Annotated in this window: 50 protein-coding genes; 42 read left to right on the top strand and 8 right to left on the bottom strand. The window is 69.9% G+C overall.

Annotated features, from left to right (window positions below):
- The first annotated feature begins 21 nt into the window (after positions 1–21).
- The 8 genes from ruvC to ACIA8X_RS44160 all read left to right on the top strand — a co-directional run bounded on the left by ruvC (position 22) and on the right by ACIA8X_RS44160 (position 9,645).
- Complete coding sequence (gene ruvC, locus ACIA8X_RS44195; RefSeq protein ID WP_393462778.1) at positions 22–561, top strand: crossover junction endodeoxyribonuclease RuvC; 540 nt, start codon at positions 22–24, stop codon at positions 559–561.
- Positions 558–1,163, top strand: coding sequence for a Holliday junction branch migration protein RuvA (ruvA, locus tag ACIA8X_RS44190; protein WP_393462779.1), 606 nt, complete (start codon positions 558–560; stop codon positions 1,161–1,163). The genes ruvC and ruvA overlap by 4 nt, the downstream gene beginning before the upstream one ends.
- 93 nt (positions 1,164–1,256) lie before the next feature.
- Positions 1,257–2,327, top strand: a complete 1,071-nt coding sequence (gene ruvB / locus ACIA8X_RS44185; RefSeq protein WP_393462780.1) for a Holliday junction branch migration DNA helicase RuvB — start codon at positions 1,257–1,259, stop codon at positions 2,325–2,327.
- 175 nt (positions 2,328–2,502) lie between these two features.
- Positions 2,503–3,012, top strand: coding sequence for a preprotein translocase subunit YajC (gene yajC / locus ACIA8X_RS44180; RefSeq protein ID WP_393462781.1), 510 nt, complete (start codon positions 2,503–2,505; stop codon positions 3,010–3,012).
- Positions 3,013–3,145: 133 nt separating this feature from the next.
- Entirely contained in the window at positions 3,146–4,882 is a 1,737-nt protein-coding gene (gene secD, locus ACIA8X_RS44175) for a protein translocase subunit SecD (protein WP_393462124.1), read from the top strand.
- 1 nt (position 4,883) lies between these two features.
- A complete protein-coding gene (gene secF, locus ACIA8X_RS44170; RefSeq protein WP_393462122.1) occupies positions 4,884–6,008 on the top strand; it encodes a protein translocase subunit SecF in 1,125 nt (374 codons plus the stop codon).
- Positions 6,005–6,544 carry an adenine phosphoribosyltransferase gene (locus tag ACIA8X_RS44165; protein ID WP_393462121.1) on the top strand — a complete coding sequence of 180 codons (540 nt, stop codon included), beginning with the start codon at positions 6,005–6,007 and terminating at the stop codon, positions 6,542–6,544. The genes secF and ACIA8X_RS44165 overlap by 4 nt, the downstream gene beginning before the upstream one ends.
- Positions 6,545–7,074: 530 nt before the next feature.
- On the top strand, positions 7,075–9,645 hold the full coding sequence (locus tag ACIA8X_RS44160) for a RelA/SpoT family protein (protein ID WP_393462119.1): 2,571 nt from the start codon (positions 7,075–7,077) through the stop codon (positions 9,643–9,645).
- Positions 9,646–9,721: 76 nt separating this feature from the next.
- Here ACIA8X_RS44160 and ACIA8X_RS44155 read toward each other — a convergent pair whose 3' ends face one another.
- Both ACIA8X_RS44155 and ACIA8X_RS44150 read right to left on the bottom strand, forming a co-directional pair.
- Positions 9,722–10,951 carry a DUF349 domain-containing protein gene (locus ACIA8X_RS44155; RefSeq protein WP_399460628.1) on the bottom strand — a complete coding sequence of 410 codons (1,230 nt, stop codon included), beginning with the start codon at positions 10,949–10,951 and terminating at the stop codon, positions 9,722–9,724.
- Between the two features lie 134 nt (positions 10,952–11,085).
- On the bottom strand, positions 11,086–11,931 hold the full coding sequence (locus ACIA8X_RS44150) for a peptidylprolyl isomerase (RefSeq protein WP_393462115.1): 846 nt from the start codon (positions 11,929–11,931) through the stop codon (positions 11,086–11,088).
- Positions 11,932–12,111: 180 nt separating this feature from the next.
- Here ACIA8X_RS44150 and ACIA8X_RS44145 point away from each other — a divergent pair, with 180 nt between their 5' ends.
- The 18 genes from ACIA8X_RS44145 (at position 12,112) to nusB (ending at position 30,791) form a co-directional block, all read left to right on the top strand.
- Positions 12,112–12,822 carry an MBL fold metallo-hydrolase gene (locus tag ACIA8X_RS44145; RefSeq protein ID WP_393462113.1) on the top strand — a complete coding sequence of 237 codons (711 nt, stop codon included), beginning with the start codon at positions 12,112–12,114 and terminating at the stop codon, positions 12,820–12,822.
- An 11-nt stretch (positions 12,823–12,833) separates the two neighbouring features.
- Positions 12,834–14,096 carry a histidine--tRNA ligase gene (gene hisS, locus ACIA8X_RS44140; protein ID WP_399460627.1) on the top strand — a complete coding sequence of 421 codons (1,263 nt, stop codon included), beginning with the start codon at positions 12,834–12,836 and terminating at the stop codon, positions 14,094–14,096.
- A 242-nt stretch (positions 14,097–14,338) separates the two neighbouring features.
- On the top strand, positions 14,339–14,995 hold the full coding sequence (locus ACIA8X_RS44135) for a vitamin K epoxide reductase family protein (protein WP_393462109.1): 657 nt from the start codon (positions 14,339–14,341) through the stop codon (positions 14,993–14,995).
- Positions 14,996–15,051: 56 nt separating this feature from the next.
- Positions 15,052–16,407 carry a replication-associated recombination protein A gene (locus ACIA8X_RS44130; RefSeq protein WP_399460626.1) on the top strand — a complete coding sequence of 452 codons (1,356 nt, stop codon included), beginning with the start codon at positions 15,052–15,054 and terminating at the stop codon, positions 16,405–16,407.
- A gap of 303 nt (positions 16,408–16,710) precedes the next feature.
- Positions 16,711–17,325, top strand: coding sequence for a 30S ribosomal protein S4 (rpsD, locus tag ACIA8X_RS44125; protein ID WP_190073919.1), 615 nt, complete (start codon positions 16,711–16,713; stop codon positions 17,323–17,325).
- A gap of 214 nt (positions 17,326–17,539) precedes the next feature.
- A complete protein-coding gene (locus ACIA8X_RS44120; protein WP_393462105.1) occupies positions 17,540–17,989 on the top strand; it encodes a DUF948 domain-containing protein in 450 nt (149 codons plus the stop codon).
- A gap of 8 nt (positions 17,990–17,997) precedes the next feature.
- The gene (locus ACIA8X_RS44115) at positions 17,998–18,348 is read left to right on the top strand and encodes a hypothetical protein (RefSeq protein ID WP_393462103.1); all 351 of its coding nucleotides are present in this window, start codon (positions 17,998–18,000) and stop codon (positions 18,346–18,348) included.
- Positions 18,348–21,020, top strand: coding sequence for an alanine--tRNA ligase (alaS, locus tag ACIA8X_RS44110; RefSeq protein WP_399460625.1), 2,673 nt, complete (start codon positions 18,348–18,350; stop codon positions 21,018–21,020). Before ACIA8X_RS44115 ends, alaS begins: the two co-directional genes overlap by 1 nt.
- Before the next feature lie 35 nt (positions 21,021–21,055).
- Positions 21,056–21,520, top strand: a complete 465-nt coding sequence (gene ruvX, locus ACIA8X_RS44105; protein ID WP_217214588.1) for a Holliday junction resolvase RuvX — start codon at positions 21,056–21,058, stop codon at positions 21,518–21,520.
- Between the two features lie 124 nt (positions 21,521–21,644).
- Positions 21,645–23,387, top strand: a complete 1,743-nt coding sequence (mltG, locus tag ACIA8X_RS44100; RefSeq protein ID WP_399460624.1) for an endolytic transglycosylase MltG — start codon at positions 21,645–21,647, stop codon at positions 23,385–23,387.
- A complete protein-coding gene (locus ACIA8X_RS44095) occupies positions 23,368–24,207 on the top strand; it encodes a shikimate dehydrogenase (protein WP_393462097.1) in 840 nt (279 codons plus the stop codon). The genes mltG and ACIA8X_RS44095 overlap by 20 nt, the downstream gene beginning before the upstream one ends.
- Positions 24,208–24,505: 298 nt before the next feature.
- Positions 24,506–25,690 (top strand): chorismate synthase, encoded by a 1,185-nt coding sequence (gene aroC / locus ACIA8X_RS44090; RefSeq protein WP_393462095.1) that lies wholly within the window; start codon positions 24,506–24,508, stop codon positions 25,688–25,690.
- Positions 25,687–26,205: a shikimate kinase gene (locus tag ACIA8X_RS44085; RefSeq protein WP_393462093.1), complete on the top strand. Its 519-nt coding sequence runs from the start codon at positions 25,687–25,689 to the stop codon at positions 26,203–26,205. The genes aroC and ACIA8X_RS44085 overlap by 4 nt, the downstream gene beginning before the upstream one ends.
- Positions 26,202–27,293, top strand: coding sequence for a 3-dehydroquinate synthase (gene aroB, locus ACIA8X_RS44080; protein WP_393462091.1), 1,092 nt, complete (start codon positions 26,202–26,204; stop codon positions 27,291–27,293). Before ACIA8X_RS44085 ends, aroB begins: the two co-directional genes overlap by 4 nt.
- A 169-nt stretch (positions 27,294–27,462) precedes the next feature.
- Positions 27,463–28,383 carry a Pro-rich N-terminal domain-containing protein gene (locus ACIA8X_RS44075; protein ID WP_393462089.1) on the top strand — a complete coding sequence of 307 codons (921 nt, stop codon included), beginning with the start codon at positions 27,463–27,465 and terminating at the stop codon, positions 28,381–28,383.
- Between the two features lie 246 nt (positions 28,384–28,629).
- Complete coding sequence (locus ACIA8X_RS44070; protein WP_393462087.1) at positions 28,630–29,736, top strand: aminopeptidase P family protein; 1,107 nt, start codon at positions 28,630–28,632, stop codon at positions 29,734–29,736.
- Between the two features lie 51 nt (positions 29,737–29,787).
- Positions 29,788–30,354: an elongation factor P gene (gene efp, locus ACIA8X_RS44065; protein ID WP_030947394.1), complete on the top strand. Its 567-nt coding sequence runs from the start codon at positions 29,788–29,790 to the stop codon at positions 30,352–30,354.
- A gap of 2 nt (positions 30,355–30,356) precedes the next feature.
- Positions 30,357–30,791: a transcription antitermination factor NusB gene (gene nusB, locus ACIA8X_RS44060; protein ID WP_393462085.1), complete on the top strand. Its 435-nt coding sequence runs from the start codon at positions 30,357–30,359 to the stop codon at positions 30,789–30,791.
- 369 nt (positions 30,792–31,160) lie between these two features.
- Here nusB and bldD read toward each other — a convergent pair whose 3' ends face one another.
- Positions 31,161–31,664, bottom strand: coding sequence for a transcriptional regulator BldD (gene bldD / locus ACIA8X_RS44055; RefSeq protein WP_019757325.1), 504 nt, complete (start codon positions 31,662–31,664; stop codon positions 31,161–31,163).
- Between the two features lie 254 nt (positions 31,665–31,918).
- On the opposite strand from bldD, the gene pyrR reads away from it, so the two are divergent.
- From pyrR to metK, 13 genes are all read left to right on the top strand, one after another.
- Complete coding sequence (gene pyrR / locus ACIA8X_RS44050; protein ID WP_393462082.1) at positions 31,919–32,491, top strand: bifunctional pyr operon transcriptional regulator/uracil phosphoribosyltransferase PyrR; 573 nt, start codon at positions 31,919–31,921, stop codon at positions 32,489–32,491.
- A gap of 102 nt (positions 32,492–32,593) precedes the next feature.
- The gene (locus tag ACIA8X_RS44045) at positions 32,594–33,571 is read left to right on the top strand and encodes an aspartate carbamoyltransferase catalytic subunit (protein WP_393462080.1); all 978 of its coding nucleotides are present in this window, start codon (positions 32,594–32,596) and stop codon (positions 33,569–33,571) included.
- Positions 33,572–33,576: 5 nt separating this feature from the next.
- On the top strand, positions 33,577–34,863 hold the full coding sequence (locus tag ACIA8X_RS44040) for a dihydroorotase (protein ID WP_399460623.1): 1,287 nt from the start codon (positions 33,577–33,579) through the stop codon (positions 34,861–34,863).
- Positions 34,860–35,447 carry a hypothetical protein gene (locus ACIA8X_RS44035; protein WP_393462076.1) on the top strand — a complete coding sequence of 196 codons (588 nt, stop codon included), beginning with the start codon at positions 34,860–34,862 and terminating at the stop codon, positions 35,445–35,447. The genes ACIA8X_RS44040 and ACIA8X_RS44035 overlap by 4 nt, the downstream gene beginning before the upstream one ends.
- Positions 35,444–36,586, top strand: a complete 1,143-nt coding sequence (gene carA / locus ACIA8X_RS44030; RefSeq protein WP_399460622.1) for a glutamine-hydrolyzing carbamoyl-phosphate synthase small subunit — start codon at positions 35,444–35,446, stop codon at positions 36,584–36,586. The genes ACIA8X_RS44035 and carA overlap by 4 nt, the downstream gene beginning before the upstream one ends.
- Positions 36,579–39,887, top strand: a complete 3,309-nt coding sequence (gene carB / locus ACIA8X_RS44025; RefSeq protein WP_393462072.1) for a carbamoyl-phosphate synthase large subunit — start codon at positions 36,579–36,581, stop codon at positions 39,885–39,887. Before carA ends, carB begins: the two co-directional genes overlap by 8 nt.
- Before the next feature lie 52 nt (positions 39,888–39,939).
- Positions 39,940–41,055 (top strand): quinone-dependent dihydroorotate dehydrogenase, encoded by a 1,116-nt coding sequence (locus ACIA8X_RS44020; RefSeq protein WP_393462070.1) that lies wholly within the window; start codon positions 39,940–39,942, stop codon positions 41,053–41,055.
- Positions 41,052–41,897, top strand: coding sequence for an orotidine-5'-phosphate decarboxylase (gene pyrF, locus ACIA8X_RS44015; protein WP_393462068.1), 846 nt, complete (start codon positions 41,052–41,054; stop codon positions 41,895–41,897). The genes ACIA8X_RS44020 and pyrF overlap by 4 nt, the downstream gene beginning before the upstream one ends.
- Before the next feature lie 320 nt (positions 41,898–42,217).
- The gene (locus ACIA8X_RS44010; RefSeq protein WP_003977346.1) at positions 42,218–42,541 is read left to right on the top strand and encodes an integration host factor; all 324 of its coding nucleotides are present in this window, start codon (positions 42,218–42,220) and stop codon (positions 42,539–42,541) included.
- A 59-nt stretch (positions 42,542–42,600) separates the two neighbouring features.
- Positions 42,601–43,158: a guanylate kinase gene (gene gmk / locus ACIA8X_RS44005; protein WP_062722557.1), complete on the top strand. Its 558-nt coding sequence runs from the start codon at positions 42,601–42,603 to the stop codon at positions 43,156–43,158.
- 84 nt (positions 43,159–43,242) lie between these two features.
- Positions 43,243–43,515, top strand: coding sequence for a DNA-directed RNA polymerase subunit omega (rpoZ, locus tag ACIA8X_RS44000; protein WP_003988945.1), 273 nt, complete (start codon positions 43,243–43,245; stop codon positions 43,513–43,515).
- 125 nt (positions 43,516–43,640) lie between these two features.
- A complete protein-coding gene (gene coaBC / locus ACIA8X_RS43995; RefSeq protein ID WP_393462066.1) occupies positions 43,641–44,843 on the top strand; it encodes a bifunctional phosphopantothenoylcysteine decarboxylase/phosphopantothenate--cysteine ligase CoaBC in 1,203 nt (400 codons plus the stop codon).
- A gap of 238 nt (positions 44,844–45,081) precedes the next feature.
- Positions 45,082–46,290, top strand: a complete 1,209-nt coding sequence (metK, locus tag ACIA8X_RS43990; protein ID WP_393462064.1) for a methionine adenosyltransferase — start codon at positions 45,082–45,084, stop codon at positions 46,288–46,290.
- A 67-nt stretch (positions 46,291–46,357) separates the two neighbouring features.
- On the opposite strand, the gene ACIA8X_RS43985 is transcribed toward metK, so the two are convergent.
- The 4 genes from ACIA8X_RS43985 to ACIA8X_RS43970 are packed head-to-tail and all read right to left on the bottom strand — an operon-like array spanning position 46,358 to position 51,408.
- Positions 46,358–47,455: a hypothetical protein gene (locus ACIA8X_RS43985; RefSeq protein WP_393462062.1), complete on the bottom strand. Its 1,098-nt coding sequence runs from the start codon at positions 47,453–47,455 to the stop codon at positions 46,358–46,360.
- A complete protein-coding gene (locus tag ACIA8X_RS43980; protein WP_393462060.1) occupies positions 47,452–49,338 on the bottom strand; it encodes a hypothetical protein in 1,887 nt (628 codons plus the stop codon). Before ACIA8X_RS43980 ends, ACIA8X_RS43985 begins: the two co-directional genes overlap by 4 nt.
- Entirely contained in the window at positions 49,335–50,051 is a 717-nt protein-coding gene (locus tag ACIA8X_RS43975; protein WP_393462058.1) for a toll/interleukin-1 receptor domain-containing protein, read from the bottom strand. The genes ACIA8X_RS43980 and ACIA8X_RS43975 overlap by 4 nt, the downstream gene beginning before the upstream one ends.
- Positions 50,052–50,106: 55 nt before the next feature.
- Positions 50,107–51,408, bottom strand: coding sequence for a helix-turn-helix domain-containing protein (locus ACIA8X_RS43970; protein WP_393462056.1), 1,302 nt, complete (start codon positions 51,406–51,408; stop codon positions 50,107–50,109).
- A gap of 321 nt (positions 51,409–51,729) precedes the next feature.
- Between ACIA8X_RS43970 and ACIA8X_RS43965 the strand changes: the two genes are divergently transcribed.
- Positions 51,730–53,925, top strand: coding sequence for a primosomal protein N' (locus ACIA8X_RS43965; protein ID WP_393462054.1), 2,196 nt, complete (start codon positions 51,730–51,732; stop codon positions 53,923–53,925).
- A gap of 104 nt (positions 53,926–54,029) precedes the next feature.
- Here ACIA8X_RS43965 and ACIA8X_RS43960 read toward each other — a convergent pair whose 3' ends face one another.
- Entirely contained in the window at positions 54,030–54,572 is a 543-nt protein-coding gene (locus tag ACIA8X_RS43960; RefSeq protein WP_393462052.1) for a hypothetical protein, read from the bottom strand.
- 455 nt (positions 54,573–55,027) lie between these two features.
- On the opposite strand from ACIA8X_RS43960, the gene fmt reads away from it, so the two are divergent.
- Complete coding sequence (gene fmt, locus ACIA8X_RS43955; protein WP_393462050.1) at positions 55,028–55,960, top strand: methionyl-tRNA formyltransferase; 933 nt, start codon at positions 55,028–55,030, stop codon at positions 55,958–55,960.
- Positions 55,961–56,118: 158 nt separating this feature from the next.
- Positions 56,119–57,537 (top strand): RsmB/NOP family class I SAM-dependent RNA methyltransferase, encoded by a 1,419-nt coding sequence (locus ACIA8X_RS43950; protein ID WP_393462048.1) that lies wholly within the window; start codon positions 56,119–56,121, stop codon positions 57,535–57,537.
- The last annotated feature ends 134 nt before the right edge of the window (positions 57,538–57,671 follow it).

Raw genomic sequence — 57,671 nt, 5'->3', positions numbered from 1 at the left:
ATCGAGGGGAGGGAGCGCGGGGTGCGCGTACTGGGGGTGGACCCGGGGCTGACCCGATGCGGAGTCGGCGTGGTCGAGGGCGTCGCCGGACGCCCGCTCACCATGCTCGGTGTCGGCGTCGTACGGACGCCCGCGGACGCCGAGTTGGGGCAGCGCCTCGTCGCCGTCGAGCAGGGCATCGAGCAGTGGCTGGACGAGCACCGGCCCGAATTCGTCGCCGTGGAGCGGGTGTTCAGCCAGCACAACGTCCGTACGGTGATGGGCACCGCCCAGGCCAGCGCCGTCGCCATGCTCTGCGCCGCCCGCCGCGGCATCCCCGTCGCCCTGCACACCCCGAGCGAGGTCAAGGCCGCCGTCACCGGCTCCGGGCGCGCCGACAAGGCCCAGGTCGGTGCCATGGTCACCCGGCTGCTGCGGCTCAGCGCCCCGCCCAAGCCGGCCGACGCCGCCGACGCCCTCGCGCTCGCCATCTGCCACATCTGGCGCGCGCCCGCGCAGAACCGACTCCAGCAGGCCGTCGCCCTGCACACAGCCAAAGCATCGAAAGGCCGTACGGCATGATCGCCTTCGTCAGCGGCACAGTGGCCGCACTCGCTCCGGACGCCGCGGTCGTCGAGGTGGGCGGGGTCGGCATGGCCGTCCAGTGCACGCCGAACACGCTGTCCACCCTGCGCCTCGGCAAGCCCGCCAAGCTGCACACCTCGCTGGTGGTCCGTGAGGACTCGCTCACGCTGTACGGCTTCGCGGACGACGACGAGCGGCAGACGTTCGAGCTGCTCCAGACCGCGAGCGGAGTCGGGCCGCGCCTGGCCCAGGCGATGCTGGCGGTGCACTCGCCCGACGCCCTGCGCAGGGCCGTGGCAACCGCGGACGAGAAGGCGCTCACCGCCGTCCCCGGCATCGGCAAGAAGGGCGCCCAGAAGCTGCTCCTGGAGCTGAAGGACCGCCTGGGCGAACCCATCGGCGCGCCCGCCGTCGGTTCCCCGGTCACCCAGGGCTGGCGCGACCAGCTGCACGCCGCCCTGATCGGCCTCGGCTACGCGACCCGCGAGGCCGACGAGGCGGTCGCCGCGGTGACGCCACAGGCGGAGGCCGCCGAGGGCACGCCGCAGGTGGGCCAGCTGCTCAAGGCCGCTCTGCAGACCCTCAACAGAGCGCGCTGACCGAGCGGCGCCCCGGAAGGCCTCAGAGCCCCGCTCAGGGGGACGCCCTGATACTCGTACGACCCACCCGACCGCGACCGCGAGGCACACTCCATGAACTGGGACGACACCACCGACACCCCCGCCGCCGAGCGGCTCGTCGGTGCGTCCGCCGACCGTGAGGACCAGGCCGTCGAGGCCGCGCTGCGCCCGAAGGACCTGGGCGAGTTCATCGGCCAGGAGAAGGTCCGCGAACAGCTCGACCTCGTCCTGCGTGCCGCACGCGCGCGTGGCGCCACCGCCGACCACGTGCTGCTCTCCGGCGCCCCAGGCCTCGGCAAGACGACCCTCTCGATGATCATCGCGGCCGAGATGGGCGCCCCGATCCGCATCACCAGCGGCCCCGCCATCCAGCACGCCGGCGATCTCGCCGCGATCCTCTCCTCCCTCCAGGAGGGTGAGGTCCTCTTCCTCGACGAGATCCACCGCATGTCCCGGCCCGCCGAGGAGATGCTGTACATGGCGATGGAGGACTTCCGCGTCGACGTGATCGTCGGCAAGGGGCCGGGCGCCACCGCCATCCCGCTCGAACTGCCCCCGTTCACCCTGGTCGGCGCCACCACGCGCGCGGGCCTGCTGCCGCCCCCGCTGCGCGACAGGTTCGGCTTCACCGCGCACATGGAGTTCTATGAACCCGCCGAGCTGGAGCGCGTCATCCACCGCTCCGCGAACCTCCTCGACCTCGAGATCGAGGCCGACGGCGCCGCCGAGATCGCCGGCCGCTCGCGCGGCACGCCCCGTATCGCCAACCGCCTCCTGCGCCGCGTCCGTGACTACGCCCAGGTCAAGGCGGACGGGATCATCACGCGTGACATCGCCGGGGCCGCCCTCGCCGTGTACGAGGTCGACGCCCGCGGCCTCGACCGGCTCGACCGCGCCGTACTGGAGGCCCTGCTGAAGCTGTTCGGCGGCGGCCCGGTCGGCCTGTCCACGCTCGCCGTCGCGGTGGGGGAGGAGCGTGAGACCGTGGAGGAGGTCGCCGAACCCTTCCTCGTCCGGGAGGGCCTGCTCGCCCGCACCCCGCGCGGCCGGGTCGCCACCCCGGCGGCATGGGCACATCTCGGCCTCACCCCGCCCCGCTCGTCAGCTGCGGGAAACGGACAACAGGACCTGTTCGGGACGTGAAGGCTCCGTCACGGCGAGCACAGTGGCCGTAGCAGGAACCCCGGTGCCATGCTGAGCGTTGTTCCATGCGCGGGGACTCGCTTAGACTCCGCCGATGCCGCCGTTGTCGGCGGCACACATACCCCCAACCATCAGGCCGCTCACCATCGCGGTCGTGTGAAGGAAGTTCCGACCCGTGAGTCTCGTGACCCTCCTCCCGTTCATCGTGCTCATCGGGGCCATGTTCCTGATGACCCGGTCGGCCAAGAAGAAGCAACAGCAGGCCGCCGACATGCGGAACCAGATGCAGCCCGGATCCGGTGTCCGCACCATCGGGGGCATGTACGCCACCGTCAAGGAGGTCAGCGAGGACACCGTCCTCGTCGACGCCGGCCCCGGTGTGGAACTCCTCTTCGCCAAGAACGCGATCGGTGCCGTCCTCTCCGACGACGAGTACAACCGCATCGTGCACGGCGTCGAGCACGACCTGAAGTCCGACGTCGTCCCGGACGACGCCTCCTCCCTCACCGGGACCGACGAGTCCGCCGCTGCCGCCGACTCCGACGACAAGCCCGTCGACTTCGCCAAGAAGGACGAGAAGGACGAGAAGGACGAGGCCGAGGAGTCCTCCGACGACGCCGTGGCCGCCGAGGCGAAGGCGGACGACGAGCCGAAGAAGACCGACGGCGACTCCGAGGCGAAGTAGCCATGTGCCGGGGCGCGCAGGCCACGCCTGCGCGCCCCCGGGCATGCCGATCTCGCACGGGGATCCCTACACCATGTCATGGCCGCCCGCCCGCTGATCCGGCGCGAGGCGGCCCGAGAGGGAGTACGAGAAGGTGGCAGCACCTAAGAAGGGCCGGAACGCGAGCGCCCAGAGCAAGCCGGGGCGCTCGCTGGCCTTCATCCTGATCGCCATCGCGGCGCTCACCGGAGGCATGTTCGCCTCGGGGCACACCACTCCGCGTCTTGGCATCGACCTCGCCGGCGGCACGAGCATCACGCTCCGTGCGGAAGCCGAGCCCGGCCAGGAATCCGCGATCAACCAGACCAACATGAACACCGCGGTCCAGATCATGGAGCGGCGTGTCAACGGTCTGGGCGTCTCCGAGGCCGAGGTACAGACCCAGGGCGACCGCAACATCATCGTCAACATCCCCAAGGGCACGAACTCCAAGCAGGCCCGGGACCAGGTCGGTACCACCGCCAAGCTCTACTTCCGCCCGGTCCTCGTCACAGAGGTCTCCGGCGACGCCGCGGCCACGCCCTCGCCGAGCGCCTCCAGCAGCGCGTCGGGTGACTCCACCGACAAGGCGACGGACAAGGCGACTCCCTCCGGCTCGACCAGCCCCTCGGCGACCTCCACCACGCAGGGCCGCGCGGTCACCGACGCGCTCAAGGCCGACTCCACGCCGTCCACGAGCGCCTCCCCGTCCGCGAGCAGCAGCCCCACCGGCGACGCCGGCAGCAGCAAGCTCGAAGCGCAGTACACCGCGTTGAACTGCACGAACAAGGCGGCCCGTGCCAAGGCCGGTGACGGCGCCAAGCCCACCGAGTCCACCGTCGCCTGCGGCCAGAACTCGTCCGGCCAGTGGCAGAAGTACATCCTCGGCCCCGCCGAGGTCGACGGCACCGATGTCGACAAGGCCCAGGCGGTCTTCAACACGCAGACCGGCGCCGGCTGGACCGTGACCATGGAATTCACGTCCGAGGGTCGCAAGAAGTTCGGCGACGTCACCGGCAAGCTGGCCCAGAACCAGCCGCCGCAGAACCAGTTCGCCATCGTCCTGGACAACGACGTCGTCTCCGACCCGTCCGTCAACGAGGCCCTGACCGGCGGCAACGCCGAGATCTCCGGCAACTTCACCCAGGAGTCGGCGCAGAGCCTCGCCAACATGCTGTCGTACGGCGCCCTGCCGCTGTCCTTCAGCGAGGACAGCGTCACCACGGTGACCGCCGCGCTCGGCGGCGAGCAGCTCAAGGCCGGTCTGATCGCCGGTGCGATCGGTCTCGCCCTGGTCGTCATCTACCTGCTGGTCTACTACCGCGGTCTGTCGATGGTCGCGCTCCTCTCGCTGCTGGTCTCCGCGGCCCTTACGTACACGATCATGTCGGTGCTCGGCCCGACCATCGGCTTCGCGCTGAACCTGCCGGCCGTCTGCGGTGCCATCGTCGCCATCGGCATCACAGCGGACTCGTTCATCGTGTACTTCGAACGTGTCCGCGACGAGATCCGCGAGGGCCGCTCCCTGCGCCCCGCCGTGGAGCGGGCCTGGCCGCGCGCCCGGCGCACCATCCTGGTCTCCGACTTCGTGTCGTTCCTCGCCGCCGCCGTGCTGTTCATCGTCACCGTCGGCAAGGTCCAGGGCTTCGCGTTCACGCTCGGCCTGACCACCCTGCTCGACGTGGTCGTCGTGTTCCTGTTCACCAAGCCGCTGCTGACGCTCCTGGCCCGCACCAAGTTCTTCGGAAGCGGCCACAAGTGGTCCGGCCTCGATCCCAAGCGACTGGGTGCCAGGCCGCCGCTGCGCCGCACCCGCCGCCCCTCCGCCCCCATCGAGACGAAGGAGGCGTGAGATGTCGAAGCTCGGCAACCTCGGCGCCCGACTGCACCGTGGCGAGGTCGGCTACGACTTCGTCGGCAACCGCAAGATCTGGTATGGCATCTCCATCCTGATCACCATCACGGCCATCGTCGGCCTGGCGGTGCGCGGTCTGAACATGGGCATCGAGTTCCAGGGCGGAGCGGTCTTCAACACCCCGAAGACCAGCGTCTCGGTGGCCCAGGCGCAGGAGTACGCGGAAGAGGCGTCCGGCCACGACGCGATCGTCCAGAAGCTCGGCACCGGCGACAACGCCAAGCTGCGCATCCAGGTCTCGGGTATCGACACGGCCAAGGCCGACAAGGTCTCGGCCGAGCTGGCCGAGAAGCTGGGCGTCGCGGAGAGCGACGTCACCGGTGAGCTGGTCGGCCCCAGCTGGGGTGAGCAGATCGCCAACAAGGCCTGGCAGGGCCTCGCCATCTTCCTGGTCCTCGTGGTGATCTATCTGGCGATCGCCTTCGAGTGGCGCATGGCCCTCGCCGCGTTCGTCGCCCTGATCCACGACATCACCATCACCGTCGGTATCTACGCGCTGGTCGGCTTCGAGGTCACGCCAGGCACGGTGATCGGTCTGTTGACGATCCTCGGTTACTCGCTCTACGACACGGTCGTCGTCTTCGACAGCCTCAAGGAGCAGACGAAGGACATCACCAAGCAGACCCGCTGGACCTACAGCGACGTCGCCAACCGTTCGATCAACAGCACCCTGGTCCGTTCCATCAACACCACGGTGGTCGCTCTGCTGCCGGTGGCGGGCCTGCTGTTCATCGGTGGCGGTTTCCTCGGCGCCGGCATGCTCAACGACATCTCGCTGTCGCTGTTCGTCGGCCTCGCGGCCGGCGCGTACTCCTCGATCTTCATCGCCACGCCGCTCGTCGCCGACCTCAAGGAGCTCGAGCCGCAGATGAAGGCCCTGCGGAAGCGCGTGCTCGCCAAGCGCGCCCAGGCCGCCGCTCAGGTCGAGTCCTCGGAGGTCCCGGACGGCGACGAGGCGCTCGGCGACGAGCCGGAGGACGCCGCCCCCGCGGTCGTCGGCCCGCGCAACCAGCCCGCGTCCCGTGGCCGGGGCCGTGGCCGACCCTCCGGGAAGCGCCGATGACCGACATCAAGGAACTCCTGCTGAGCCGTATCCGCGACGTCGCGGACTACCCGGAGCCGGGCGTGATGTTCAAGGACATCACCCCGCTCCTGGCGGACCCGGCGGCGTTCACGGCGCTCACCGACGCGCTGGCCGAGATCGCCGGTAACACCGGCGCCACGAAGATCGTCGGCCTGGAGGCCCGGGGCTTCATCCTCGGAGCGCCGGTCGCGGTCCGCGCGGGCATCGGCTTCATCCCCGTACGCAAGGCGGGCAAGCTCCCAGGGGCGACGCTCAGCCAGGCGTACGACCTGGAGTACGGCTCCGCCGAAATCGAGGTGCACGCCGAGGACCTCAGCGTCGGCGACCGCGTCCTGGTCATCGACGACGTCCTGGCGACGGGCGGCACCGCGGAGGCCTCGATCCAGCTGATCCGCAGGGCCGGCGCCGAGGTGGCCGGCCTGGCCGTCCTGATGGAACTCGGCTTCCTCGCCGGCCGGGCCCGCCTGGAGCCGGCCCTGGACGGAGCCCCGCTGGAGTCGCTGCTCACCGTCTGAGCCCGGCCGCTCCGCGCGAATCCCGCATCCCGCGCAGGGCAGCCCCACCGCAGCACCCGATGCCGCGCACCTGCACGTCAGGCGCGCGGCATCGCTGCGTCAGAGGGTCGGCATCGGTGCATCAGGGGGTCGGCTCGGTGCGTCAGGAGGGCGCAAGGCGGCGAGACGCATGGTTCCACCGGGCGACAAGGGCGCCCAGCTGCCCACACACATGCGCCCGGCGCGCTCCCTCCCCGGACACATGCCTCGCGCGCCCCCAAAAAGTTCCGGCCACCCCGAGGCACCACATCCCACCCCGCTCCCAGCCCGTACATGAGAGCCGTACGCCAGCCCGATGACAGCCACAGGAAACGCTCAGGCCACCCTCAGGACACGGCAATCACGGCACAGCGGAATCCCGCTGCAGCCCCTTGCGTTTCTCCGGTAGACGGCCCTCACATCGGCCTGAAGGCGATCCTGCGGCGCAGGATCGCTACCATGGGGTCTCCGGAACCTGACCGGGGGACCCGGATCGCGCACGAGGAGCCCTCTTGCCAGACGAGGCCCAGCACCTGACCGCCGCCAAGCCCGAGTCCGCCTCGGCAGCCTCGGCGAAGCCCGCGCCGAACGCGTCGCACGCGAAGAACGACCCGCGCGGGACGGTCGAGCATGCCCAGTCCGCGCCCGTCGACAAGCCGGCCGAGCAGACGCGACCCAAGCCTTCCCCCACTCTCGACTCCGCTCGAGCGGAGGGACCCCCATCGCCGGAACGCCCCGTGAACCAGCCCGCGGCGCGCCCGTCCGCCGGTCAGCCCGCCCGCTCAGGCTCCTCCAACCGCGTCCGCGCCCGCCTCGCCCGTCTCGGCGTCCAGCGCTCCAACCCGTACAACCCGGTGCTGGAGCCGTTGCTGCGCATAGTCCGCAGCAACGACCCGAAGATCGAGACCGCCACGCTCCGCCAGATCGAGAAGGCCTACCAGGTCGCCGAGCGCTGGCACCGTGGCCAGAAGCGCAAGAGCGGCGACCCGTACATCACACACCCGCTCGCGGTGACCACGATCCTCGCCGAGCTGGGTATGGATCCGGCCACCCTGATGGCGGGCCTGCTGCACGACACCGTCGAGGACACCGAGTACGGCCTCGACCAGCTGCGCCGTGACTTCGGCGACTCGGTCGCCCTGCTCGTGGACGGCGTCACCAAGCTGGACAAGGTCAAGTTCGGCGAGGCGGCGCAGGCCGAGACCGTGCGCAAGATGGTCGTAGCCATGGCCAAGGACCCCCGCGTCCTGGTCATCAAGCTCGCCGACCGCCTGCACAACATGCGCACCATGCGCTATCTCAAGCGCGAGAAGCAGGAGAAGAAGGCGCGCGAGACGCTCGAGATCTACGCGCCGCTCGCCCATCGCCTCGGCATGAACACCATCAAGTGGGAGCTGGAGGACCTCGCCTTCGCGATCCTCTACCCCAAGATGTACGACGAGATCGTACGGCTGGTGGCCGAGAGGGCGCCGAAGCGTGACGAGTACCTGGCCATAGTGACCGACGAGGTCCAGCAGGACCTGCGCGCCGCCCGCATCAAGGCGACCGTCACCGGCCGCCCCAAGCACTACTACAGCGTCTACCAGAAGATGATCGTCCGAGGTCGCGACTTCGCGGAGATCTACGACCTGGTGGGTATTCGTGTCCTTGTCGACACGGTCCGCGACTGTTACGCCGCCCTCGGCACCGTGCACGCGCGATGGAACCCGGTCCCCGGCCGGTTCAAGGACTACATCGCGATGCCCAAGTTCAACATGTACCAGTCGCTGCACACGACGGTCATCGGTCCCAACGGCAAGCCGGTCGAACTCCAGATCCGTACGTTCGACATGCACCGCCGCGCCGAGTACGGCATCGCCGCGCACTGGAAGTACAAGCAGGAGGCCGTCGCCGGCGCCTCCAAGGTGCGTTCGGACGCGCCGAAGAGCACCGGCAAGGACGACCACCTCAACGACATGGCGTGGCTGCGCCAGCTTCTCGACTGGCAGAAGGAGACCGAGGACCCCGGCGAGTTCCTGGAGTCCCTGCGCTTCGACCTCTCCCGCAACGAGGTCTTCGTCTTCACGCCCAAGGGCGACGTCATAGCACTGCCGGCCGGCGCCACACCCGTGGACTTCTCGTACGCGGTGCACACCGAGGTGGGCCACCGCACCATAGGAGCCCGCGTCAACGGACGCCTCGTACCGCTGGAATCGACCCTGGACAACGGTGACCTGGTGGAGGTCTTCACGTCCAAGGCGTCCGGAGCCGGACCGTCCCGGGACTGGCTGAACTTCGTGAAGTCGCCGCGCGCCCGCAACAAGATCCGGGCCTGGTTCTCCAAGGAGCGCCGCGACGAGGCGATCGAGCAGGGCAAGGACGCCATCGTCCGTGCCATGCGCAAGCAGAACCTGCCGATCCAGCGCATCCTCACCGGCGACTCGCTGGTCACGCTCGCGCACGAGATGCGCTACCCGGACATCTCCGCGCTGTACGCGGCGATCGGCGAGGGACACGTCTCCGCTCAGAGCGTCGTACAGAAGCTCGTCTCCGCGCTCGGCGGCGAGGAGGCCGCCACCGAGGAGATCGACGAGGCGGTCCCGCCGACCCGCACCCGCGGCCGCAAGCGCCGCTCCAGCGCGGACCCGGGCGTCATCGTCAAGGGCGTCGAGGATGTGTGGGTCAAGCTGGCCCGCTGTTGTACGCCGGTACCGGGCGACCCGATCATCGGCTTCGTCACGCGCGGTAGTGGCGTATCGGTTCACCGCAGCGACTGCGTGAACGTGGAGTCACTGTCCCGCGAGCCCGAGCGCATCCTCGAAGTCGAGTGGGCGCCCACCCAGTCCTCGGTCTTCCTGGTCGCCATCCAGGTCGAGGCCCTCGACCGCTCCCGGCTGCTGTCGGACGTCACCCGCGTCCTGTCCGACCAGCACGTCAACATCCTCTCCGCGGCCGTCCAGACCTCCCGCGACCGCGTCGCCACCTCCCGCTTCACCTTCGAGATGGGCGACCCGAAGCACCTCGGGCACGTCCTGAAGGCCGTCAGGGGCGTCGAGGGCGTCTACGACGTGTACCGGGTGACGTCGGCGCGCAGCCGGTCGTAGAACAGCCGGAACAGCCGTACGGCATACGAGAAGGGCCCCGTACCGCTCGGTACGGGGCCCTTCTCGTATGCCGGCGTCAGCCGCCGAACTCCTGAAGACCCTTCAGGGCCTGGTCCAGCAGCGCCTTGCGGCCCTCCAGCTCACGCTCCAGCTTGTCGGCCTTGGCGTTGTTGCCCTGGGCGCGCGCCTGCTCGATCTGGCCCGTCAGCTTGTCCACGGCGGCCTGGAGCTGACCGGTCAGCCCCTCGGCACGCGCGCGTGCCTCCGGGTTGGTGCGGCGCCACTCGGACTCCTCGGCCTCCTGGATGGCCCGCTCGACGGCGTGCATCCGGCCCTCGACCTTCGGGCGGGCGTCGCGCGGCACATGGCCGATGGCCTCCCAGCGCTCGTTGATCGAGCGGAAGGCGGCACGCGCGCCCTTCAGGTCGCCGATCGGCAGGAGCTTCTCGGCCTCCTCGGCCAGCCCCTCCTTCAGCTTCAGGTTCTCGCCCTGCTCGGCGTCCCGCTCGGCGAAGACCGAGCTGCGGGCGGCGAAGAAGATGTCCTGGGCGCCGCGGAAGCGGTTCCACAGGTCATCCTCGTGCTCACGCTGGGCGCGGCCGGCGGCCTTCCACTCCGCCATCAGCTCGCGGTAGCGGGCCGCAGTCGGGCCCCAGTCGGTCGAACCGGACAGCGACTCGGCGTCGGCGACCAGCCGCTCCTTGGTCTTGCGGGCCTCCTCGCGCTGCGCGTCCAGCTGCGCGAAGTGCGCCTTGCGGCGCTTGGAGAACGCCGACCGGGCGTGCGAGAAGCGGTGCCACAGTTCGTCGTCCGACTTGCGGTCCAGCCGCGGCAGGCCCTTCCAGGTGTCCACCAGGGCCCGCAGCCGCTCACCGGCGGCCCGCCACTGGTCGGACCGGGCCAGCTCCTCCGCCTCGGTGACCAGCGCCTCCTTGGCGTGCCGGGCCTCGTCGGACTGCTTCGCCCGCTGCTGCTTGCGCTCCTCGCGGCGCTTGCCGACGGTTTCGACCAGCTTGTCCAGGCGGGTCCGCAGGGCGTCCAGGTCACCGACCGCGTGGTGGGCGTCGACCTGCTCACGGATGTGGTCGATCGCGGTCTGCGCGTCCTTCGCCGACAGGTCGGTGGTCTTCACTCGCTTCTCGAGGAGGCCGATTTCGACGACCAGGCCCTCGTACTTGCGCTCGAAGTAGGCCAACGCCTCCTCAGGGGAGCCGGCCTGCCAGGAACCGACGACCTGCTCGCCGTCGGCCGTACGCACGTACACGGTCCCCGTCTCGTCGACGCGGCCCCACGGGTCGCTGCTCACAGCGCCTCCTCCACATGATGCCTGCGTGGGGCTGTGTTCCCCCGGGCATCGTCCACAGTTTCGTCACGGCCAACATAGGCGACCGGCGGGTTGCCTGTCCGCATCCCGCGCGACCGAAATTTCCCAGCTGGAGGTCAGGATTTCGTGACCGTCGCCTTGTTGATGACGACCGTCGCGTTGGGGGCGGTGTTCCCTGTCGTGGGATCGGCGGGCTGGGCTCCGGCCGCCGCGATCTTCTTCAGGACCTTCATGCCCGCCTCGGACACAGTGCCGAACGGTGTGTAGTCGGGCGGCAGCTGACTGTCCTGGTAGACGAGGAAGAACTGACTGCCCCCGCTGTCGCGCCCCTCCTTCGTCTGGGCGTTGTACTGGTTGGCCATCGCGACCGTGCCCGCCGGGTACACATTGTCCTTGAGGCTCGTGTCCTTGAGGTTCTCGTCGGGAATCGTGTACCCGGGGCCGCCCATGCCGGTGCCCTGCGGATCGCCGCACTGCAGCACGTAGATGCTGCTGTCGACAAGCCGGTGGCACTTGCTGTGGTCGAAGAAGCCCTTGCCGGCGAGGAAGGCGAACGAGTTCACGGTGTGCGGCGCGGCCGAAGCCTTGAGCGCGATGTCTATGTCACCGCACGTCGTCGCGAGCTTCATCGCGTACTTCGCCGACTTGTCGATGGTCAGCTCCGGCTCCTTCTTCCAGGTCGCCGTCTTGACCTTGCCCGCGGCGGGCTTCTCGCACGGGTCGGGGGCCTTGCTCGTCGCGCTCGGCGTGACCTCCGCGTTCGCGTTGCTCTTGCTGTCGTCGTCGCCCTTGAGGACGCCGGTCGTGTACAGCGCGAGGCTGCCGATGATGACCACCGCGAGCGCCGACGCGATCGCCGCGTTGCGCGTGCGCGTCTTGCGCCGGGCGACCGTACGTCGCTGCTGCTGCCGCAAGAACTTCTCCCGGGCGAGCTGACGCCGCCGCTGCTCCTGGCTGACCACCGGGTTCTCTCCTCATGCGTCGTGTGTGTCGACCGCCACGCGTGCGTTCATTGAGCCGATCGCCTGCGTGTGCCCCGTACCGTATATGGGTTCGCTGAGGGATCGGCAGCGCCGGTAGGCTCTGACGTCAGGCGGAGCCCGCCGACAAATCACCTGTGTCGACACAAACGAAGGACGATCGTGCTCATTGCCGGGTTCCCCGCCGGGGCCTGGGGGACGAACTGTTATCTCGTCGCCCCCGCCGCCGGCGAGGAGTGCGTGATCATCGACCCGGGCCACGAAGCGGCCCCCGGAGTCGAGGAAGCGCTGAAGAAGCATCGGCTCAAGCCCGTCGCCGTCGTCCTCACCCACGGCCACCTCGACCACGTGGCCTCGGTCGTCCCCGTCTGCGGCGCGCACGACGTACCGGCCTGGATCCACCCCGAGGACCGGTACATGATGAGCGACCCCGAGAAGGCGCTCGGCCGCTCCATCGGCATGCAGCTGATGGGCGAGCTGACCATCGGGGAGCCGGACGACGTCAAGGAGCTGACCGACGGCGCCAAGCTGGAACTGGCCGGCCTGGAGCTGACCGTCGCGCACGCGCCGGGCCATACCAAGGGGTCGGTGACCTTCGGCATGCCCGAGGCGGCGGACATCCCGCCGATCCTCTTCTCGGGCGACCTGCTGTTCGCCGGCTCCATCGGACGCACCGACCTGCCCGGCGGTGACATGGCCGAGATCCTCGACTCGCTGGCCCGCGTGTGCCTGCCGCTCGACGACTCGACCGTGGTGCTGTCCGGCCACGGCCCCCAGACGACCATCGGCCAGGAGCGCGCCACCAACCCGTACTTGCGGCAGGTGGCCGCCGGCCCGGGAGCGAATGTCGACGCTCCCCGACGAGGAATGTGACGAGACCTTCCGTGAGCACCTTTCAGGCCCCCAAGGGCACCTACGACCTGATCCCGCCGGAGTCCGCCAAGTACCTGGCGGTCCGTGAGGCGATCGCGGCCCCGCTGCGCAACTCCGGGTACGGCTACATCGAGACGCCCGGCTTCGAGAGCGTCGAGCTGTTCGCACGCGGCGTGGGCGAGTCCACCGACATCGTGACCAAGGAGATGTACGCCTTCGAGACCAAGGGCGGCGACAAGCTCGCCCTGCGCCCCGAGGGCACGGCCTCGGTCCTGCGCGCGGCCCTGGAGGCCAACCTGCACAAGGCGGGCAACCTCCCGGTCAAGCTCTGGTACTCGGGCTCCTACTACCGCTACGAGCGCCCCCAGAAGGGCCGTTACAGGCACTTCTCTCAGGTGGGCGCGGAGGCGATCGGCGCCGAGGACCCGGCGCTGGACGCCGAGTTGATCATCCTGGCCGACCAGGCGTACCGCTCGCTCGGCCTGAGCGACTTCCGGATCCTGCTCAACAGCCTGGGCGACAAGGAGTGCCGCCCGGTCTACCGAGCGGCCCTGCAGGACTTCCTGCGCGCCCTGGACCTGGACGAGGACACCCGTCGCCGCGTCGACATCAACCCGCTGCGGGTGCTGGACGACAAGCGCGAGTCGGTCCAGAAGCAGCTCACCGGCGCCCCGCTCCTGCGTGACTACCTCTGCGACGCCTGCAAGGCGTACCACGAGGAGGTCCGCGAACTGATCACGGCGGCGGGCGTCTCCTTCGAGGACGACCCGAGGCTGGTGCGCGGCCTGGACTACTACACGCGTACGACCTTCGAGTTCGTCCACGACGGTCTGGGTTCCCAGTCCGCGGTGGGCGGCGGCGGCCGCTACGACGGGCTGTCCGAGATGATCGGCGGCCCCGCGCTGCCGTCCGTCGGCTGGGCACTCGGCGTCGACCGCACGGTGCTCGCCCTGGAGGCCGAGGGCGTGGAGCTCCAACTCCCGTCGTCCACCAGCGTGTTCGCGGTGCCGCTCGGCGAGGAGGCCCGAAGGGTGCTGTTCGCCAAGGTCACCGAGTTGCGCAAGGTCGGCATCGCGGCGGACTTCTCCTACGGTGCCAAGGGCCTCAAGGGCGCCATGAAGAGCGCCAACCGCAGCGGCGCCCGCTACACGATCGTGGCCGGTGAACGCGACCTCGCCGAGGGCGTCGTACAGCTCAAGGACATGGAGTCCGGCGAGCAGTCGGCCGTCGGCGTCAACGAGATCGTGGCGGAGCTGGAAGCCCGGCTGGGTTGATTTCCGGAGCCCGGACTTCCGGAGCCCGGACTTCCGGAGCGTTGATTTCCGAGCGTTGATTTCTAGGGGCGGGGACCGCGTGGTCCCCGCCCCTATCCCGTCTCGTCGGTGTCCTGAACCGAACGCCTTTGCACAGTCGCGGGCCTTTGCTTATGTCCCGTGAACGGCGGGCACGCGTGCGTGTACGGCACAATGTGCCGTGCCCGGAGAAGGTCCAACTCTCAAGTGACGGAATCGGCGTGATGAGCAAGACGACAGTCAAAGACGTCTCCACCGAGCCCGAGCCGGAGCGTGCCGAGACGGCGCCGCAGTCGGTGGGCGGCAGCCGTGCCTTCGCCCTGATGCTGGTGATCACCGGCGCTGCGGGACTGCTTGCCGCTTGGGTCATCACGATCGACAAGTTCAAGCTGCTCGAGGCCAAGGTCGAGGGCAAGACGTTCACGCCGGGCTGCAGCCTGAACCCCATCGTCTCGTGCGGCAGCGTCATGGAGAGCAAGCAGGCCGCCGCCTTCGGGTTCCCCAACCCGATGCTCGGCCTCGTCGCCTACGGCATCGTCATCTGCGTCGGTATGAGCCTGCTCGGCCGCGCCCGCTTCCCGCGCTGGTACTGGCTGACCTTCAACGCCGGCACCCTCTTCGGCGTGGGCTTCTGCGCCTGGCTGATGTTCCAGTCGCTGTACCGGATCAACGCGCTGTGCCTGTGGTGCTCGCTGGCCTGGGTCGCGACGATCATCATGTTCTGGTATGTGACGTCGTTCAACATCCGCAACGGCTTCCTGCCCGCCCCGAACTGGCTGAAGAGCTTCTTCGGCGAGTTCACCTGGGTCCTGCCCGTGCTGCACATCGGCATCATCGGCATGCTGATCCTGACCCGCTGGTGGGACTTCTGGACCGGCTGAGCCCGGCATCCAGGGGCCCGGCGGGATTGTCAGTGCGGTGATTTAGGGTTTCCAGCGTGGAGCCCGACCTGTTCACAGCCGCCGCAGAAGAACGCCAGGAGAAAGACCCCGCGGGGAGTCCCCTGGCGGTGCGCATGCGCCCGCGCACCCTGGACGAGGTGGTGGGCCAGCAGCATCTGCTGAAACCGGGCTCACCGCTGCGCAGGCTCGTCGGCGAGTCCGGTGGCGGCCCCGCCGGACCGTCCTCGGTGATCCTGTGGGGCCCGCCCGGCACCGGCAAGACCACTCTGGCGTACGTCGTCTCCAAGGCCACCAACAAGCGCTTCGTCGAGCTGTCCGCCATCACCGCCGGGGTCAAGGAGGTCCGCGCGGTCATCGAGGGCGCCCGCCGCGCCACCGGCGGCTACGGCAAGGAGACCGTCCTCTTCCTCGACGAGATCCACCGCTTCAGCAAGGCCCAGCAGGACTCCCTCCTCCCGGCCGTCGAGAACCGCTGGGTGACCCTGATCGCGGCGACCACCGAGAACCCGTACTTCTCGGTCATCTCCCCCCTGCTCTCCCGCTCCCTCCTGCTCACCCTCGAACCCCTCACCGACGACGACCTGCGCGGCCTGCTCACGCGCGCACTCACCGACGAACGGGGCCTCAAGAGCGCCGTCACCCTCCCGGAGGACACCGAGGCCCACCTGCTGCGCATCGCCGGCGGTGACGCCCGCCGTGCTCTGACCGCCCTGGAGGCCGCCGCAGGGGCCGCGCTCGACAAGGGCGAGACGGAGATCGGTCTCCAGACGCTGGAGGAGACGGTCGACCGGGCCGCAGTGAAGTACGACCGCGACGGCGACCAGCACTACGACGTCGCCAGCGCCCTCATCAAGTCCATCCGCGGCTCCGATGTCGACGCCGCCCTGCACTACCTGGCCCGGATGATCGAGGCCGGTGAGGACCCCCGCTTCATCGCCCGCCGCCTGATGATCTCCGCCAGCGAGGACATCGGCCTCGCCGACCCGAACGCCCTGCCGATCGCGGTCGCCGCCGCCCAGGCCGTCGCCATGATCGGCTTCCCCGAGGCCGCCCTCACCCTCAGCCACGCCACGATCGCCCTCGCCCTGGCCCCCAAGTCCAACGCCGCCACCACCGCGATCGGCGCCGCCCTGGAGGACGTACGCAAGGGACTGGCCGGCCCCGTCCCGCCCCACCTGCGCGACGGGCACTACAAGGGCGCCGCCAAGCTCGGGCACGCACAGGGGTACGTGTATCCGCACGACCTGTCCGAGGGCATCGCCGCCCAGCAGTACGCACCGGACGCCCTCAAGGACCGCGAGTACTACAGCCCGACCCGGCACGGCGCGGAGGCGCGGTACGCGGACGCCGTGGAGTGGACCAGAAAGAACCTCGGTCGCAAGCGCTCCTGAGCAGCCTGTAGACTCGCTCGCAGTGCTGAGTCCCGTGTCCGGCTCCGGTCGGCGCCTCAGGCGGGACAACCAGCCGGATCTGTTGATCCAGGAGCGTCGCGCACCGTTGTAGGTGTCGCGGGCAGCCCACCACCACCCGGAGTTCCGGGACCCGGTCGGTGGGCCGTTCGTGTGCTGCACGTATGTGCCCAGACCAGGGGAGCGGCTACCGGACAAGTCCCTCGTGGACCTGTCGGGATTCCCCGGCTGCGGATGCGACCTCCCGTAACCCCTGAGGCAGCCGAAACAGGAAAAGGAAAAGAAGTGGCGAACCAGTCCCGCCCCAAGGTCAAGAAGTCGCGTGCCCTCGGCATCGCGCTGACCCCGAAGGCCGTCAAGTACTTCGAGGCCCGTCCCTACCCGCCGGGTGAGCACGGTCGTGGCCGCAAGCAGAACTCGGACTACAAGGTCCGTCTGCTGGAGAAGCAGCGTCTGCGCGCGCAGTACGACGTGTCCGAGCGTCAGCTCGTTCGCGCCTACGAGCGTGCCTCCAAGGTTCAGGGCAAGACCGGTGAGGCCCTGATCATCGAGCTCGAGCGTCGTCTCGACGCCCTGGTCCTGCGTTCGGGCATCGCCCGCACCATCTACCAGGCCCGTCAGATGGTCGTGCACGGCCACATCGAGGTCAACGGTGGCAAGGTCGACAAGCCGTCGTTCCGCGTCCGTCCCGACGACGTCGTGATGGTCCGCGAGCGCAGCCGCGAGAAGACCCTCTTCTCCATCGCCCGCGAGGGCGGCTTCGCCCCCGACGGTGAGACCCCGCGCTACCTCCAGGTGAACCTCAAGGCCCTGGCGTTCCGCCTGGACCGTGAGCCGAACCGCAAGGAGATCCCGGTGATCTGCGACGAGCAGCTCGTCGTCGAGTACTACGCCCGTTGATCCTTCAGCGGTCGTAGGACTTCTGCGCCTGAGCCCGCCGTTCTCCCCGCCCTTCCGGGTGGGGGAGCGGCGGGCTTTCGCTTGGCCGCGACAACTCGGCTCCGTACGCGTGCTAATCCGGTGCGGAGCGGCATCCCCGGCGCGATAGGCTCGGTGCACGACTTTTTCGATGTAGACCGATGTAGAGGCACGTTTCAGGGAGCGGGTGCACACAGTGTCCGGTGGAGAGGTTGCCGGGATCCTGGTGGCGGTCTTCTGGGCGATCCTGGTCTCCTTCCTCGCCGTCGCGCTGGCGAGGCTGGCCCAGACGCTCAAGGCGACCACCAAGCTTGTCGCGGACGTGACCGACCAGGCCGTCCCGCTCCTGGCAGAGGCCTCCACGGCGGTGCGCTCCGCGCAGACCCAGATCGACCGGGTCGACGCGATCGCCTCCGACGTCCAGGAGGTCACCTCGAACGCCTCCGCCCTGTCGACCACCGTCGCCTCCACCTTCGGCGGCCCCTTGGTCAAGGTCGCGGCCTTCGGCTACGGCGTGCGCCGGGCCCTCGGCGGTGGCCGCAAGGAGGACGTGCCCGCCAAGGAGTCCCGGCGTACCGTGATCGTGGGCCGCACGGTCCCGGCCGCGCGACGGGACAAGCGAAACCTCCGCGGAAAGAGGGACTGAGACCCAGCATGTTCCGCCGTACGTTCTGGTTCACCACGGGCGTCGCCGCCGGTGTGTGGGCCACCACCAAGGTCAACCGGAAGCTGAAGCAGCTGACCCCCGAGAGCCTCGCCGCGACCGCGGCGAACAAGGCGATCGAGGCCGGTCACCGGCTCAAGGACCGCGCGGTGGACTTCGCGCTCGACGTCCGCGACAACATGGCCAAGCGGGAGGAGGAACTGGGCGACGCGCTCGGGCTCAACGCCTCCGTCGACCAGGAACTCCCCGCACCCCGGCGGTTCGCCGCCATCGAGAACCGCAACAACCCGAAGTACGTCGACAGGACGACGTACTCGTACAACCGAAACGAGGACCACTGATGGAGTCGGCCGAGATTCGCCGCCGCTGGCTGAGCTTCTTCGAGGAGCGCGGGCACACCGTCGTCCCTTCGGCGTCGCTCATCGCGGACGACCCGACTCTGCTCCTCGTCCCGGCCGGCATGGTGCCCTTCAAGCCCTACTTCCTGGGTGAGGTCAAGCCGCCCTACGCGCGCGCCACCAGCGTCCAGAAGTGCGTGCGCACGCCGGACATCGAAGAGGTCGGCAAGACCACCCGGCACGGCACGTTCTTCCAGATGTGCGGCAACTTCTCCTTCGGCGACTACTTCAAGGAAGGCGCCATCAAGCACGCCTGGGAGCTGCTCACCAGCCCCCAGGACAAGGGCGGTTACGGCCTGGAGCCGGAGAAGCTCTGGATCACCGTCTACAAGGACGACGACGAGGCCGAGCGCATCTGGCACGAGGTCGTCGGAGTGCCGAAGGAGCGCATCCAGCGCCTCGGCATGAAGGACAACTACTGGTCCATGGGCGTCCCCGGCCCCTGCGGCCCCTGTTCCGAGATCAACTACGACCGCGGCCCCGAGTTCGGCGTCGAGGGCGGCCCCGCCGTCAACGACGAGCGGTACGTGGAGATCTGGAACCTCGTCTTCATGCAGTACGAGCGCGGCGAGGGCATCGGCAAGGACAACTTCGAGATCCTCGGCGAACTGCCCAGCAAGAACATCGACACGGGCCTCGGCCTGGAACGACTCGCCATGATTCTGCAGGGCGTGCAGAACATGTACGAGATCGACACCTCCATGGCCGTCATCAAGAAGGCCACCGAGCTGACCGGTGTGGCCTACGGCGACGCCCACGCCTCAGACGTCTCCCTGCGCGTGGTCACCGACCACATGCGTACGTCCGTGATGCTCATCGGCGACGGTGTCACCCCCGGCAACGAGGGCCGCGGCTACGTCCTGCGCCGCATCATGCGCCGCGCCATCCGCAACATGCGTCTGCTCGGCGCGACCGGTCCGGTCGTCAAGGACCTGGTCGACGTCGTCATCGGCATGATGGGCCAGCAGTACCCCGAGCTGGTCACCGACCGCGAGCGCATCGAGAAGGTCGCCCTCGCCGAGGAGAACGCCTTCCTCAAGACGCTGAAGGCCGGCACCAACATCCTCGACACGGCCGTCTCCGAGACGAAGGCCGCCGGGTCGGCCGTCCTGCCCGGCGACAAGGCGTTCCTGCTCCACGACACCTGGGGCTTCCCGATTGACCTCACCCTGGAAATGGCCGCCGAGCAGGGCCTTTCCGTGGACGAGGACGGCTTCCGCCGCCTGATGAAGGAGCAGCGGGAGCGCGCCAAGGCCGACGCCCAGGCCAAGAAGACCGGCCATGCCGGCGCCGGTGCCTACCGTGAGATCGCCGACAAGGTCGGCGAGACCGACTTCATCGGGTACTCGGACACCGAGGGCGAGTCCACCATCGTCGGCATCCTCGTCGACGGCTCCTCCTCCCCGGCCGCCACCGAGGGCGACGAGGTCGAGATCGTCCTCGACCGGACCCCGTTCTACGCCGAGGGCGGCGGCCAGATCGGCGACACCGGCCGCATCAAGGTCGACACCGGTGCCGTCATCGAGATCCGCGACTGCCAGAAGCCGGTCCCGGGTGTGTACGTCCACAAGGGCGTCGTCCAGGTCGGCGAGGTCACCGTCGGCTCCAAGGCCCACGCCTCGATCGACGACCGTCGCCGCAAGGCCATCGCCCGCGCCCACTCGGCCACCCACCTCACCCACCAGGCCCTGCGTGACGCCCTCGGCCCGACGGCCGCGCAGGCCGGTTCCGAGAACCAGCCGGGCCGCTTCCGCTTCGACTTCGGTTCGCCGTCCGCCGTTCCCACGGCCGTGATGACCGACGTCGAGCAGAAGATCAACGAGGTGCTCTCCCGCGACCTCGACGTGCACGCCGAGGTCATGGGCATCGACGACGCCAAGAAGCAGGGCGCCATCGCCGAGTTCGGCGAGAAGTACGGCGACCGGGTGCGCGTCGTGACCATCGGCGACTTCTCCAAGGAGCTGTGTGGCGGCACGCACGTCCACAACACCGCCCAGCTCGGCCTGGTGAAGCTGCTCGGCGAGTCGTCGATCGGCTCGGGTGTCCGCCGTATCGAGGCCCTGGTCGGCGTGGACGCGTACAACTTCCTCGCCCGTGAGCACACGGTCGTCAACCAGCTGACCGAACTGCTCAAGGGCCGCTCGGAGGAACTGCCCGAGAAGGTCTCCGCCATGCTCGGCAAGTTGAAGGACGCCGAGAAGGAGATCGAGAAGTTCCGCGCCGAGAAGGTGCTGCAGGCCGCCGCGGGTCTCGCAGAGTCGGCCAAGGACGTGCAGGGCATCGCCGTCGTCACCGGCCAGGTCCCGGACGGCACCACCGCCGACGACCTGCGCAAGCTGGTCCTCGACGTGCGCGGACGTATCCAGGGCGGACGCGCCGCCGTGGTCGCGCTGTTCACGGTCAACAACGGCAAGCCGCTCACGGTCATCGCCACCAACGAGGCCGCCCGCGAGCGTGGCCTCAAGGCCGGTGACCTGGTGCGTACGGCGGCCAAGACCCTCGGCGGCGGCGGTGGCGGCAAGCCGGACGTCGCGCAGGGCGGCGGCCAGAACCCGGCCGCCATCGGCGACGCCGTCGACGCCGTCGAGCGGCTCGTGGCGGAAACGGCCAAGTGAGCGACGACACACACGCGGGTGGTGACGGCCGGGGCATGCGCCGCGGCCGTCGCCTGGCGATCGACGTCGGGGACGCCCGTATCGGCGTCGCCTCGTGCGACCCCGACGGGATCCTCGCCACCCCGGTGGAGACGGTCCCGGGCCGGGACGTTCCGGCAGCTCACCGCCGCCTCAGGCAACTCGTCGAGGAGTACGAGCCGATCGAGGTCGTCGTCGGCCTGCCTCGTTCCCTCAAGGGGGGCGAGGGGCCGGCCGCGGTCAAGGTAAGGGGGTTCGCGCAGGAACTGGCCCGCATGATCGCGCCCGTTCCGGTCAGGCTCGTCGACGAGCGGATGACCACCGTGACGGCCAGTCAGGGACTGCGTGCCTCGGGCGTGAAGTCGAAGAAGGGCCGGTCGGTGATCGACCAGGCGGCCGCTGTGATCATCTTGCAGCAGGCGCTCGAATCCGAACGGGTGTCAGGTAAAGCTCCGGGCGAGAGCGTCGAAGTGGTTATCTGATCGCGATACGGTAACGTTCCGCGCGATGCGCCGGTTTTCGAACAGCCGACGCACAAAGAGAGGCGGGACGGGAGCCGGATCTTCCACAGCCGCGTGACCGCCGCCTCGCGGCTCTAGGGGATCGATGACTGAGTATGGCCGGGGCCCAGGCTCCGAACCGTGGCATCCCGAGGACCCGTTGTTCGGGGACGAGGGGTGGGAAGGGCAGCAGGCTCACCCGGGCCAGCAGGCTGCCTACGGCGGCCAGCCGCAGCACTATCCGCAGCAGCCGCAGCACTACGGCGACTGGGGCAACGGCCAGCAGGCCGCATACGGTCAGGCGCAGCAGCAGTACCAGCAGCAGGGGCACGGTCAGCAGTACCAGTCGCAGGGCCAAGGTGAGCAGTACCAACAACAGGGTCAGGCCCAGCAGTACCAGCAGCAGTACGACCAGCAGATGTACGCGGGTCAGGGGCAGCAGCCGTACGACAACAACGGCTGGGGGACCGGCACCCACAACCAGGTCCAGTACCCCGGCCCGGCGGACCCCTATGGGCAGCAGGCCGGTGCGTACGGCGGTCAGCAGCCCGACTACTACGGGACACCCGAGGCTTACCCGCCCCCGGAGCCGCCGAGTCGGCGGCAGGCCGAACCGGAGCCACCCCAGACCGACTGGGATCCAGGCCCTGACCAGGGCGAACACGCATTCTTTGCCGGTGGCGGCGACGATGACGACGACTCCGACGACGAGTCGGCCGACGGCCGAGGGCGCGGCGAGCGGCGGGGCCGGGGCGGTGGTAAGCCCAAGAAGCGCCGCAGCGGGTTCGCCTGTCTGGTGGTCGTGCTGATCCTCGGCGGAGGCGTGGCCGGAGTGGGATATTTCGGTCACAAGTTTTACCAGGATCGTTTCGGCGATGCGCCGGACTTCGCGGGTGAAGGCACGAGCGCCACGGTGTCCGTCGAGATCCCCAAGGGTGCCCCCGGCTCCGAGATCGGTCAGCGGCTGAAGGCGGCCGGTGTCGTGAAGAGCGTCGACGCGTTCGTCGCCGCCCAGGCGGACAATCCGGACGGGGACAAGATCCAGGCGGGTGCTTATCTGCTGAAGAAGCAGATGTCCGCCGCGAGCGCCGTCGAGATGATGCTCGACCCCAAGAGCCAGAACAACGTTCTGGTCAGGCCGGGCGAGCGCAATCTGGACGTCTACGAGGCGATCGACAAAAAGCTCGAATTGTCGTCCGGCGCCACCAAGAAGGCCGCCGAGCAGAAATACAAGAGCCTCGGACTTCCGAGCTGGGCGAACGACAACAGCGAGATCAAGGACCCGCTGGAGGGCTTCCTCTACCCGGGCACCTATCCCGCCGCGAAGGGCATGAAGCCCGAGGCGGTGCTGAAGGAGATGGTGACCCAGGCCGCGAACAAGTACGACGCGCTGGGTCTGGAGTCCAAGGCCAAGGCGCTCAAGCTGGATAACCCGCTGCAGGTCATCACGGTCGCGAGCCTCGTCCAGGCAGAGGGCAAGACCAACAACGACTACCGCAGGATGGCGGAGGTGGTCTACAACCGCCTCGATCTCGCGAACCCCGAGACCTACGGCTTCCTGCAGTTCGACTCGACCTTCAATTACCTGCAGGGCGAGAGCAACATCAACATCAGCGAGTCGGAGATCAACAGCAACCCGGACCCGTACAACACGTACACGAACAAGGGTCTGCCGCCCGGGCCGATCGGCAACCCGGGCGAAGGTGCGATCAAGGGGACGTTGAATCCGACCGATGAGGGCTGGTACTACTTCGTCGCGACCGACGGCGTGAGCAAGACCGAATTCGCCAAGACGCACGATGCATTCCAAAAGCTCAAGGACAAGTTCAATGAGAGCACGGGCAACTGACGCCCGCCGGGCCGCCGTCCTCGGCAAGCCCATCGCACATTCCCTCTCCCCGGTGCTGCACCGCGCCGCGTACGAGGAGTTGAAGCTCACGAGCTGGTCCTACGACCGGTTCGAGATCGACGAGGACGCTCTGCCCGGGTTCTTCGCGGAACTGGGGCCTCAGTGGGCCGGGTTGTCGCTGACCATGCCGCTCAAGCGGGCCGTCATCCCGCTGCTCGACGAGATCAGCGAGACGGCGGCCTCGGTCGAGGCGGTCAACACGGTCCTCTTCACCGAGGACGGCCGTCGCGTCGGTGACAACACCGACATCCCCGGGATGGTCGCCGCACTGCGCGAGCGCGGCATCGAACAGGTCGACTCGGCGGCGATCCTCGGCGCCGGCGCCACCGCGTCCTCCGCGCTGGCCGCGCTCGCGCGGATCTGCACCGGTGAGGTCGTGGCCTACGTGCGCAGTGAGGCGCGCGCCGCCGAGATGCGGCAGTGGGGCGAGCGACTCGACATCGAGGTACGGACGGCCGACTGGGCGGACGCGGACCGGGCGTTGCGCGCGCCGCTCGTGATCGCGACCACCCCGGCCGGTACGACAGACGCCCTCGCCGCGGCCGTACCGGAGCGCCCCGCCACCCTGTTCGACGTGCTCTACGACCCCTGGCCGACCGCTCTCGCCGCCCGCTGGTCCATGTACGGCGGAGCCGTCGTCAGCGGGCTCGACCTGCTGGTGCACCAGGCGGTGCTGCAGGTGGAGCAGATGACCGGCCGTGTTCCGGCACCCCTGGACGCCATGCGAAAGGCGGGAGAGCGCGCTCTCGCGGCTCGCTAGGATCCGTTGGGTTCCGCAAGCGCGAGATCGCCCGGCGGCGCGCCAGGGGCCAGGGACAGGCCGTACAGGTGGCGGCGCAGCCCCAGGGCAACCGCCCCGCTTGATCCTCGTCGGCGTGCGGCGCCGTCCGCCTTCCGTCCGCCTTCCGTCCGTCTGGTGGACCGGCGGCCGGGCCCCGGCCCGGGACGTGGGAGGATCGGAGGTGGCGGGCCGGGGCCGCGCACCTGGTCACGCCGTCGCCGTACGCGAGGACGCGCGTACGCAGGCAGTACCAGGGCGCGAGCATCGAGGAGCACCGTTGAGCAGGTTGCGCTGGCTGACCGCGGGGGAGTCCCATGGCCCCGCACTCGTCGCGACGCTGGAGGGCCTTCCCGCCGGCGTGCCGATCACCACGCAGATGGTGGCGGACCACCTGGCCAGGCGGCGGCTCGGCTATGGCCGCGGTGCGCGTATGAAGTTCGAGCAGGACGAGGTCACCTTCATCGGCGGCGTTCGGCACGGACTCACCCTGGGCTCGCCGGTCGCGATCATGGTGGGCAACACCGAGTGGCCGAAGTGGGAGCAGGTCATGGCGGCCGACCCGATCGACCCGGAGATCCTGGCCGGGCTCGCCCGCAACGCCCCGCTGACCCGTCCGCGTCCCGGCCACGCCGACCTCGCCGGCATGCAGAAGTACGGCTTCGACGAGGCCCGGCCGATCCTGGAGCGCGCCTCCGCCCGTGAGACGGCGGCCCGTGTGGCGCTGGGCGCGGTGGCCCGGTCGTACATCAAGGAGACGGCCGGCATCGAGATCGTCAGCCACGTCGTGGAGCTGGCCTCGGCGAAGGCGCCGCAGGGCGTGTACCCGACGCCGGCCGATGTCGAGAAGCTGGACGCGGACCCCGTGCGCTGCCTGGACGCCGACGCGTCGAAGGCGATGGTCGCGGAGATCGACCAGGCCCACAAGGACGGCGACACCCTCGGTGGCGTGGTCGAGATCCTGGCGTACGGCGTGCCCGTGGGCCTCGGCTCTCACGTGCACTGGGACCGCAAGCTGGACGCCCGCCTCGCCGGTGCCCTCATGGGCATCCAGGCGATCAAGGGCGTCGAGCTCGGTGACGGCTTCGAGTTGGCGCGGGTGCCCGGCTCCAAGGCGCACGACGAGATCGTGAAGACCGACGAGGGCATCCGCCGCGTCTCCGGCCGCTCCGGTGGCACCGAGGGCGGCCTGACCACCGGTGAGCTGCTGCGGGTCCGTGCCGCGATGAAGCCGATCGCGACCGTGCCGCGCGCTCTGCAGACGGTGGACGTGACGACCGGTGAGGCGACGCAGGCCCACCACCAGCGCTCCGACGTCTCCGCGGTCCCGGCCGCCGGCATCGTCGCCGAAGCCATGGTGGCGCTCGTCCTCGCGGACGCGGTGGCGGAGAAGTTCGGCGGCGACAGCGTGGCCGAGACGCGCCGCAACGTGACCTCGTACCTCGACAACCTGGCCATCCGATGAGCGCAGCGCCTGTGGTGGTGCTCGTCGGGCCGATGGGCGTGGGCAAGTCCACCGTCGGACAGTTGCTGGCCGAGCGGCTCGGCGTCGGCTACCGGGACACCGACGACGACATCGTCGCCGAGCAGGGCCGCACCATCGCGGAGATCTTCGTCGACGAGGGCGAGCCCGTGTTCAGGGCGATCGAGAAGCAGGCCGTCCACAGGGCGCTCGCCACGTACGACGGTGTCCTGGCGCTGGGCGGCGGTTCGATCCTGGACGCCGACACGCGCGCGCTGCTCGCCGGACAGCGGGTCGTCTATCTCTCGATGGACGTCGAGGAGGCCGTCAAGCGCACCGGCCTCAACGCCGCCCGCCCGCTGCTCGCGGTCAACCCGCGCAAGCAGTGGCGCGAGCTGATGGAGGCCCGCCGGCACCTGTACGAGGAGGTCGCCACGGCGGTCGTCGCCACCGACGGCCGTACTCCCGAAGAAGTGACCCAAGCCGCCCTGGACGCACTGGAGTTGAAGGACGCATGACTGAGGCAGTGACGCGGATCCAGGTCGGCGGCACCGCGGGGAACGACCCGTACGAGGTCCTGGTGGGCCGTCAGCTCCTGGGCGAGCTGGGCGGGTTGATCGGCGGCCGGGTCAAGCGGGTCGCCGTCATCCACCCCGAGGCGCTGGCCGAGACCGGCGAGGCGCTCTGTGCCGACCTGGCCGAGCAGGGCTACGAGGCGGTCGCCATCCAGGTGCCGAACGCCGAGGAGGCCAAGACCGCAGAGGTGGCCGCCTACTGCTGGAAGGCGCTCGGCCAGTCCGGCTTCACCCGCTCCGACGTCATCGTCGGCGTCGGCGGCGGCGCGACCACCGACCTGGCCGGCTTCGTGGCGGCGACCTGGCTGCGCGGGGTGCGCTGGATCGCGATCCCGACCACCGTGCTGGCCATGGTGGACGCGGCGGTGGGCGGCAAGACCGGCATCAACACCGCCGAGGGCAAGAACCTCGTCGGCGCCTTCCACCCGCCGGCCGGAGTGCTGTGCGACCTGGCCGCGCTGGAGTCCCTGCCGGTCAACGACTACGTGTCCGGGCTCGCGGAGATCATCAAGGCCGGCTTCATCGCCGACCCGGCGATCCTGGAGCTGATCGAGGCCGACCCGCAGGCCGCGCGCACCCCGGCGGGCCCGCACACCGCCGAGCTGATCGAGCGGTCGATCCGGGTCAAGGCCGAGGTCGTCTCGTCGGACCTGAAGGAGTCGGGGCTGCGGGAGATCCTCAACTACGGCCACACCCTCGGCCATGCCATCGAGAAGAACGAGCGCTACAAGTGGCGGCACGGCGCGGCGGTCTCCGTCGGCATGCACTTCGCCGCCGAACTCGGGCGTCTCGCCGGGCGGTTGGACGACGCGACGGCCGATCGCCACCGCACCGTCCTCGAATCGGTCGGCCTGCCGCTGCACTACCGCTACGACCAGTGGCCCAAGCTGCTGGAGAACATGAAGGTGGACAAGAAGTCCCGCGGCGATCTGCTGCGTTTCATCGTCCTGGACGGCCTGGCCAAGCCCACCGTCCTGGAGGGCCCGGACCCGGCCGTCCTCCTCGCCGCGTACGGCGAAGTCGGCCAGTAAGTCCGGCGAACCACCCTTCCGTCCGATTCACCTGTGGCGATGGGCACTTCAGACCGCCTCCGGCCGTTCACCAATCGGCGGCCGGGGGCGGTACCGTTCGGTAGCAGGCGGGGTTCGTGCCCTGCTGCCAGCGCCCATGGCCATGGAAGACGAGATGGAGTGGCACCGGATGCAGCACGCAGTGGGTTCTCCGCTGCCGCCGCCCCACCAGTCGGGGGACGGCTGGTCGCCGGCCGCGCAACACCCTGGTCCGCACCACCCGGGCGCGCACCAAGGACCGGCACCGCATCAGGGACCCGCACCACATCCGGGACCTGCCCCGCACCTGGGCCCCGCTCCGGTGCCTCCGCCACCCCAGGCGCCGGGCTTCACACCCCCCGGCCCGGTCCCACCCGCGCCGCACCACGCCCCGGTTCCGCCGACCCCGCCCGCTCCGCCGACCCCGGAGACCACCGGCCACGTACAGCTGCCGCCGGGCGGCCCCGTCGCCATGCCGAGCGCCCACCTCGCCACGGCGTCCCCCGACCCGACGACCACGACCCTCGCGGTGCTGCTCATCGGGCCCGCCGGGGCCGGTAAGACGAGCGTCGCCAAGTACTGGGCGGACCACCGCAGGGTCCCCACGGCCCACATCAGCCTCGACGACGTACGCGAATGGGTCCGCTCGGGCTTCGCCGACCCCCAGTCCGGGTGGAACGACAACTCCGAGGCCCAGTACCGACTCGCCCGCCGCACCTGCGGCTTCGCCGCGCGCAACTTCCTCGCCAACGGCATCTCGTGCATCCTCGACGACGCGGTCTTCCCCGACCGCCCGGTGGTCGGCCTCGGCGGCTGGAAGCGTCACGTGGGCCCCGGCCTGCTCCCGGTCGTCCTGCTCCCGGGCCTGGAGATAGTCCTGGAGCGCAACGCCGAACGCACGGGCAACCGCCGCCTCACCGACGAGGAGGTCGCCCGCATCCACGGCCGCATGGCGGGCTGGTACGGCTCCGGCCTCCCGATCATCGACAACTCCCAGCTCGACGTCCCCCAGACGGCCCAGGTCCTGAACGACGTACTGACAAGATCAATCGCCAGCCCCCCGAGCTGGTAGCCAAGAGGGACTGGACCCACCTAGCGGGGCGCGACAAGCCCCCGAGCTGGTAATCGGCGTGTCTGCAGTGCCCCAAGGGGCGCGGGGAACTGCGCGACAAGCCCCCACGAACCCGCAGACGGCACACAACCCTCCGCGGCACCCCGTCCCCCGGAACGGCACCCACCCCAACCCGCACAATCCACGCACCGCCCACTCAGACGCCCTCAACCAGCGCCAACCCAGCGAAGCTCTTACGCTCGGGTCATGTCAGAGGTGTACGCCACCCGCCGATCCCGGCTGAGGGACCGCTGCCAAGCCAGCGGCAGCGCCACCGCGCTGATCTCCCGCCCCGCCAACGTCCGCTACCTCGCGGGCGCCGCCCCCCAGGGCTCCGCGCTGCTCCTCGGCAAGACCGAAGACCTGCTCGTATGCGTCGGCCCGCCCGACGACCGTTCCGCCGAGGGCCGCCCCGACGAGGCACTGCGGATCCACTGCCTCCCCGGCGCCGAGGGCGACCCCGCCGTCGCCGCGGCCGACCTCGCGGCAGCGCAGGGCGGGGAGACCTTGGCCGTGGAGGAACACCACCTCACGGTGGCCCGCCACAGAGCCATCCGCTCGGTCGTCCCGCGGCTGCGCCTCGGCGATCTCGGCGGAGCCGTGGAGCAGCTCAGGGTCGTCAAGGACGAGGAGGAGATCTCCTGCCTCAGAATCGGGGCCGAGATCGCCGACCAGGCACTCGGGGAGCTCCTCGAATCCATCCTCGTCGGCCGCACCGAACGCCACCTCGCCCTCGAACTCGAACGACGCCTGGTCGATCACGGCGCCGACGGCCCGGCCTTCCGCACCTCCGTCGCCACCGGCCCGAACGCCGGCCGACGCTGCCACCGGCCCACCGACCGCCGGGTCGAGGAGGGCGACTTCCTCTCCGTCTGCCTGGGGGCCACGTACCGCGGCTACCGGTGCGAGATCGGCCGTACCTTCGTCATCGGTACGTCTCCCGCCGACTGGCAGATCGAGTTGTACGACGTCGTCTTCGCCGCTCAGCGGGCCGGGCGGGAGTCCCTGGCACCCGGTGCGGCCTACCGTGACGTGGACCGCGCCGCACGTCAGGTGCTGGATTCCGCGGGGTACCACGAGGGCCTGCCGACCCTCACCGGCCACGGGGTCGGGCTCGAAATCGACGAGGACCCGCAGTTGGCTCCCGCGGCCATGGGTAAACTGGACGCTTGCGTGCCGGTCACCGTCGAACCGGGGGTCCACCTCCCGGGCCGGGGCGGCGTCCGGATCGATGACACGCTCGTCGTCCGCCCCGAGGCGGACGGCGGACCCGAGCTACTCACCATCACGACCAAGGAGCTGCTCGCCCTCTAGGCAGTGGCGTGCACCGGGGTCGTCCACGTCAGTCCAGGAGATTCCGCAACCGTGGCTTCCACGAACGACCTCAAGAACGGCATGGTGCTCAAGCTCGATGGCGGCCAGCTGTGGTCCGTCGTCGAGTTCCAGCACGTCAAGCCCGGCAAGGGCCCGGCCTTCGTGCGCACCAAGCTCAAGAACGTGCTCTCCGGGAAGGTCGTCGACAAGACCTTCAACGCCGGCGTGAAGGTCGAGACGGCCACCGTCGACAAGCGGGACATGCAGTTCTCCTACATGGACGGCGAGTACTTCGTCTTCATGGACATGGAGACCTACGACCAGCTCATGGTCGACCGCAAGGCCGTCGGTGACGCCGCCAACTTCCTCATCGAGGGCTTCATGGCCACCGTCGCCCAGCACGAGGGCGAGGTGCTCTTCGTCGAGCTGCCGGCCGCCGTCGAACTCGTCATCCAGGAGACCGAGCCGGGTGTCCAGGGCGACCGCTCCACCGGCGGCACCAAGCCCGCCACCCTGGAGACCGGTCACCAGATCCAGGTCCCGCTCTTCATCACCACCGGTGAGAAGATCAAGGTCGACACCCGTACCAGCGACTACCTCGGCCGGGTGAACAGCTAACCGTGGCTGCCCGCAACACGGCCCGCAAGCGCGCCTTCCAGATCCTCTTCGAGGGCGACCAGCGCGGCGCCGACGTCCTGACGGTCCTCGCGGACTGGATCCGGCTCTCCCGGGCCGACACCCGGCAGCCGCCGGTGAGCGAGTACACGATGCAGCTGGTCGAGGGCTACGCGGCGTATGCGAAGCGGATCGACGAGCTGATCGCCCAGTACTCCGTCGGCTGGACGCTCGACCGGATGCCGGTCGTGGACCGCAACATCCTGCGTCTCGGTGCGTACGAACTGATCTGGGTCGACGAGACCCCGGACGCGGTCGTGCTCGACGAGATGGTGCAGCTGGCGAAGGAGTTCTCCACGGACGAGTCGCCCTCGTTCGTGAACGGTCTCCTCGGTCGGCTCAAGGACCTGAAGTCCTCGCTGCGCCGAGAGGAAGCGTAAGAGACTTCGAAAGACGCCGGAGGGCCCGCAGCATCGCCGCTGCGGGCCCTCCGGCGTCCTGTGCCACGGGGAACCCCTCAGGCCCGCAGAACGCCGCCGGGGTGGGCGGGACCCCCAAGTTTCCGCCCCCCCCGCCGCCCCGTTGTGGGAAAAGGGGGGAACCCCGGGGGGGCGCCCACCGCGCCGCGGCGGGGGTGTCCCCGCGGGGCGCCCCCCCCCCCCCCCCCCCCCCCCCCCCCGCGCCGCCCGCGGCCCCCCCCCCCCCCCCCCCCCCCCCCCCCCCCCCCCGGGGGGGGGCCCCCCCCCCCCCCCCCCCCCCCCCCCCGGGCGCCACGTTTCTGCTAACTGGGTCGAACCCGGGTGGAGCGCTCAGCTCTCCTCGGCGTGAGTGACCGCGCGGCGCGCGTCCGCGTCCAGCACACCCCAGCTGATCAGCTGCTCGGTCAGGACCGAGGGCGACTGGTCATAGATGACGGCGAGTGTGCGCAGGTCGTCCTGGCGGATCGAGAGCACCTTGCCGTTGTAGTCACCGCGCTGCGACTGGATCGTCGCGGCGTACCGCTGCAGCGGACCCGCCTTCTCGGCCGGCACGTGGGCCAGCCGCTCCAGGTCAAGGACCAGCTTCGGCGGCGGCTCGGCGGCCCCGCCGGGCGTGGTGCCGGGCAGCAGTTCCTGCACCGGAACGCCGTAGAAATCCGCCAACTCGGCGAGGCGCTGCACGGTCACGGCGCGGTCGCCGCGCTCGTACGAACCGACCACGACGGCCTTCCAGCGTCCCTGGGACTTCTCCTCGACACCGTGAAGAGAAAGGCCCTGCTGGGTGCGGATGGCCCGGAGCTTGGCCCCGAGCTGTTTGGCGTATTCGCTGGACATATAGCTCCCCGGCACTGGGTCGACGCGACGTGGCTTGGGTTCCATGCCGCGCGGTTGGTAACTCACTGTGAGGTTACGCAGCGTTACTCTGGCGCGTCAAGCCGAATGGTCCACACCGACGCTTCCGTGCTATCGGTGGCCGATTAGGCCAAGGGGGTGAACGAGGTCGCGTCACCGGCCTGCTACCGTGGATGGCGCAAACCAGACGTCCTTTAAGGTCCGTCCCGTGAGGCGGAGAAGGAGGTCCCTTTCGTATGGACAGGCACCAGGACACGCAAGCGTCCGACGCCAGGCCCGTGCTCGAAGGCCCTGACATCGCGCGGGTGTTGACCCGCATCGCCCACGAGATCGTCGAACGCGCCAAGGGCGCCGACGACGTGGTGCTCCTCGGCATTCCCACCCGAGGCGTCTTCCTCGCCCAGCGGCTCGCCGCCAAGCTGGAGGAGATCACCGACCGCAAGATCCCGGTCGGCTCGCTCGACATCACCATGTACCGCGACGACCTGCGCATGCACCCACCGCGTGCGCTGGCCCGCACCGAGATCCCCGGTGACGGCCTCGACGGCCGCCTCGTCGTCCTCGTCGACGACGTGCTCTTCTCCGGCCGCACCATCCGCGCCGCCCTCGACGCCCTGAACGACCTCGGTCGTCCGCGCGCGGTCCAGCTCGCGGTCCTCGTCGACCGTGGCCACCGCGAACTGCCCATCCGCGCCGACTACGTCGGCAAGAACATCCCCACGTCGCTGCGGGAGACGGTCAAGGTCCAGCTCGCCGAGGAGGACGGTCGCGACACCGTGCTGCTCGGAGCCAAGCAGACCTCCCAGTAGCGCCCTAGGCGTACGGCGGCTGCCGTACGCCCGCTCAGCGCGCCCTCGCGCGCACCCGTCTGCCCCATTCGTCCGAATGAACTGCCTTACGGAGCCTGACAGATGCAGCGTCATCTCATCTCGGCCGCCGACCTCTCCCGCGACGACGCCGTCCTGATCCTCGACACCGCCGAGGAGATGGCCCGGGTCGCCGACCGGCCGATCAAGAAGTTGCCGACCCTGCGCGGCCGCACCGTCGTGAACCTCTTCTTCGAGGACTCCACGCGCACGCGTATCTCCTTCGAGGCCGCCGAGAAGCGCCTGTCGGCGGACGTCATCAACTTCTCCGCCAAGGGGTCGAGCGTCTCCAAGGGCGAGTCCCTGAAGGACACCGCCCAGACTCTGGAGGCCATGGGCGTCGACGCCGTGGTCATCCGGCACGGCGCCTCCGGAGCGCCGTACCGCCTCGCCAACTCCGGCTGGATCGACGCGGCCGTCATCAATGCCGGCGACGGCACCCACCAGCACCCCACCCAGGCCCTGTTGGACGCCTTCACCATGCGCCGCCGGCTCGTCGGCCGGGACGCCGGGATAAGGCAGGACCTCGACGGCCGGCGCATCACGATCGTCGGCGACGTCCTGCACAGCCGGGTCGCCCGCTCCAACGTGGACCTGCTGCACACGCTCGGCGCCGAGGTCACCCTCGTCGCGCCGCCCACCCTGGTGCCGGTCGGCGTCGAGACCTGGCCCTGCGAGGTGTCCTACGACCTCGACAGCACCCTTCCCAAGTCCGACGCGGTGATGATGCTGCGCGTGCAGCGCGAGCGGATGAACGCCGCGTTCTTCCCGACCGAGCGCGAGTACTCACGGCGCTACGGCCTCGACGGCGACCGCATGGCCAAGATGCCCGAGCACGCCATCGTGATGCACCCCGGTCCGATGGTGCGCGGCATGGAGATCACCGCCGGGGTCGCCGACTCTGAGCGCTGCACCGCCATCGAGCAGGTCGCAAACGGAGTCTCCATCCGGATGGCCGTCCTCTACCTGCTTCTGGGCGGCAACGAGCCCGCCGTCACCAGCCCCCGTACCGAGGAGAAGTAAGACAGATGAGCAAGATCCTTATCCGTGGTGCGAAGGTGCTCGGCGGCGAGCCGCAGGACGTGCTGATCGACGGCGGGACCATCGCCGAGGTGGGTACCGGTCTGAGCGCCGAGGGCGCCCAGGTCGTCGAGGCGGCAGGCAAGGTGCTGCTGCCGGGCCTGGTCGACCTGCACACCCACCTGCGTGAGCCCGGGCGCGAGGACTCCGAGACGGTGCTGACCGGCACGCGCGCGGCGGCCTCCGGCGGTTTCACGGCCGTGTTCGCCATGGCCAACACCTTCCCGGTGGCCGACACCGCCGGTGTGGTCGAGCAGGTCTACCGGCTCGGCCAGGAGCACGGCTACTGCGATGTGCAGCCCATCGGCGCCGTCACCGTCGGCCTGGAGGGCAAGAAGCTCGCCGAGCTGGGGGCCATGCACGAGTCGGCGGCCGGTGTCACCGTGTTCTCCGACGACGGCAAGTGCGTCGACGACGCCGTGATGATGCGACGGGCGCTGGAGTACGTGAAGGCCTTCGGCGGTGTCGTCGCCCAGCACGCGCAGGAGCCGCGGCTGACCGAGGGCGCCCAGATGAACGAGGGGATCGTCTCCGCCGAGCTGGGGCTCGGGGGCTGGCCCGCGGTGGCCGAAGAATCGATCATCGCCCGGGATGTCCTGCTCGCCGAGCACGTCGGGTCCCGGGTGCACATCTGCCATCTGTCGACCGCCGGCTCCGTCGAGCTCGTGCGCTGGGCGAAGTCCCGCGGCATCGACGTCACCGCCGAGGTCACCCCGCACCACCTCCTCCTCACCGACGAGCTGGTGCGCACGTACAACCCGGTCTACAAGGTGAACCCGCCGCTGCGTACCGAACGGGACGTGCTCGTGCTGCGCGAGGCGCTCGCCGACGGCACGATCGACATCGTCGCCACCGACCACGCCCCGCACCCGCACGAGGACAAGGACTGCGAGTGGGCCGCGGCCGCCATGGGCATGGTCGGCCTGGAGACCGCGTTGTCAGTGGTGCAGGAGACCATGGTGGACACCGGGCTCCTCACCTGGGCCGGGGTCGCCGAGCGCATGTCCTTCAAGCCTGCCGAGATCGGGCAGGCGAAGGGCCACGGCCGTCCCGTCTCGGCTGGTGAGCCCGCCAACCTCACGCTCGTCGACACGGAATACCGTGGGTCCGTGGACCCCGCGGGCTTCGCCTCGCGCAGCCGCAACACCCCGTACGAGGGGCGTGAGCTGCCGGGCCGTGTGACGCACACGTGGCTCCGGGGCAAGGCCACGCTCGTCGACGGGAAGCTCACGTGACACCTGCAACACTGCTCGCAGCCGGCACCGGACTCGCGGCCGAACAGAAGTCGGCCGAAGTGACCGACTGGGCCGCCCGCGTCGGCTGGGTCGTCGGACTCGCCCTCTTCATCGCGCTCGTCTACTGGCTGATGCGCGAGGGCTGGAAGTGGCGCGGCACGCTCCAGGGCGACCTGCCCGACCTGCCCAGCGCGCCGGACGACCCCGGCCCGGCGAGACTGAGCATGAGCGGCCGCTACCACGGCTCCACCACCGCGGGTCAGTGGCTGGACCGCATCGTGGCGCACGGCCTCGGCACCCGCAGCCGGGTCGAGCTCACCCTGACGGACGCGGGACTGGACGTCGTACGCCCCGGCGCGACCGACTTCTTCGTCCCGGCCGACCGGCTGCGCGAGGCCCGGCTCGACAAGGGCATCGCCGGCAAGGTCCTGACCGAGGGCGGACTGCTCGTGGTGACCTGGGCGCACGGCGAGCGGCTGATCGACTCCGGGTTCCGCTCCGACCACGCGGCGGAGCACAACGAGTGGGTCGACGTCATTAACTCCATGATCAACACCAACAGCACGGAAGGCGCCGAACGATGACGACCTCCACAAGGGGAGCCGCCAAGGCTCCCGCGGTACTCGTCCTGGAGGACGGCCGGATCTTCCGCGGCCGCGCCTACGGGGCCGTGGGGGTGACCTTCGGCGAGGCCGTGTTCTCCACCGGCATGACCGGCTACCAGGAGACCCTCACCGACCCGTCGTACCACCGCCAGGTCGTCGTGATGACCGCCCCGCACGTCGGCAATACCGGCGTCAACGACGAGGACCCCGAGTCCAAGCAGATCTGGGTCGCCGGGTACGTCGTGCGCGACCCCGCGCGCGTGCCGTCCAACTGGCGCGCCAAGCGGTCGCTGGACGAGGAGCTGCGCCACCAGGGCGTCGTGGGGATCTCCGGCATCGACACGCGCGCGTTGACGCGTCATCTGCGTGAGCGCGGCGCCATGCGCGTCGGCATCTTCTCCGGCAACGCGCTGCCCGACGATGGCACCATGCTCGCCGAGGTGCGCCAGGCCCCCGAGATGAAGGGCGCCGACCTCTCCGCCGAGGTCGCCACCAAGGAGACGTACGTCGTCCCGGCGATCGGTGAGAAGAAGTTCACGGTCGCCGCCGTCGACCTCGGCATCAAGGGCATGACCCCGCACCGCATGGCCGAGCGCGGCATCGAGGTGCACGTGCTCCCGGCCATGGCCACCGCCGAGGACGTGTACGCCGTTCAGCCCGACGGCGTGTTCTTCTCCAACGGCCCCGGCGACCCGGCCACCGCCGACCACCCGGTCTCCGTCATGCAGGCGGTCCTGGAGCGCGGCACCCCGCTCTTCGGCATCTGCTTCGGCAACCAGATCCTGGGCCGCGCCCTCGGCTTCGGCACCTACAAGCTGAAGTACGGCCACCGCGGCATCAACCAGCCGGTGCAGGACCGTACGACTGGCAAGGTCGAGGTCACCGCGCACAACCACGGCTTCGCCGTCGACGCCCCGACGGACAAGGTCTCCGAGACCCCCTACGGCCGCGCCGAGGTCTCCCACGTCTGCCTCAACGACAACGTGGTGGAGGGCCTCCAGCTCCTCGACAAGCCGGCCTTCAGCGTCCAGTACCACCCCGAAGCGGCAGCGGGCCCGCACGACGCCGCCTACCTGTTCGACCGCTTCGTATCCCTGATGGAGGGCCAGCGTGCCTAAGCGCACCGATATCCAGTCCGTCCTGGTCATCGGCTCCGGCCCGATCGTCATCGGCCAGGCCGCCGAGTTCGACTACTCCGGCACCCAGGCGTGCCGCATCCTGCGCGCCGAGGGCCTGCGGGTCATCCTCGTCAACTCCAACCCGGCGACGATCATGACCGACCCGGAGATCGCCGACGCCACCTACGTCGAGCCGATCACCCCGGAGTTCGTCGAGAAGATCATCGCCAAGGAGCGGCCGGACGCCCTGCTGCCCACCCTGGGCGGCCAGACGGCCCTCAACACGGCGATCTCGCTGAGCGAGGCCGGCACCCTGGAGAAGTATGGCGTCGAGCTGATCGGCGCCAACGTCGAGGCCATCAACAAGGGCGAGGACCGCGAGCTCTTCAAGGAGGTCGTCGAGGCCGTCCGCCAGAAGATCGGGCACGGCGAGTCCGCCCGCTCGGTCATCTGCCACTCCATGGAGGACGTTCTCGCGGGTGTCGAGACGCTCGGCGGCTACCCGGTCGTCGTCCGCCCGTCCTTCACCATGGGCGGCGCCGGCTCCGGCTTCGCGCACGACGAGGAGGAACTGCGCCGCATCGCCGGCCAGGGCCTGACCCTGTCCCCCACCACCGAGGTGCTCCTGGAGGAGTCCATCCTCGGCTGGAAGGAGTACGAGCTGGAGCTGATGCGCGACAAGCACGACAACGTCGTGGTCGTCTGCTCCATCGAGAACTTCGACCCCATGGGCGTGCACACCGGTGACTCGATCACCGTCGCGCCCGCCATGACGCTGACCGACCGCGAGTACCAGACCCTGCGCGACATCGGCATCGCCGTTATCCGCGAGGTCGGCGTCGACACCGGCGGCTGCAACATCCAGTTCGCGGTGAACCCCGAAGACGGTCGCGTGATCGTCATCGAGATGAACCCGCGCGTGTCGCGCTCCTCGGCCCTCGCCTCCAAGGCTACCGGCTTCCCGATCGCGAAGATCGCCGCCAAGCTCGCCGTTGGCTACACCCTCGACGAGATCCCGAACGACATCACGCAGGAGACCCCGGCCTCCTTCGAGCCGACGCTCGACTACGTGGTCGTGAAGGCGCCGCGCTTCGCATTCGAGAAGTTCCCGCAGGCCGACTCCACGCTGACCACGACCATGAAGTCGGTCGGCGAGGCCATGGCCATCGGCCGCAACTTCACCGAGGCCTTCCAGAAGGCGCTGCGCTCGCTGGAGAAGAAGGGCAGCCAGTTCACGTTCGTCGGCGAGCCCGGCGCGAAGGACGAGCTGCTGCGCGAGGCCGTACGGCCCACCGACGGCCGTATCAACGCCGTCATGCAGGCCATCCGCGCGGGCGCCACGCAGGAAGAGGTCTTCGAGTACACGAAGATCGACCCCTGGTTCGTCGACCAGCTCTTCCTCATCAAGGAGATCGCCGACGAGCTCGCCGAGGCGCCGGAACTGACGAAGGAACTGATCGCCGAGGCCAAGCGGCACGGCTTCTCCGACCAGCAGATCGGCGAGATCCGGGGCCTGCGCGAGGACGTCGTCCGCGAGGTCCGGCACGCGCTCGGCATCCGCCCGGTCTACAAGACGGTCGACACCTGCGCCGCCGAGTTCGCCGCGAAGACGCCGTACTTCTACTCCTCCTACGACGAGGAGACGGAGGTCGCGCAGCGCGAGAAGCCCGCGGTGATCATCCTGGGCTCCGGCCCCAACCGCATCGGCCAGGGCATCGAGTTCGACTACTCCTGTGTGCACGCCTCCTTCGCGCTGAGCGACGCCGGGTACGAGACCGTGATGGTCAACTGCAACCCGGAGACCGTCTCCACGGACTACGACACCTCCGACCGCCTGTACTTCGAGCCGCTGACGCTGGAAGACGTGCTGGAGATCGTCCACGCGGAGTCGCTGGCCGGCCCGATCGCGGGTGTCGTGGTGCAACTGGGCGGGCAGACGCCGCTGGGCCTGTCGCAGGCCCTGAAGGACAACGGCGTGCCGATCGTGGGCACTTCTCCGGAGGCGATCCACGCGGCCGAGGACCGTGGCGCGTTCGGCCGCGTCCTCGCGGAGGCCGGCCTCCCGGCCCCCAAGCACGGCACCGCAACCACGTTCGCCGAGGCCAAGGCCATCGCCGACGAGATCGGCTACCCGGTCCTGGTGCGGCCGTCGTACGTCCTCGGCGGGCGCGGCATGGAGATCGTGTACGACGAGACGCGGCTGTCGTCCTACATCGCCGAGTCGACCGAGATCAGCCCCTCCCGGCCGGTGCTCGTCGACCGCTTCCTCGACGACGCGATCGAGATCGACGTCGACGCGCTCTACGACGGCCAGGAGCTCTACCTCGGCGGCGTCATGGAGCACATCGAGGAGGCCGGCATCCACTCCGGCGACTCGGCGTGCGCGCTGCCGCCGATCACGCTGGGCGGGTTCGACATCAAGCGCCTGCGCGCTTCGACCGAGGCCATCGCCAAGGGCGTCGGGGTGCGCGGCCTGATCAACATCCAGTTCGCGATGGCCGGCGACATCCTGTACGTCCTGGAGGCCAACCCGCGCGCGTCCCGTACGGTCCCCTTCACCTCGAAGGCGACCGCGGTGCCGCTGGCGAAGGCCGCCGCCCGGATCTCGCTGGGCGCGACCATCGCCGAACTGCGGGTCGAGGGACTGCTTCCGGCGACCGGCGACGGCGGTGAGCTGCCGCTGGACGCGCCGATCTCCGTCAAGGAGGCCGTCATGCCGTGGTCGCGCTTCCGCGACGTCCACGGCCGCGGCGTCGACACGATCCTGGGCCCGGAGATGCGCTCCACCGGCGAGGTCATGGGCATCGACTCCGTCTTCGGCACGGCGTACGCCAAGTCGCAGGCGGGCGCCTACGGGCCGCTGCCGACCAAGGGCCGCGCCTTCATCTCGGTCGCCAACCGCGACAAGCGCTCGATGATCTTCCCGGCGCGCGAACTGGTCGCCCACGGCTTCGAGCTCCTCGCCACGTCCGGCACGGCCGAGGTGCTCAAGCGCAACGGCATCAACGCCACGGTCGTTCGCAAGCAGTCCGAGGGCACCGGCCCGAACGGCGAGCGCACCATCGTGCAGCTCATCCACGACGGCGAGGTCGACCTCATCGTCAACACCCCGTACGGCACCGGCGGTCGCCTCGACGGCTACGACATCCGTACGGCGGCCGTGGCGCGGTCGGTCCCGTGCCTGACGACGGTTCAGGCGCTCGCCGCCGCCGTCCAGGGCATCGACGCCCTCAACCACGGTGATGTGGGCGTCCGTTCGCTCCAGGAACACGCGGAACACCTGACCGCGGCCCGCGACTAGCAGCCGATGAGGGGGACACCGGAAACGGTGTCCCCCTCTTCATGAGGACACCATGTACAAGATCTTCTTCAACCTCGTCTTCAAGCGAATGGACCCCGAGAAGGCCCACTACCTGGCCTTCCGCTGGATCCGCCTCGCCGTCCGCATCCCCGTACTGCGCACGTTCGTCGCCGCCGCACTCGCGCCCCGCTACAAGGAGCTGCGCACCGAGGCCTTCGGTCTGCGCATGCACGGCCCCTTCGGGCTCGCAGCCGGCTTCGACAAGAACGCGGTCGCGATCGACGGCATGTCGATGCTCGGCTTCGACCACGTCGAGATCGGCACGGTCACGGGGGAGGCGCAGCCGGGCAACCCCAAGAAGCGGCTGTTCCGGCTCGTGAAGGACCGGGCGCTGATCAACCGCATGGGCTTCAACAACGAGGGCTCGCTGGCCGTGGCGGCCCGTCTGGCGTCCCGTGAGCCGGTCTTCCGGACCGTCGTGGGCGTCAACATCGGCAAGACCAAGGTCGCCCCGGAGGACGAAGCCGTCGGCGACTACGTGAAGTCGACCGAGCGGCTCGCGCCGTACGCCGACTACCTGGTCGTGAACGTCTCCTCGCCCAACACGCCCGGCCTGCGCAACTTGCAGGCCACAGAGGCCCTACGGCCCCTCCTGAGCGCCGTCCGCGAGGCCGCCGACCGTACGGTGACCAGCGGTCGCGTCCCGCTCCTGGTGAAGATCGCGCCCGACCTCGCCGACGAGGACGTGGACGCCGTCGCGGACCTGGCCGTGGAGCTGGGCCTGGACGGGATCATCGCCACGAACACCACCATCGCGCGCGAGGGACTCGGTTTGAAATCCGAACCCTCGCTGGTGAAGGAGGCCGGCGGGCTCTCCGGCGCACCCCTGAAGGCGCGCTCCCTGGAGGTGCTGAGGCGCCTCTACGCGCGCGTGGGTGACCGGATCACCCTCGTGGGCGTCGGCGGCGTCGAGAACGCGGAGGACGCCTGGCAGCGGATCCTGGCGGGCGCCACGCTGGTCCAGGGCTACAGCGCCTTCATCTACGAGGGTCCCTTCTGGGGTCGCGCCATCCACAAGGGCCTCGCCGCCCGCCTGCGCACCAGCCCGTACGCCACCCTCGCCGACGCGGTCGGCGCCGACGTCAGGAAGGCAAGGAAGACCGCATGACTGCTCTGGAACCCTTCGGCGCACGCCTGCGCCGTGCCATGGACGAGCGCGGCCCGCTGTGCGTCGGCATCGACCCGCACGCGTCCCTGCTCGCCGAGTGGGGCCTGAACGACGACGTGGCCGGCCTGGAGCGGTTCAGCCGCACGGTCGTCGAGGCGATGGCCGACCGGATCGCCGTGCTCAAGCCGCAGAGCGCCTTCTTCGAGCGCTTCGGGTCACGCGGTGTCGCGGTCCTGGAGAGGTCGGTCTCGGAGGCGCGGGCGGCCGGGGCCCTGGTGGTGATGGACGCCAAGCGCGGTGACATCGGCTCGACCATGGCCGCGTACGCCGAGTCCTTCCTCCACAAGGACTCCCCGCTCTTCTCGGACGCGCTGACCGTCTCGCCGTATCTCGGCTACGGCTCGCTGTCCCCGGCCGTCGCCCTGGCCCGGGAGAGCGGCACCGGCCTGTTCGTGCTCGCGCTGACCTCCAACCCGGAGGGCGGCGAGGTCCAGCACGCGGTCCGCGCGGACGGCCGCAACGTCGGCGCGACGATGCTGGCGCACCTGGCCGCCGAGAACACGGGGGAGGAGCCCATGGGTTCCTTCGGGGCGGTCGTCGGCGCCACGCTCGGTGATCTGTCGACCTACGACCTCGACATCAACGGTCCCCTCCTCGCGCCCGGCATCGGCGCGCAGGGTGCCACCCCGTCCGATCTTCCCCGGGTCTTCGGAGCGGCGGCGCGCAATGTCGTGCCGAATGTCAGCCGGGGTGTTCTACGTCACGGTCCCGATGTCGTCGCTCTGCGTGAGGCCGCGTCACGCTTCGCCGAGGAGATCAGGGCGGCTGTGACGGTCGACTGACCGTCGTCAGGGACTTTCGAGCTCCGCGCGAGACCTCCGATGAGTGGCTCGGAGTCCACTTGAGTCTGAATACATCCTCAAATCCGGGGCATTATGTCCTAAATGTCCGGCCTGACGGAGGCTGACCAGGACTTTTCCGCTGTTCTCGCTGACTCTGGCGGACTTGCCCGCTAGTCTCCGACGAGTGGGGGCACCTCCCACCACCCATTAGGTAGTGGGGGAGAACGGGCAAGCGTGTTGCTCGTGGCTCCCCAGGTGTGGGGCGACTAGGTTCCTCACCGGTCCGTATCCGACAGTTCGACATCCGAGGTGACGTAGGCGTGGCTCTTCCGCCCCTTACCCCTGAACAGCGCGCAGCCGCGCTCGAAAAGGCCGCCGCGGCTCGCCGGGAGCGGGCCGAGGTCAAGAATCGACTCAAGCACTCCGGCGCCTCCCTGCACGAGGTCATCAAGCAGGGCCAGGAGAACGACGTCATCGGCAAGATGAAGGTCTCCGCGCTGCTTGAGTCCCTGCCGGGCGTGGGCAAGGTCCGCGCCAAGCAGATCATGGAGCGACTCGGCATCTCCGAGAGCCGCCGCGTGCGCGGTCTCGGCTCCAACCAGATCGCTTCCCTGGAGCGTGAGTTCGGCAGCACCGGCTCCTGAGTCCGGATCCTCCGGACGGGGAGTCCCGGGCACTCCGGGATTGCTGGAATAATCGCTGCATGAGTGAACGTCCGCGACTGACCGTGCTCTCCGGCCCCTCCGGGGTCGGCAAGAGCACGGTCGTCGCCCATATGCGCAAGGAACACCCCGAGGTCTGGCTCTCGGTGTCGGCGACGACCCGTAAGCCCCGCCCCGGCGAACGGCACGGAGTCCACTACTTCTTCGTCACCGACGACGAGATGGACAAGCTGATCGCCAACGGCGAGCTGCTGGAGTGGGCCGAGTTCGCCGGCAACCGCTACGGCACTCCGCGTGCGGCTGTGCTGGAGCGGCTGGAGGCGGGTGAGCCCGTCCTGCTGGAGATCGACCTCCAGGGCGCGCGGCAGGTCCGCGAGTCCATGGCGGAGGCTCAGCTGGTGTTCCTGGCTCCTCCCTCCTGGGAGGAGCTCGTGCGCAGACTCACCGGACGTGGCACCGAGCCGCCCGAGGTGATCGAGCGGCGTCTGGACGCGGCGAAGGTCGAACTGGCGGCAGAGCCGGAGTTCGACGTGACCTTGGTCAACACCTCCGTCGAGGACGTGGCGCGCGAGCTGCTAGCCTTGATGGACGTTGTGTGATCGTGGCTGATCGTTGAGGTTTGATCATTTAGTTCAGGCCTGATCACTCACACTGATTCTTTCCCATCCATCGGAAGGTAGAGCGTGTCCTCTTCCATCTCCGCGCCCGAGGGCATCATCAACCCGCCGATCGACGAGCTCCTCGAGGCCACCGACTCGAAGTACAGCCTCGTGATCTACGCGGCCAAGCGGGCCCGCCAGATCAACGCGTACTACTCGCAGCTCGGCGAGGGCCTCCTCGAGTACGTCGGTCCACTCGTCGACACCCACGTCCACGAGAAGCCGCTCTCGATCGCCCTGCGCGAGATCAACGCGGGTCTGCTGACGTCCGAGGCCGTCGAGGGCCCCGCGCAGTAACCGTTCGTTTTCGCATGACAGGCCCGGCGGCGCGACCGCCGGGCCTGTGGTGTGCTCGGGGGGCGCGGGGGTCGTCCCCCGCTGTGATGCAGCATGGAGCCATGGTTCGACGAGGAGGAGACCTGGTGGACAAGCCGAAGGTCGTTCTGGGCGTCAGTGGCGGCATCGCCGCTTACAAGGCCTGTGAGCTGCTGCGCAGACTGACGGAGTCCGGGCATGACGTCCGGGTCGTGCCCACCGCCTCAGCGCTGCACTTCGTCGGCGCCGCCACCTGGTCCGCCCTGTCCGGCAACCCCGTCTCCACGGAGGTCTGGGACGAAGTCCACGAGGTCCCGCACGTCCGTATCGGCCAGCAGGCCGACCTGGTCGTCGTCGCCCCCGCCACGGCCGACATGCTCGCCAAGGCCGCGCACGGCCTCGCCGACGACCTGCTGACCAACACCCTGCTCACGGCCCGCTGTCCGGTGGTCTTCGCCCCGGCCATGCACACCGAGATGTGGGAGCACCCGGCCACCCAGGAGAACGTGGCGACGCTGCGCCGGCGTGGCGCGGTCGTCATCGAACCCGCCGTCGGCCGCCTCACCGGCGTCGACACGGGCAAGGGCCGGCTGCCCGAGCCGGGCGAGATCTTCGAGGTCTGCCGTCGGGTCCTGGCCCGGGGCGTCACCGAGCCGGACCTCAAGGGCCGGCACGTCGTCGTGAGCGCCGGCGGCACACGCGAACCCCTCGACCCGGTCCGCTTCCTCGGCAACCGCTCCTCCGGCAAGCAGGGCTACGCCCTTGCCCGCACCGCCGCCGCCCGGGGCGCCCGGGTCACGCTGATCGCGGCCAACACCGGGCTGCCCGACCCGGCGGGCGTGGACGTCGTACAGGTCGGCACGGCCCTACAGCTGCGGGAGGCGGTCCTCAAGGCGGTCCCGGACGCCGACGCGGTGGTCATGGCGGCGGCGGTCGCGGACTTCCGCCCGGCGACGTATGCCGCCGGAAAGATCAAGAAAAAGGACGACCAGGAGCCGGAGCCCATAGTCCTGGTGCGGAATCCGGACATCCTCGCGGAGATCTCGACCGAGCGGGCCCGCCCCGCCCAGGTGATCGTCGGCTTCGCCGCCGAGACGGACGAGGTCCTGGCCAACGGCCGTAAGAAGCTGGAGCGCAAGGGGTGCGACCTGCTCGTGGTGAACGAGGTGGGCGAGCGCAAGACCTTCGGCTCCGAGGAGAACGAGGCGGTCGTCCTGGGCGCCGACGGCACCGAGACACCCGTACCGCACGGGCCCAAGGAAGCCTTGGCCGAAACCGTGTGGGACCTGGTGACGCGGCGGTGGGAGTGAATGTTTGATGCCCCGCGGGCTTCGGTCGACCCCGCTCGATTCGGGTGTGGCGACCCTGGCCAAGGGCGCATGGCATTGGGCAGAATGCCCGTGCCGCAGGTCACAGCGCTCCCGAGAGGCGAGACAGGGGGTCCGTGGCCGAGCGCGACAGATAAACTGTCCTCGGACGACGCCGGGCGCAGCCCCCGTCCCGTCCGCCAATGATCAGCCAGCAGCCGCTGCAACCCCAGGGAGCGTTGTGTCCCGTCGCCTGTTCACCTCGGAGTCCGTGACCGAAGGTCACCCCGACAAGATCGCTGACCAGATCAGCGACACCATTCTCGACGCGCTTCTGCGCGAGGACCCGACCTCTCGGGTCGCCGTTGAAACCCTGATCACGACCGGCCTCGTGCACGTGGCCGGCGAGGTCACGACCAAGACGTACGCGGACATCGCGACGCTGGTCCGCAACACGATCCTGGAGATCGGCTACGACTCCTCGAAGAAGGGCTTCGACGGCGCCTCCTGCGGCGTCTCCGTCTCGATCGGCTCGCAGTCGCCGGACATCGCGCAGGGTGTCGACACGGCGTACGAGTCCCGCGTCGAGGGCGACGAGGACGAGCTGGACCGCCAGGGTGCCGGTGACCAGGGCCTGATGTTCGGCTACGCGACGGACGAGACGCCGACGCTGATGCCGCTGCCGATCTTCCTGGCGCACCGCCTGTCCAAGCGCCTCTCCGAGGTCCGCAAGAACGGCACCATCCCCTACCTCCGCCCGGACGGCAAGACCCAGGTCACCATCGAGTACGACGGCGACAAGGCGGTCCGCCTGGACACGGTGGTCGTCTCCTCGCAGCACGCGAGCGACATCGACCTGGACTCGCTCCTGGCGCCCGACATCCGGGAGTTCGTGGTCGAGCCGGAGCTGAAGGCCCTGCTGGACGAGGGCATCAAGCTGGACACCGACGGCTACCGCCTGCTGGTGAACCCGACCGGGCGGTTCGAGATCGGCGGCCCGATGGGTGACGCCGGCCTGACCGGCCGCAAGATCATCATCGACACCTACGGCGGCATGGCCAGGCACGGCGGTGGCGCGTTCTCCGGCAAGGACCCGTCCAAGGTGGACCGTTCGGCGGCGTACGCGATGCGCTGGGTCGCCAAGAACGTCGTCGCGGCGGGTCTGGCCTCGCGCTGCGAGGTCCAGGTCGCCTACGCGATCGGCAAGGCCGAGCCGGTCGGCCTCTTCGTCGAGACCTTCGGCACGGCCAAGGTCGACACCGAGAAGATCGAGAAGGCCATCGACGAGGTCTTCGACCTCCGCCCGGCCGCGATCATCCGCGACCTGGATCTGCTCCGCCCGATCTACGCCCAGACCGCGGCGTACGGTCACTTCGGCCGTGAGCTGCCGGAGTTCACGTGGGAGCGGACGGATCGGGTCGAGGAGCTGCGGAAGGCTGTGGGACAGTAAGCCGTCTCGGTTTGTGAGGGGCCCGGTTTCCCTGAGGGAGGCCGGGCCTCCGCCTGTCTCGGCGATCCTAGGCACCTTCGGTGTCCTGCTCCGATGCGGAGGCCGGTCCGTTGCCGTTCGTGTGGGGTGGCACCGTCCGGATCCCGAAGCGACGGCGCATCTCTTCCGCGGTCACCCCGTCCCGCGAGGCGATGGCGAGCGCGACCTGATCGGCGACGAGGGCGCTCTCGTCTTCGCCGGGACGGAAACCGACCAGACGGAAGAACTCGGAGAACACATCCGCGGGGCTGGGCGCGGGCAGTTCGCCGAGCGGTTCCTCCGGTCCCGGAGCCGGTCCCTGCCATTCCGGTTCGGCAGGGGGAGGAAAAGCTTCCGGGACGAGATACCGGAAGGGCTCGTCGACTTCGCGGTCATTCGCCGCCGATGACAGACGAGCCAGCAGGCCGATGTCTTTGACCGTGTTCTCGACCTGGTCGTCGTTCTTGGCCAGCCACCACACGACGGCGCTGCCCGTGCTGGTCAGGACGTCGTTGCCGAGGTACTCCCGCTTGTTCTGCTCGTACTTGCGCTGGTGTTCCCACAGGGCCTCGTCCTTGCGGATCGCCGCCAACCGGTCCAGGCGCTCCTGGTCCTCGTCCGTGAGCGCGAGCTCGACCTCCAGGGCCATGGCATGGACGTACTCGTGCCGATCCGGCTCCATGACCCCGAGCACGGCGTGCAACTGGTGCTGGGCCAGGGAGCTTCTGAAGGGCTTCAGGTCCGCGGTCACCGCACGGGCGCGCGCGAGTACGCACTCCACTGCCAACGCGCCCGGGTTGATCAACTGGTCGTTCGATTCCGGGTCGACGGGGTACCAGCGCACCCGTGCCGAGAAGAGGAAGTCGTAGTCGGGGAAGGCGCTCGGCAGAGGGACGCGGCTCACGTAGAGCTCTCGGCGTTCCACGGGCGGCGGGGCGGGCTGTTCGATGAGGGATCCGGGTGGGAACGGATCGCGTCGGCGGGCACGGATCACGCTGTACGTGGCGGCGGTCCACACGGTGACCAGCAGCGCGAACACACCGAGCCACATCCCCAGTGCCCAGTGCAGGGACAGGCCCAGGATGACGGCGAGCAGCACGCTGACCAGGCTGAGGAAGACCGAGACCGTCTTCTGACCGGAACTCATGACTCAGGCACCTCCGGATCGGGGGACTGCGGAGCGAGGCGGGCGCGCTGCGCGAGGGTGATCGACTCCAGCAGCCGCGAGGCGAGCCGGGGTGAAACGGTTCGGCGGGCATCCGCGTAGACCCGGCTGAGCACCGGGTAGCTGAGCTCGGACGCGGCGACCAGGATGTTGAGTGCCGCGTCCACGAGCGCGACGTCGTCCACCGCGTCCGCGGTGGACAGCCAGGTGGTCGCGCAGGGCAGCCAGCGGCGGGGCTCCAGCAGGCCGAAGGCCATGCGCCAGCATGTGGTCAGCCACTCCCGCGTCGTTGCCGTCAGGAGGAAGTCGTCCGGCAGTGCCGTCAGGTTCAGGAACAGGTCGGCATCGGCACGGTGGTGCTGCGAGGCGGCCGTGGCCAGCCGGGCCAGTAGTCGACGCTGGAGCCGGCTGTCCTGGTTGACGTAGCGGAACAGCGATTCCCGGGCGAAGCCGCGGTGCGGTTCACCGCGGGCGAGGTGGTGGAGGCGTACGAGCGCGGCTTCCGGGTGATGGATGGACATGACCTTTTCGCAGACCTCGGCCAGTACCACGCGACGGTTCTTCGTCGGCCGATTCGTGCTCCAGCCGTAGATCCTCGCGCGGAACTCGCTGTTGGACTGCTCGTTCTCGACACCGCGTTTGAGGAGGTGGGCCGCCGCCCGGACCTCGGTCGTGCGAGGCGCCCCTTCGCGGGTCCAGTCATCGACCAGGGCGGCGAGCCGCTCGAAGTCGCGTGTGAACACGCAGAGATCCGTGAAGTTCTCCACGAGCCTCGCCAGGTCGGTCGGATCGAGCAGTGCGATGGCCTTGCCCAGCCACCGGTTCAGCGGGTCACGGACATCGGGCAGATCGACCCAGAAGTGCCGACGCGCCGCCTCCGCGAAGTCGGGGCTGCTGAAGCACACCCGGGAGTCCGGATCCAGCTCGGCCCCGACGGCCTTGAGCCGCGTAGACAGGCCCTTGTGCTCCAGGAGGGGGCGCTCGTCGTGGGCCGAACCCGCCTCCTCCACCAGAAGGTTCGTGGCACGGTGCACTGTTTCCGCCTGTGCGCCGTGCAGCATGGCCGCGGCGAGGAGCAGTGCGCGCTGCCGCCCCTTGCGCAGTTGTGCCACCGTCTCGGCGGCGTCGTGGGCGCGATTCCTCTGAGCCTTGATGGCGGTCTCGCACCAAGTTGCGAAGTTGCCGGGCCCGCGGGCGCCCGCGATGCGGCGGGCCAGCAGGGCCAGTTCACGCATGGGCGGTTTGGTCTCGAGGTGCTCGAGCAGCGGGGGCCGAGCGATCCGCCGCACGTCCTCGTCGACTCCGGCCAGCCGCAGATGGCGTACGAGCGCTTCCAGGCCGTCGGGGCGCTCGATACCTCTGCTGAACTTGGTGAACTGAGAGGAGAGCTGATGCTGGTGCCGTTCCGGCAGCACCAGCGCAAGGTACGCGCTCTTGGCCAGTACCGCATGGCGAAAGTCCGACAGCTCCTCGTGCACGGCCTGCCACATGCGCTCGTCCACTTCGGAAAGATCGAGGAGCATCCGGTCCCGCTCCCCGACGAGGTCGGGGGACAACCACCGTCCGGAGCCGGACTCGGGCTCCTCCGGGGTGAGCTCGTGATAGGTGCCGTCCCGCGGGAGCTCGCACAGCAAGACGCGCCCCGCCGAGCTCCGTCCGCTGCCCCGGGCCCCGTGGACGATGACGGTGTGCTCGGCCGCCAGCACGTCGTACGCCGCGTTGATTCCGGGCGGGCGCGCGAACTCCCGTTGCAGCTGCATGAGTTGGTCCTCCGCCACGTGGCGGGGTGTGGCGACCGGGGCGGTCAGGAACGCCTCAGAGGCACTGAGGTGGACGTTGTAGACATCCCGTATGTGGTAGCTCACCGGTCGTCGTCCTTGTCCCGGTGTGAGCGGCCGAAGGTCTGGTGGATGCCGCCGTTGTTGTCGCCCTCGAAGTAGTTTCCGCCGTCGCCCAGGCGCACATTGCGGGTGCTGGGACCGATGTGTACCGGGCCCTGGACATCCTTGACGCTGTTGATGTCGCCGTTGACCGTACCCGCCTGCACGGACGTACCGCTCACGCCGCCGGCAGTGTTGTGCGTTCCGCCGGCGGGAGGCTTCGGTGCCGACGCGCGGTCGGCCGCCGCGAGTTCCGGTACGAGCCTGGCCAGCGTGTCGCCGATCTGCTTCAGGTCGTACTCGTTGTTGTGGTCGTCGTAGCGCAAGCTCTGGCAGTCGGCGAGCTTCTGGAGCTGCCTGGGCAGGGCTTCCTTGCCCGGGCGTTCGGTCCTGCGCCCGATCAGCACCGGGATGACCCGTATATCGCACAGGAACGCCTCCTGGATCTCCCGGCGCACCCAGTCGCCGTCCTCACGTAGTGCGGGGTGCTGCACCCAGCCGGGTCCGATCAGCGCCAGCAGCACACCGCTTCGGCGCACGCCTTGGATGAGGTGCGAGTCGAAGGGTGTGCCGGGCGGAATCGACTTACTGGCGCGGTAGATCCGGTCCGTGCCGAACCGTGTCGACAGCGCGCCCTCGATGGTGGCTGCGGCTTGGGCGCCGTCGCCGGAGCGGTAGTTGATGAATACGTCGGGCATGGCGAATCGGCCTTTCGGTACGCAGGGATGTGGACGGAAAGGTGGTCTTGGTCCGCTAGGGAGCGGGGGTGAGAGCCGCCGTCAGTCGAGGGGCGACGGACAGGTACGACCGGTTGCGGGGGTGGCGGGCCAGCGTGCGCGCGAGGCGGCGCAGATCGGTGGTGACAGTCGCCGAGGACACGCTCGCCGTCAGGGGAAGCAACTCCTCGGTCAGTGCGCAGGCGTGATCGATCTCGCCCGCCATCGCGTGCGCCAGGGCGCGTCGGACGCCGTAGCGGGCCTGAGCGCGCCAAGCGGTGACGGGCAGCCGGGCGCACTCACGGTCCAGGACTTCGGCAGCGGCACGTGGCCTGCCCAGATCGAGAAGGCACCAACCCGTGATCATCGACACGGGATCGCCGAGGTGCGTGCTCCCCAGGACGGGCGCACCGGAGGACTCGGAAGCCTGCCCCAGGAGCAGACGGGCCCGTTCCAGGCCACGCATGCAGGCGTCGTGGTCGCCCGCGAGCGCGTGTCCCTGCGCCTCCCGCTGGGCGGCCAGGCCGCGGATGCGAGGCGGCAGCCGAGGAGAGCGGGCGCCTTCGGCCAGGGCGACCGTCTCGGTGGCCTCTCCTCGGTAGTACGTGATCAGGGCGCGGCGCACGAGAGCATACGAGGCCAGGTCGCGATCGCCTGAGGCGTCGGCGAGGTCCACGGCGTGGGCGGTCCAGTGCAGAGCAGACTCCTCATTGCCCGCCTCTTGGCCCAGCCAGCCCGTGAACACTGCGAAATGCGAGGCCAGGGCAAGCAGACGTCCGCCGCTTCGGGAGCCTGACCTGGCGGCGAGCCGGCGCAGCGCATGCGTCTGCTCGGCCAGGACGGGCAACAGCGTGTCCGGAGGCGACATCTGGCCGAGACGGCGGTACTGGTCCAGCAGTGCCCGGTATGCGCCCTCCATCGACCCCGAGTGGGCCACGGACGGCCCGCGCGGCGGCTGCTCGGCAGCTCCGACGGCAAGGACCGAGGCGGCTCCGACGGCGATCACCTGCCGACGGGAGGGCGGCGTGGGGGATCCAGAATCCGGAAGCGCGTGCTCCACGCCGGGCAGGGTTCCTTCAGCGACACGGTGGCTGTAGGGCCGGACAGCCTCGGCCTGCGGGGGCCGTACCGGCACGAGGGCGGCGAGCGCGCCCTGCGCGTCGAGCGCGGCATCGCACAGGCGGGCCAGCTCGGGGGAGGCACGCTTCCGGCCCGTCTCGATCTTGCTTAGCTGCCCCTTGCTGTAGTGCACCGAGGACGCGAGCTGCGTCAGCGTCAGTCCGGCCGCGATGCGCAGGCGCCGTAACTCCGCGCCGAACACAGGTGGCTGCTTGAGCACCAAATCCCCCCTTGGGCCGCCGTCCCTGGTCGCTCGGGCCGTCCGGTCGCATCAGCGTCTGCCTGGCGGACGGCTCGAGCAAGGCGGGCGGCGGAGTTTCCCGTTTCCAGTTCTGATACCGGGTCGGAGGGCAGCGGAAAGCGTGGCGCGAAGTCGGCGGCTGAAACGATCACGGAAATGGCCGGTGAGTCGTGCTTGCGGATTCGTACGCTGACGATCTCCCGGTGTGATGGCGCCGGGGGGGGCAACGCAGGTGCGGCCGGCACAGGTGGGGAACTCGGGCGTCGTCGGTTGTCAGTGGCGTTTGGTAAGAATGCAAGCGTGAGCAGCGAGAACGGGCAGACGGGTGGTGGGGCCGAGGGGGCGCCGCCCGAGCAGCTTGCGTTCATTCGGGAGAGTGTGCGCAAGGCCAAGGTGCCCAAGGCCAAGCCGCGGACGTGGCGGGGGGCCGTGCTGGCCAAAGCGCTGCCCGTGGCGCGGGTGCTGGTCGACAAGGGTGTGCTGCACCTTGATCGGTACTTCGACTATGCCGTTCCGGAGGAGCTGGACGCCGACGCACAGCCCGGCGTGCGGGTGCGGGTGCGGTTCGGGGCCGGGCGGCATCGGGTGCGGGAGGGGCGACGCGAGGGTGGGGGGCTCATCGACGGGTTCCTCGTCGAGCGGGTCGCGGAGTCCGACTACTCCGGGCCGCTGGCGGCTCTCGCGCAGGTCGTCTCTCCCGAGCGGGTGTTGAGCGAGGAGCTGTTGGGGCTCGCTCGGGCCGTTGCCGACCGGTATGCCGGAGGGCTCGCCGATGTGCTGCAGCTGGCCGTGCCGCCGCGCAGCGCCAGGGCCGAGCAGCGGCCTTCGCCGGAGCCGCTTCCGGCGCCCGGTGCGCCAGAGGTGGGGTCATGGGGGCGGTATGAACGGGGGGCTGCTTTTCTGGAGTCGCTGGCTTCCGGGGGTACGCCGCGTGCCGTGTGGAACGCCTTGCCCGGGCCCGAGTGGAGTGAGGAGTTGGCTCGGGCCGTTGTCGCGACGCTGGCCTCCGGGCGCGGGGCGCTCGTCGTTGTGCCCGATGGGAGAGCCGTCGCGCGGGTTGACGCTGCGCTGACCTCGCTGATGGGGGAGGGACGGCATGCGGTGCTGACCGCGGACGCCGGGCCCGAGAAGCGGTATCGGGAGTGGCTCGCGGTACGGCGGGGGAGCGTGCGGGCGGTGGTGGGGACCCGGGCCGCCATGTTCGCGCCCGTCCAGGACCTTGGGCTGGTCGCCCTCTGGGACGACGGCGACGACAGCCACAGCGAGCAGCATGCTCCGCAGCCCCATGCGCGGGAAGTGCTGTTGCTACGGTCCGCGCAGGACAAGTGCGGCTTTCTGCTGGGGAGTTGGAGCTGCACCGTCGAGGCCGCCCAGCTCGTGGAGAGCGGTTGGGCCCGACCCTTGGTCGCCGCGCGGGAACAGGTGCGGGGCGCGGCTCCTCTCGTTCGGACCGTGGGGGACGGGGATCTCGCGCGGGACGAGGCCGCTCGGGCCGCCCGGTTGCCGACTCTCGCCTGGCAGGCGGTGCGGGAGGGGCTGCGGCAGGGGCCGGTGCTCGTGCAGGTGCCCCGGCGTGGGTATGTGCCGCGGATGGCCTGCGCCAACTGCCGGGCGCCGGCTCGGTGCCGGCACTGCTCCGGGCCCCTGGAGGCGCAGGGCTCCGGGGCCGAACTGCGGTGCGGCTGGTGTGGGCGCGACGAGGGCTCCTGGCACTGTCCGGAGTGCGGCGGGTTCCGGCTGCGGGCCCAGGTGGTGGGGGCGCGGCGGACCGCCGAGGAGCTGGGGCGGGCCTTTCCCGCCGTTCCGGTGCGGACGTCCGGGCGTGAGCATGTGCTGGACACCGTGCCGGGTACGCCCTCGCTGGTCGTGAGTACCCCTGGGGCCGAGCCCGTGGCCGAGGGCGGGTATGCGGCGGCCCTGCTGTTGGACGGCTGGGCCATGCTCGGGCGGCCCGATCTGCGGGCGGGGGAGGACGCGTTGCGGCGGTGGATCGGGGCCGCGTCGCTGGTACGGCCGCAGCGGGCCGGAGGGACGGTGGTGGTCGTCGCCGAGCCCACCTTGCGGCCCGTGCAGGCGCTGGTGCGGTGGGATCCGGTCGGGCATGCGGTACGGGAGCTGGCCGAGCGGGCCGAGCTGGGTTTTCCACCGGTGTCCCGGATGGCTGCCGTGGCCGGGCCGGGGGAGACCATCGCCGAGTTCCTCCGTGCGGTCGAACTGCCGTCGGAGGCCGAGGTCTTGGGGCCTGTTCCGTTGCCCGTCACGCCGGTGGGGCGGCCGAGGCGCGCGGGGGCGCCGCCGCCCGGGGAGCACTGGGAGCGGGCACTGATCCGGGTGCCGCCGGGGCGGGGTGCCGCGTTGGCGTCCGCGTTGAAGGCCGCGCAGGCGGCGCGGATGGCTCGGGGGAACGGGGGCGGTAGCGGCAGCGGAAGCGGGGGCGGGGGTGGCGAGGCCGCGGTGCGGGTGTGGATTCGGGTTGATCCGCCGGATATTGGGTGACCGTGGTCCCCGTGGGTGCCCTTGGTGCCTTGGCGGGCGGTGAGCCTGTACCGGCATGGCTCTGCCCTCCCGGGTGCGCTCCGGGAGGGCAGAGTTAGGGGGCGTCAGCCGTTGCGAGGGCCGGGGAAGGCCGTGGGCCTGGCCTCGTCGCGCAGGCCCGGGCTGCCTGCCGTCGGCTGCGTCGGCATGGAGCGGGCCGCAGGGACCGTCGGCACGCTGGGGATGGCGGTGGTGACGTTGACCGCACGGGATCCCGTGGGCTCCGTCGTACGCTCGGCCTCGGCTGCCGCCTGGGTGGCGGCACGGCGGGCGCCGTAGCGGCGGTGTACCGCCTGTTTGGTGACGCCGAGGGCGGAACCAACCGCGTCCCAGGAGAAGCCGAGTGAGCGGTCGAAGTCCACGGCTGCCGTGACCAGGGTCTCGACACTGTCCCGCAGCTCCTGGGCGAGACGGACCGTCGGGGCGGGGGCGCGTCCGTAGACGACGAAGCCCGTGGCGGGACCGGAGCGGCGCGGGCGGTAGACGTTGCCCAGTTGCGCGGTGAGCGTGCGCAGTGCGTCCACCTGCCGGCGGACCCGCTCGATGTCCCGCACCAGCAAGTGCAGGCTGGCCCGAGCCTGGGCGTCGTGGGTTGCGTGGTCGGCCATGAACAAGCCTCTCGAACCGGCGTTGAAGGAGTGGGCCGCGGATAAGGATGCGGCGGATGCGGCCCGTTGTGGTCAACTCTTTCTTGACCAACGCGGGAGCGCTCCGCGGGTCACGGTGTGGGGGCGTGTGGGCATATGCCTACGCCCCTGCGCGGGGGGTGTGCGCCGCGGTCTTCGGCCTTGGGTGATTGCCCGCCCGCGCACCACCCGTTTCCAGTTGGCCAAGAGGTTGGACTCTCCTGTGGGGGTTGCTCGCCGTCGGCGGCTTTCCGCTCGTGGGGAGGGGGGCGGCGTGCCGTGGGGGCACGTGCGCAATCGTCCGCTGGCCGGTGGCTTGGGCGTTGCGGGTTGCGAGGCTGTCGTTCTTGGGGCCGCCGACGTGAGCCGCTGTGGTGCGCACCCATAGACTTGTGTGTTGCCCAAGCCCATCCCGCCCGAGAGGCCCGTGCCCACCCATGAAGCTTGTCTTCGCCGGTACCCCCGAGGTCGCCGTTCCCGCTCTGGACGCTCTGATCGCCTCTGGGCGGCACGAGGTGGCCGCTGTCGTCACGCGGCCCGACGCGCCGGCCGGGCGTGGGCGCAGGCTGGTGGCCAGCCCGGTGGCCGAGCGGGCCGAGGAGGCCGGCATCGAGGTGCTCAAGCCGGCCAGGCCGCGGGACCCCGAGTTCCTGGAGCGGCTCAGGGAGATCGCCCCCGACTGCTGTCCCGTCGTCGCCTACGGCGCCTTGTTGCCGCGCGTCGCCCTCGACATCCCGGCCCAGGGCTGGGTCAACCTGCACTTCTCGCTGTTGCCCGCCTGGCGTGGGGCCGCGCCCGTGCAGCACGCCATCATGGCCGGTGACGAGATCACCGGGGCCTCCACCTTCCTCATCGAGGAGGGGCTCGACTCCGGGCCCGTCTACGGCACCGTCACCGAGGAGGTCCGGGCCACCGACACCAGCGGCGACCTGCTGACCCGGCTCGCCTTCGCGGGCGCAGGGTTGCTCGCCGCGACCATGGACGGGATCGCTGACGGCACGTTGAAAGCCGTACCGCAGCCGTCCGAAGGGATCACCCTCGCTCCCAAGGTCAACGTCGAGGACGCCCACATCGACTGGAGCGCGCCCTCCCTGCGCGTCGACCGCGTCGTGCGCGGGTGCACCCCCGCGCCGGGGGCCTGGACCGTCTTCCGTGGTGAGCGACTCAAGCTCATCCAGGTGCAGCCGGTGCCCGGGCGGGACGATCTCGCGCCCGGTGCTCTCTCCGTCGGGAAGAACAATGTGTACGTCGGGACCGGGTCGTACGCCGTCGAGCTGCTCTGGGTGCAGGCTCAGGGGAAGAAGCCGATGCGGGCGGCGGACTGGGCTCGGGGGGTCAGGATCGGGGACGGGGAGATCCTCGGGGTGTGACGGGGAGACTCCCGGGTCCGGCGGGGAGACTCTCGGTGCCGAGTGATCGCACGACCTTCCTGCGCGACGGGTGATCGGCCGACCTTCCTGCGCGCCAGGTGCCTGGTGCGACGTACGCTGTGTGCGTATCTCATCCAGCAATCCGGAGCACCTTTTTCGTGAGCGACACCTCCCGTCGGCCAGGCAAACCCGGCAAGCCCTACCGACGGCCCAAGAAGGACCCCGTCCGCATGATCGCCTTCGAGGCGTTGCGTGCCGTGGACGAGCGGGACGCGTACGCCAACCTCGTGCTGCCGCCGCTGTTGCGGAAGGCGCGGGACAAGGGTGACTTCGACGGGCGGGACGCCGCGCTCGCGACCGAGTTGGTGTACGGGACGCTGCGGCGGCAGGGGACGTATGACGCGGTCATAGCCTCTTGTGTGGATCGGCCGTTGCGTGAGGTCGATCCGCCGGTGCTCGATGTGCTCAGCCTCGGTGTGCATCAGCTGCTCGGCACGCGGATTCCCTCGCATGCCGCGGTGTCCGCATCCGTGGAGCTCGCCCGGGTCGTGCTCGGGGACGGGCGGGCCAAGTTCGTCAACGCCGTGCTGCGGAAGGTCGCGCAGGACGATCTCGACGGGTGGGTCCAGAAGGTCGCGCCGCCGTACGACGAGGATCCCGAGGACCATCTCGCCGTGGTGCACTCGCATCCGCGGTGGGTCGTCTCGGCGCTGTGGGACTCGCTCGGTGGAGGACGGGCCGGGATCGAGCGGTTGCTGGAGGCCGACAACGAGCGGCCCGAGGTGACGTTGGTCGCGCGGCCAGGGCGGGCCACTCCCGAGGAGTTGCTCGGCGAGGAGGCGGCGGTGCCGGGGCGCTGGTCGCCCTACGCCGTGCGGCTCGCCGAAGGCGGGGAGCCGGGGGCGATCGAGGCCGTGCGGGAAGGGCGGGCGGGGGTGCAGGACGAGGGGAGTCAGCTGGTTGCCCTCGCTCTCGCCCACGCTCCGCTGGACGGGCCCGATGAGCGGTGGCTCGACGGGTGTGCCGGGCCCGGGGGCAAGGCTGCCTTGCTCGGGGCGTTGGCCGCTGAGCGGGGGGCCGTGTTGGTCGCCTCCGAGAAGCAGCCGCATCGGGCGGGGCTGGTGGCCAAGGCGTTGGCGGGGAATCCGGGGCCGTATCAGGTCATCGCCGCGGATGGGACGCGGCCGGCGTGGCGGGCCGGGAGCTTTGACCGGGTGCTCGTGGATGTTCCGTGTACCGGGTTGGGGGCGTTGCGGCGGCGGCCGGAGGCGCGGTGGCGGCGGCGGCCGGAGGATCTGGAGGGGTTCTCTACGTTGCAGCGGGGGTTGTTGCGGGCTGCGCTCGACTCTGTGCGGGTGGGTGGGGTGGTGGGGTACGCCACTTGTTCGCCGCATCTTGCTGAGACGCGGGTGGTTGTCGAGGACGTGTTGAAGCATCGGGGTGGTGGGGAGCTGATCGATGCTCGGGGGTTGTTCCCTGGGGTGCCGGACTTGGGGGAGGGGCCTGATGTGCAGTTGTGGCCTCATCTGCATGGGACCGATGCGATGTATTTGGCGTTGATTCGGCGGGTGGGCTGAGCGGGAGGTAGCGGGGGTGCCGGTGCGGGGTCGGGTGTTTCTCGCCCCCGCCGCCCCTACCCGTCCCATCCCCAGGGGCTCCGCCCCTTCGACCCCGCTGGGGCTGCCGCCCCAGACCCCGCTTCGGCCCTGAA

The sequence above is a fragment of the Streptomyces sp. NPDC051738 genome (assembly GCF_044453205.1).
In the GTDB taxonomy this organism is placed as follows: Bacteria; Actinomycetota; Actinomycetes; order Streptomycetales; family Streptomycetaceae; genus Streptomyces.
This window is presented reverse-complemented; position numbering and strand designations above follow the sequence as displayed.

Excerpts from the sequence above, each read along its gene's own strand:
- ACIA8X_RS44075 (WP_393462089.1), top strand. The coding sequence starts at position 27,463 with ATGCAGCACGCAGTGGGTTCTCCGCTGCCGCCGCCCCACCAGTCGGGG.
- ACIA8X_RS44165 (WP_393462121.1), top strand. The coding sequence starts at position 6,005 with ATGACCGACATCAAGGAACTCCTGCTGAGCCGTATCCGCGACGTCGCG.
- ACIA8X_RS44095 (WP_393462097.1), top strand. The coding sequence starts at position 23,368 with ATGAGAGCACGGGCAACTGACGCCCGCCGGGCCGCCGTCCTCGGCAAG.
- ACIA8X_RS44045 (WP_393462080.1), top strand. The coding sequence starts at position 32,594 with ATGCAGCGTCATCTCATCTCGGCCGCCGACCTCTCCCGCGACGACGCC.
- mltG (WP_399460624.1), top strand. The coding sequence starts at position 21,645 with ATGACTGAGTATGGCCGGGGCCCAGGCTCCGAACCGTGGCATCCCGAG.
- gmk (WP_062722557.1), top strand. The coding sequence starts at position 42,601 with ATGAGTGAACGTCCGCGACTGACCGTGCTCTCCGGCCCCTCCGGGGTC.
- pyrR (WP_393462082.1), top strand. The coding sequence starts at position 31,919 with ATGGACAGGCACCAGGACACGCAAGCGTCCGACGCCAGGCCCGTGCTC.
- ACIA8X_RS44040 (WP_399460623.1), top strand. The coding sequence starts at position 33,577 with ATGAGCAAGATCCTTATCCGTGGTGCGAAGGTGCTCGGCGGCGAGCCG.
- ruvX (WP_217214588.1), top strand. The coding sequence starts at position 21,056 with ATGCGCCGCGGCCGTCGCCTGGCGATCGACGTCGGGGACGCCCGTATC.
- ACIA8X_RS44115 (WP_393462103.1), top strand. The coding sequence starts at position 17,998 with ATGTTCCGCCGTACGTTCTGGTTCACCACGGGCGTCGCCGCCGGTGTG.
- aroB (WP_393462091.1), top strand. The coding sequence starts at position 26,202 with ATGACTGAGGCAGTGACGCGGATCCAGGTCGGCGGCACCGCGGGGAAC.
- ACIA8X_RS43960 (WP_393462052.1), bottom strand. The coding sequence starts at position 54,572 with ATGGCCGACCACGCAACCCACGACGCCCAGGCTCGGGCCAGCCTGCAC.
- bldD (WP_019757325.1), bottom strand. The coding sequence starts at position 31,664 with ATGTCCAGCGAATACGCCAAACAGCTCGGGGCCAAGCTCCGGGCCATC.
- secF (WP_393462122.1), top strand. The coding sequence starts at position 4,884 with ATGTCGAAGCTCGGCAACCTCGGCGCCCGACTGCACCGTGGCGAGGTC.
- ACIA8X_RS44135 (WP_393462109.1), top strand. The coding sequence starts at position 14,339 with ATGAGCAAGACGACAGTCAAAGACGTCTCCACCGAGCCCGAGCCGGAG.
- ACIA8X_RS44070 (WP_393462087.1), top strand. The coding sequence starts at position 28,630 with ATGTCAGAGGTGTACGCCACCCGCCGATCCCGGCTGAGGGACCGCTGC.
- ruvB (WP_393462780.1), top strand. The coding sequence starts at position 1,257 with ATGAACTGGGACGACACCACCGACACCCCCGCCGCCGAGCGGCTCGTC.
- ACIA8X_RS44085 (WP_393462093.1), top strand. The coding sequence starts at position 25,687 with ATGAGCGCAGCGCCTGTGGTGGTGCTCGTCGGGCCGATGGGCGTGGGC.
- ACIA8X_RS43975 (WP_393462058.1), bottom strand. The coding sequence starts at position 50,051 with ATGCCCGACGTATTCATCAACTACCGCTCCGGCGACGGCGCCCAAGCC.
- carA (WP_399460622.1), top strand. The coding sequence starts at position 35,444 with ATGACGACCTCCACAAGGGGAGCCGCCAAGGCTCCCGCGGTACTCGTC.
- fmt (WP_393462050.1), top strand. The coding sequence starts at position 55,028 with ATGAAGCTTGTCTTCGCCGGTACCCCCGAGGTCGCCGTTCCCGCTCTG.
- ACIA8X_RS44020 (WP_393462070.1), top strand. The coding sequence starts at position 39,940 with ATGTACAAGATCTTCTTCAACCTCGTCTTCAAGCGAATGGACCCCGAG.
- ruvA (WP_393462779.1), top strand. The coding sequence starts at position 558 with ATGATCGCCTTCGTCAGCGGCACAGTGGCCGCACTCGCTCCGGACGCC.
- alaS (WP_399460625.1), top strand. The coding sequence starts at position 18,348 with ATGGAGTCGGCCGAGATTCGCCGCCGCTGGCTGAGCTTCTTCGAGGAG.
- pyrF (WP_393462068.1), top strand. The coding sequence starts at position 41,052 with ATGACTGCTCTGGAACCCTTCGGCGCACGCCTGCGCCGTGCCATGGAC.
- ACIA8X_RS43985 (WP_393462062.1), bottom strand. The coding sequence starts at position 47,455 with ATGAGTTCCGGTCAGAAGACGGTCTCGGTCTTCCTCAGCCTGGTCAGC.